Source organism: Nocardiopsis oceani (assembly GCF_054777395.1).
Genome location: NZ_BAAHAR010000045.1, coordinates 1 through 57,671, shown reverse-complemented (window position 1 = coordinate 57,671; position 57,671 = coordinate 1). Strand labels below are relative to the sequence as shown.

Sequence of the window (57,671 nt, the reverse complement as noted above, 5' to 3'; positions counted from 1 at the left end):
GCGGGTCGAAGGCGGTGCGGACCGAGTCGTCGAACGACAGGCTCAGCGGCCCGGCGAGGTCGAGGAAGCGACGGGAGACCCGGTCGACGTATTCGGGGGTGCTGACCCCTTCGGCGCGTGCGCTGAGCACGTTCTTGAGGGCGTTGTCGTCGCTGCCGGTCTGGGCGCGGACCTCGTCCCCGCGCTGCCGCCGGTGCCGGGCGAGGGCGTCGGCCTGGACCAGTTCCAGGGCGTGGCCGATGTGCGGGGCGCCGTTGACGTACGGAATGGCGGTGGTGACGTAGTAGCGGCTGATGGGCGGGCCTCTCCGGCCCCGCCGGGCCACCTGCCTGGGAAGACCCTTTGGGGCCTTCCGCGGACAGGGGTTCAGCGCACGCAGTGAAGGCCGGATGACATCATCATCCGGCTCATCATGGCGACGGTGCGCGACTGCTGCATAGCCGCACTCTAACCCGTTCGGGTCATGGTGTGGGGATCTTTTTCCCCCTTGCCCTGGAGTCCATGACATCGATGAGGCGCTGCTCGGCGTCCGGTCCTGCGCAACCCTGCCCGGTCAGCGGGCTTGCTGGCCGCCCGGCATCAGCCGCTCGTCGGCGCCGGGCGGACGGTGAGGATCTGCTGGGCCGTGCCGACCGGCCCGGTCACATCGTGCAGAACGGAGTCGGTCAGCCCTTGCCCGTTGGCACCGAACGTGACAGTGGTGTCCAGGCCGGTCCAGCCGCCCTCGGGCTGGCGGTACAGGTGGACGGTCAGATCCAGGTTGGGGAACATCCACTCGGTGGGCGACTCGCGCACGGCGATGCCGTTGGCAGTGTCCACGTACCTGATGAAGGCGGCCGCCGGACCGGTGGTCTCCCCGGCGACCAGGTCGAGCGGACTGCGGATCCAGGCGCTGGCACGGCCCGGCCGGGGTTCCCCGAGCGGGCGCACTTCGAGGGAGTCGATGTAGCCGCCCGGCCACACCAGGCCCATCTCCCACGGGGAGAGCTCTTCGGGAGGGGTGAGGGGTGCCGGTGCGCCGCCCGCCACCGCGCCGGTGTCCCAGGTGGCGAGGTACCAGGCACGGGCACGTACCGCCGTGCGGCCCGCGATGAGCACGGTGGCCTCGACCAATTGGATGGTGCGGCCCGGCCGGACCGTCTCCACCCGGACCTCGCACTCCTCCATGCCCAGCCGCCCCAGGATGTCGAAGCTGATCCGGCCGAGCACCATGCCGGGGTTCTTCTCCGAGGCCGCATGGCGCTCGATGGCGTGCGTGATCAGACCGCCCAACGGGCTGAAGTGCTGCTCGTCGGGGGCCCACGCGCCGCCGGTGTGCACGGTGGGCTTGAAGCGGTGCTCGTCGATGCGCTCGTAGTAGCAGTCGCGGGCGCTGGTGTCGGTGTCCACGTCGGTGCTCCTCCCAGAGTGAGAGCCACAGGCTAACGAGTGCGGCGGGGCGGACGGCGCACGCCCCCGACGGTCCGCACCCGCAGCCCGCGGACACGGTGTGTCCGGGATGAAGCGGACGAACAGCCCGCGGGCCCCGGAGACAGGAGCTCCAGGGGCCCGCTTGACGACGGTCCTACTTCCACAAGGCGGCTATCGCTGCGGTTCGAACCAGACCGCACCGAGCGGGGGCAGGGTGATCTCCGCCGAGTACGGCTGGCCGTGCCACTCCGACTCCTCCGCCTTGACAACGGAGGGCGCCTCGTACCCTGAACCGCCGAAGCGCGGCTCATCCGAGTTGAGCACCGCCGTCCACCGGCCCTCGTACGGCAGGCCGATGCGCCAGCCCGGCCTCGGCACCGGGGAGAAGTTCACCGCGCAGGCGAGCACCGAACCGTCCTCCCCGTGCCGCAGGTAGCTCAGGGTGTTGCCCTGGTAGTCACCGCCGTCCAGCCAGCGGAAACCGGCGGGATCGGTGTCCAAGGACCACAGCGCCTGGCGCGGCCGGTAGCTGTCGTTGAGCGCCTTGACGAGCCGCTGCGTTCCGGCGTGGTGGTCGAACTGCAGCAGCCACCACGGCACCCCGGCCTCGTGCGACCACTCGTCGCCCTGCGCGATCTCCGCGCCCATGAACAGCAGCTGCTTCCCCGGATGCGACCACATGAACGACAGCAGCGCCCGCAGGGTCGCCGCGCGCTGCCACTCGTCACCCGGCGGCTTGTTGAACAGCGCCCCCTTGCCGTGCACCACCTCGTCGTGGGACAGCGGAAGCACGTAGTTCTCGCTGTACGCGTAGACCATCGAGAACGTGATGTCGTTGTGGTGGTACTCGCGGTGGACCGGCTCCTTCTTCACGTACTCCAGGGAGTCGTGCATCCACCCCATGTTCCACTTGAGCCCGAAACCGAGCCCGCCCAGGTCGACGGGTGTGGTCACACCCGTGTACGCCGTGGACTCCTCGGCGATCATCGCCACGTTCGGGTTGCGGCGGTACACCGTGGTGTTGAGCTCCTTGAGGAAGTCGATCGCCTCCAGGTTCTCCCGGCCGCCGAACATGTTCGGCTCCCACTGCCCCGAGTCCCTCGAGTAGTCGAGGTAGATCATCGAAGCGACGGCGTCCACCCGGAGACCGTCGATGTGGAACTCCTCGAACCAGTACAGGGCGTTGGCGACCAGGAAGTTCCGCACCTCGGTGCGCCCGTAGTTGAAGATGAGCGTCCCCCAGTCCGGGTGCTCACCTCGGCGGGGGTCCGGGTGCTCGTACAGCGCGGTGCCGTCGAACCGGGCCAGGGCCCACTCGTCCTTCGGGAAGTGCGCCGGGACCCAGTCGAGGAACACTCCGATCCCGGCCCGGTGCAGCGCGTCCACCAGGTACCGGAACTCGTCCGGGGTGCCGAACCGCGGCGTGGGCGCGTAGTAGGACGTGACCTGGTAACCCCAGGAACCGTCGAAGGGGTGGCCGGCCACCGGCAGGAGCTCCACGTGCGTGAAGCCCATGTCGCTGACGTACTCCACCAGCTGCTCGGACAGCTCCCGGTAACTCAGGCCGGGCCGCCAGGAACCCAGGTGCACCTCGTACACGCTCATCGGTGCGCGGTGCGGCTCCGTGCCCTTGCGCTCGGCCATCCACTCCTCGTCCGACCACACGTGCTCGGACACGGTGACCACCGACGCCGTGGCCGGGGGCACCTGGGTGCGCCGCGCCATCGGGTCGGCCTTGTCCCGCCAGCGCCCGTCGGCGCCGAGGATCTGGAACTTGTACAGGTCGCCGTCGCCCAGGCCGGGCACGAACAGCTCCCACACTCCGCTGGAACCGAGGCTGCGCATCGGGTGCGCGGTCCCGCTCCAGAAGTTGAAGTCGCCGACCACCCGTACCCCGCGCGCGTCCGGTGCCCAGACGGTGAAGCCCGTACCCGAAACCTCCCCCATGGGGCTGTCGGCCGCGGACACGTGGGCGCCGAGGACACGCCACAGCTCCTCATGGCGGCCCTCTCCGATGAGGTGCAGGTCCAGCTCGCCCAGGGTGGGTGCGGCCCGGTAGGCGTCGGCCCCGGCCAGCTCGGGGCCGTCCTCCTCGTAGCGGACCGCGATCCGGTAGTCGTCGGCCTTCTTCGCGAGCCGGGCGGCGAACACACCCCGGTGGCGGTGGGGGAGTGCGACCCGGCTGCCGTCCGGAAGTACAGCGTGTACCTCGATGGCACCGGGGCGGAGGACGCGCAGGTCGCGGCCGTGCAGGCCGAGGACGGAGTGCGGGTCGTGGTGCCAGCCGTCCACTACCCGGTCGAGCTCGGCGGTCAGTTCGGTGGAGAGCCGGGCCGTGGCCCTGGTGCGTTTCGCAGCGGGCTTCGCCGTTGACTTGGCGGCGGCCTGCCCCTTGGCCTTCTTCGCGGGCGCCTTCTTCGCGGGTGCCTTCTGCTTCGCCTGCTCCGCGGGCGCCTTCTTGGTGGCGGTCTTCTCCCGCACCGGCTTCTCCGCCGCTGGTTTCGCGGTCGCTTCGGCGCTCGCCGCTTCGGTTTGCGCGGATGTGTCGCTCTGACGCGGTGACAATGTGACTCCGTGATGGATTGTGGTGGTCGGGTGGCGGGGAGAGCGGTGCGGCGGCTGGAAGCGCGGGCGACAGGTACGGGCGGCCGCCGTGCGCGAACGGCGGCCGCCGGGTGACTCAGCCGGGTGCGGGCGGGACGGTGCCTGAAGAAACCGCTGCGCCCGATGAAACTGCCGGGCCCGCTGAGGTCCCTGTGGCGGCTGTGGCGATGGACTCCAGCGGCACGCGCAGCCAGTCCGGCCGGTTGCGGGCCTCGTACAGGACCTCGTAGACGGCCTTGTCGAACTCGAAGGCCCGCAGCACGGTCAGGTGCTTCTCCGGATCGGCGCCGCCGCCGTCGGCGTAACCGCGGCAGAACGCCTCCCGGTTGCGCCGAGCCCAGGCCCGCGCGGCCCACGACAGCTCCGGATCCTCCGGCTCCCCGACCAGCAGGTAGCCGGCGGCGTAGTCGAAGGAGCGCAGCATCCCGGCCACGTCCCGCAGCGGGCTGGACAGGCGCTGGCGATCGCGTACCGGGACCGTGGGCTCGCCCTCGAAGTCGAGCAGTACCCACCCGGACTCGGGCCTGATGACCTGTCCCAGGTGGTAGTCGCCGTGTATGCGCTGGATCGGCAGCGGTTCGTCCACCCGGGCGAAGTCGGCGTAGGCCTCCATCACCCGGGGCGCGTGTTCGGCCAGTTCGGGGACTTCCGCACTGGCCATGGCAAGGCGTTCCACCATGGCATCTGCCAGTTCCGCCGCAGAGGCCGGCGACAGGACGTCGGTGGGCAGCGCACGGGCCAGCGAGCTGTGCACCTCGGCGGTGGTCCGGCCGAGCCGGGCGGCCTCCTCACTGAAATCGGCCTCCGCCCCGTCCAGCAGGGTGCGCACGTTCGCCGTGGCGAGGACCCACCCGTCCGTGGCGTCCGGGACGAAGGTCTGGAGGAGCGCCAAGGTGGTCGGGGCCGAGTGGCCGGACAGGTCGGCCTCGATCCACCCGCACGGGCGCGCCACGTACGGGGAGCCCGAAAGCGCCATGTTCAGTTCCAGGTCCGGGTTGCGGCCGGGCCAGAGCCTACGGAAGGTCTTGAGGACGTAGTCGCGCCCGTAGACCAACGAGGTGTTGGACTGCTCGCCGGTGAGCATCTTCCCGGGACCGCAGGGGGTGACGGTGGTGTCCGGCAGCGTGCGGAACCGCACCCGGCCGCGCCGCCCCGTGTCCTGCTGGGCGGTGAACCGTTCCAGCAGTAGCGCCGTGAGCTGCGGGTCGTGGGCGGCGTCGTACACCACCCGGGGCCGCCCGCCCGCCACCTGGCACACCCCGATGGCGTCGCGGGCCAGGTTCGGCGGCAGCGACCGGGGCGGCCGTGATCCGAGCAGTACTTGGTAGCGGGAGCTGAGGCCGCGCTGTCCGGCCTGGATGACGAGAACGTTCAGGTCGGGTCCGCCGGGACCGGCCGAGACCAAGGTGTACCTGCTCTCGATCCGGACCTGGCGGATCGGGATCCCCTTGCCGGAGAACCACCGCTGCCGGGGAAGCCAGACGGCCAAGAGTTCTTCGAGCTGCGACATGTCAGAGAGGCCTGTATCCCTTCTCGCCACCACCCCGGGACGGGGTGCCGGACGTCGTGGGTTCCGGGTGCCGGTGGCCGGTGTCGAAGGCGTCACGGGTACGGACCCCGGCTTCGGGCAGTCCGTAGGTGGGCAGTCCCTCATGGGCGCCGTGGCCCGCACGGCCGTCGGAACCCTGGGAGCGCTGTCCGGGTTCCTGCTCCGGCGGCAGCTGGAACCAGTAGAAGCCGTGCCCCGGCAGCGTGAGCAGGTACGGGAGTTCACCGATCTCCGGGAAGCGCACCCCGCCCACGCACTCCACCGGACTCACACCGGCGTAGCGGGCCAGGTCCAGCTCCACGGGCTGCGGGAACCTGGACAGGTTGTTGACGCACAGCATGCGGTCGTCGCCGTGTTCCCGGATAAACGCCAGCACGCTCGGGTTGGTCGCGTTGAGTTCGGCGAACGCGCCGGTACCGAACACGGGGTGGCGCTTGCGGATCTGGATCATCCGGCGCGTCCAGTTCAGCAGCGACCCCGGGTTGTCGCGCTGGGCCTCCACGTTGAGTGCCTGGTAGCCGTAGACGGGGTCCAGAATCAGCGGGAGGTACAGGCGGGCGGGGTCGCCGCGGGAGAACCCGGCGTTGCGGTCCGAGTTCCACTGCATGGGGGTGCGCACAGCGTCCCGGTCGCCCAGCCAGATGTTGTCGCCCATGCCGATCTCGTCGCCGTAGTAGAGGACCGGCGAGCCCGGGAGCGACAGCAGGAGCGCGTTGAAGAGCTCGATCTGGTTTCGGTCATTGTCCAGAAGGGGTGCGAGCCGCCGCCGAATCCCCACGTTCGCGCGCATACGTGGTTCCTTGGCGTACTCCGCGTACATGTAGTCGCGCTCCTCGTCGGTGACCATCTCCAAGGTCAGCTCGTCGTGGTTGCGCAGGAAGATCGCCCACTGGCAGTTGCGCGGGATCTCCGGTGTCTGGGCGAGGACCTCCGAGATCGGGAAGCGCTGCTCCTGCCGGACCGCCATGAACATGCGCGGCATCAGCGGGAAGTGGAAGTTCATGTGGCACTCGTCGCCGCCGGACTCGAAGTCGCCGAAGTAGTCGACGACCTCCGACGGCCACTGGTTGGCCTCGCTCAACAGCACCCGGTCCGGGTACAGGCGGTCCACCTCGGCACGGACCCGCTTGAGGAACTCGTGGGTCTCCTTGAGGTTCTCGCAGTTGGTGCCCTCGCGCTCGTACAGGTACGGCACGGCGTCCAGCCGGAATCCGTCGATGCCCAGGTCGAGCCAGTAGCGCAGGACCCCCAGGATCGCCTCCTGGACCGCGGGGTTCTCGAAGTTGAGGTCCGGCTGGTGGGAGAAGAACCGGTGCCAGTAGTACTGGCCGCGCACCTCGTCGTAGGACCAGTTGGAGGTCTCCGTATCGACGAAGATGATCCGCGCCTCCTCGTACCGGTCGTCGGTGTCCGACCAGACGTAGAAGTCGCCGTACGGTCCGTCCGGGTCCTCGCGGGAGGCCTTGAACCACGGGTGCTGGTCGCTCGTGTGGTTCATGACCAGGTCGGTGATGACGCGGATGCCGCGGCGGTGCGCCTCGTCCAGGAGCTCCACGAAGTCGGCGGTGTTGCCGAACTCCGGCAGGATCTTGAAGTAGTCCGAGATGTCGTATCCGCCGTCGCGCAGCGGTGACTCGTACATCGGCAGCAGCCAGACGCAGTCGATACCGAGCCACTGGAGGTAGTCCAGTTTCTGTACCAGCCCGGCGAGGTCGCCGGTGCCGTCGCCGTTGGAGTCGAAGAAGCCCCGGGCGAGTACCTCGTAGAAGACGGCGTGCTTGAACCAGTGGGGGTCACTGGTACCACCTGAGGACATGAGCGGGCCGGTGGCGGCCCCGGTGGCTGGGGCGAGCGGACCGTGTTCCGTGTGCTCCTGGGCACCGGGGCCGGGCTCGTCGTTGCTCATCTACTGCTCCCCACCAAGAATGTTCGACGTCGGATCAACAGGGCCTGGGGAGGGGCGGTGGCACGACGGCCGTGCGGTGCCCGCCCTTCCCGGTGCGTCATCTGCCGTTGACGGTGAACACGTGCGCGGGTCCGGTCGCCGGGTCGAGGCGGACGTAGTTGTCCGCCCGCCAGGTGTAGGTGCGGCCGGTCAGCTCGTCGGTCACCCTGAGGTCCTCCTCCCACGTGCGGCCGATGGACGGCAGATCGAGGTGCACCGTGGCCTCGCGGGCGTGGTGCGGGTCGAGGTTGACGACGGCGATCACGGCGTCGTCGGGCTCACCGGCGGCGCCGGGGCGGTACTTGGAGAAACAGAGCAGATCGGGCCGGTCCACGTGGTGGAAGCGCAGGTTGCGCAGCTCGCGCAGGGCCGGGTGGGCCCGGCGCAGCTCGTTCAGCCTGGTGATCAGCGGGGCGATGGTGTCGCCCGAGGCGTCGGCCGCCGCCCAGTCGCGGGGCTTGTACTCGAACTTCTCCGAGTTCAGGTACTCCTCGCTTCCCGGGGCGGCGGGGGTGTTCTCGCACAGCTCGAAGCCCGCGTAGATCCCCCAGGTGGGCGAGAGCAACGACGCGAGTACGGCGCGCGCCTCGAAGGCGGGCCGACCGCCCTCCTGGAGGTAGGCGTTGAGGATGTCCGGGGTGTTGGCGAAGAAGTTCGGGCGCAGGTAGTGGGCGGTTTCCCGGCTCAGCTCGGTGAGGTAGTCGGTGAGCTCGTCCTTGCCGTTGCGCCAGGTGAAGTAGGTGTACGACTGGTGGAAGCCGACCTTGGCGAGGGTGCGCATCATCGCGGGGCGGGTGAAGGCCTCGGCGAGGAAGAGCACGTCCGGGTCGCGCTTGGCGACGTCGGCGAGCAGCCGCTCCCAGAAGGCGACCGGTTTGGTGTGCGGGTTGTCGACGCGGAAGATCCGGACGCCGTGGTCGATCCAGTGCCGCACCACGCGCAGGCACTCGGCGTAGAGGCCCTCGAAGTCGTGGTCGAAGCAGAGCGGATAGATGTCCTGGTACTTCTTGGGCGGGTTCTCGGCGTAGGCGATGGAGCCGTCGGCCCGCTTGCTGAACCACTCGGGGTGCTGGGCCACCCAGGGGTGGTCGGGTGAGCACTGGAGCGCCAGATCGAGGGCGATCTCGAGGCCGTGCTCTTGCGCCTCGGTGACGAACGCGTCGAAGTCGGCGAGGGTGCCCAGGTCCGGGTGGACGGCGTCGTGGCCGCCGTCGGCCGAACCGATCGCCCACACGGACCCCGGATCTCCGTCCTGCGCTTGGAGGGTGTTGTTCCGGCCCTTGCGGTGGGCCTTCCCGACGGGGTGGATCGGGGGCAGGTAGACCACGTCGAAGCCCATGTCGGCGATGGCCGGGAGGCGTTTGGCGGCGGTCGCGAAGGTGCCGGAGACCTCCTGGCCGGGCACGGTGTCGACCTGTGCGCCCTCGGAGCGGGGGAAGAACTCGTACCAGGAGCCGAAGAGCGCCCGTTCGCGGTGGACGACGACCTTGGTGCGCTTGGACTTGGTCACGAGCTCGCGTAGCGGCCTGCGCTCCATCTCGGCGAGCACGTCGGCGGTGACGGCGGTCCCGAAGCGCTCCATCGGCGGCAGGGAGGTGTCGCGCAGCGTCTTCGCGGCCCTGGTGAGGGCGGGGACCCGGGGGGTGCGGCGGCCTGCCCGCGCCAGCAGGCGCGCGCCCTCCTCCAGCACGAGTTCGGTGTCGGTGTCCAGAGGGAGCTTCACGCGGGCGGCGCGGAGCCAGGTGGTGAGCGGGTCGGTCCAGGACTCGACGGAGAACGACCAGTTCCCCTCGGCGGGGAGGCTGATCTCGGCCTCGTAGCGGTCGGTCCCGGGTGCTTTCTCACGCATGGGGACGAGCGCCTGGCGACGGCCGTCGGGGGAGTGGACCACAACGCCGGCGGCGAGGGAGTCGTGGCCCTCCCGGATCACCGTCGCGCCCACGGTGAAGCGTTCTCCGGGAACGGCTTTCACCGGGCCCAGGTTGTTGTCTGGAGAGATTTCGAGGATGGGCAGGCGTCCGATCACTGGCTACACCGTAATTGTCGTATTTCGGGCGATATGAGGTGATGTGTGGATGGTGTTTTGATGGCGTGCTGATGGCGCACGGGTATCGAAGAGTGGAGATAACCGGAAGTTCATCTAGCGCAAGACGGAGTTAACGAAGTGCTGGATCAGAAACTGTCCGGATTGCCGCTTCGGTGCCCTCCGCTGTCTATCGTCTGCCCTCTAGTGGGGTTTGGCGGTGTGTTGGGGCCGGATTATTTATATGATCCTCATCACACTGGTCGTCAGCGCCAGGACCTGGTATTTGCCCGGTTTCGCCCTGTCAAACCTCGCAAAGCGGGCACGAGAAACCACCTGATTCAGGCGCCCCTGTGGTTGTTTTCCGGTTCTCCGTCATGACAAGTCAGAAAATTAATCCCGGATGTTGCCCCGGGCTTCGGGGTGGGTAGGGATGACCGAATGCACCCGGTGGTCGCGGGATCGTATTCCGGACATCCCCTTGCGTCCGGTGAGTCTCCTAAGAACCATTCGCCCCATCTTCGGTCGGCCTGCTCTGTGCTGCTCCCGGATTTGTTGGTCGACTCGTCTTGATGTCGAGGAAAAGGGTGGTCGTTTTCGTCTGATGTGCGAGTGATCACGCCACATGGTTGATCTGAGGGCTTTGCCGGGGATTGAGGAAGCTTTTCGGTGACACGCCCGTTATGGCGGACTTCCCTTTGCGCGGCCCTTGGGAAGGTGGTCGACGCAGTGTCCGTCCTGCCTGGCAGGCGGGCAGCACACGGCCGTAGGGGGGCGACGTGACGGAGTCGAACCAGGGTGGTCTGTTCACTGGGAAGGCACAGGAACTCCTCAGGAGTGACCTGCTGAAGGGGCGGGGCGGTACGCTCCTGCGCCTGTCGGGGTTGAGCGTGCTCGCCGGGCTCCTGACAGCCGCCCTGATCATGCCGTGGGCGGGCGGGCTCGGGGTGGTCTCCAGGGACGCGGCCGCCGGGTTCATGGACCTTCCCGGCGACCTCGACGTCCCCCACCCCTCGTCCCGGATCCTCCTCACCGACGACGCCGGAGAGCCCTTCGGCGAGGTCGCCGAACGGGAACGCGAGGTGGTCGGGCTCGACGACATCAGCCCGTGGGTGACCTCGGCCCTGATGGCGATCGAGGACGACCGCTTCTACGAGCACAGCGGCCTGGACCTGCGCGGTGTGACCCGCGCCGCGCTGCGCACTGCCCAGGGCGACCTGCAGGGCGGCTCGACCATCACCCAGCAGTACGTGAAGAACCTCCTCATCGAGAGCGCTGAGAACGAAGAGGAGCTGGAGGAGGCCAGTTCGCGGACCCTGAGCCGCAAGCTCGTCGAGCTGCGCTACGCCATCGACATCGAGGAGCGCCTCACCAAGGACGAGATCCTGGAGGGCTACCTGAACCTCTCCTACTTCGGCTCGGGCGCGCACGGCATCGAGGTCGCCGCCAAACGGTACTTCTCCGTGTCCGCGGCCGACCTGGACCCCGGGCAGGCCGCCCTGCTGGCCGGCTTGGTGCGCGGCCCCTCCTTCTACGACCCGCTCAACAACCCGGAGGAGGCGCTGGAACGCCGTGACCTGGTGCTGGACCGGATGGTCGCGACCGAGATGCTCGACGCCGACGAGGCCGCCGAGTACCAGGACGAGGACCTGGGTATCGACGCCACCTCGCGCGGGGGTAGCTGCGCCGAGAGCGACTACCCGTTCTTCTGCGACTACGTCATGCACTGGCTGCGGAGCTCGGACCTGCTCGGCGACACCGCCTCCGAGCGCGACCAGCGCATCTCCCAGGGCGGCTTCACCGTCCAGACCACGCTCGACCCCGACGCGCAGGACTCCGCGCAGGACGCCATCGACAACCGTGTCCCCTACGAGGACTCCACCAAATTCGCCGCGCAGGCGCTGGTCGAACCGGGCACCGGCCGCGTACGCGGCTTGGCGCAGAACTTGCGCCACGGTTTCGACGACGAGCAGGTCGGAAGCACCTCGATCAACCTCGCCGTCGACCAGGACGACGGCGGCTCCACCGGCTTCCAAGCGGGCTCGACCTTCAAGACGTACACGCTGGCCGCCGCCCTCGACCAGGGCCTCGGGTACGGCACCAGCTTCGACTCGCCGAAGAGCCTGTCGGTCAGCGGCATGTCCAACTGCGAGGGCGGCACGATGTCCTCGTGGAGTGTGCGCAACGCCGGCGAGAGCGACGAGGGCAGCCACAACATGATCAGCGCCACCAAGGGTTCGGTGAACACCTACTTCGCCCAGCTCCAGCGGCGCGTGGGCCTGTGCGCCACCGCGGAGATGGCCGAGAAGGCCGGTGTGCACCGGGCCGACGGCGAGGAGCTCGGGGTGTGGAGTTCCTTCACCCTCGGCGACCAGGAGGTGTCGCCGCTCAACGTGGCCGCCTCCCACGCCACCTTCGCCGCCCGGGGCGTGTACTGCGTGCCCCGCCCGGTGCGCGCCGTGAGCGACGACGGAACGGATGAGCGAGTCAGCACCGAGTCCGAGTGCGAGCAGACAGTGGAGGAGAGCGCCGCAGACGGCGTCAACCACCTGCTGCAACAGACCTTCGACGGCGGTACGGCCAACGGCCTGGGCCTCAGCCGTCCGGTCGCCGGAAAGACCGGGACCACCGACAACGCCGCCTACGCCTGGTTCGTCGGGTACACGCCCAACCTCTCGTCCGCGGTGGCCGTCGGCGACGTGCGCGGCGGCGAACAGAACCCGCTCCAAGGCGTGACCATCGGCGGCAGTTACTACGGGATCGTGTACGGCGGCACACTGCCCGGCCAGATCTGGCAGGAGACCATGCGCGGCGCCACCGCTCCGCTGCCGTCGGACGGCTTCGCGGGTTCGCCGGGGGCCTTCGGCGACCCGGACGCCGAGCCGCCCAAGTCCGACGACGACGATGACGACGACGATTCGGACTCAGACGCCTAGGCGACCCTGCTCCCGGCGCAATCCGACCCCCCACCGTCGAAGCGAAAACCGGGAGCGGGACCGCCGCTAGGGGGAACCTCCACACTGGGAAGTGAGGACTGTGGGTGGGAAATATCCCACGGCCCGCTTATGTGACGCATAATAGAGAGATACCGACAGGGGAGCGCGTGAGCGCTGAGAGTGCGGCACCCCGCCGCAGACCCTTACACACCTGATCTGGGTCATGCCAGCGAAGGAAGTCATAGGAACCCGTCACCGTGCACGTGCCCTCACATGCGCCCGTTGACGCTCTTGGCTGCATGGGCCCTCGTCACCCCCGACGAAGGGACATCACCGACATGAGTACAGACAACAACCCCGGCGCCGGGCCCGGCACCGGCGCTACGAGCGGATCCGAGCCAACCGGGTTCATCCAGGAGGTGCGCGCCAAGTTCCGGAGCTGGCGCACCGTCGACATCGTCGTGGCCGCCGTGATCGGTGTCGCCATCGGCGTCGTCTTCTGGCTGTGGAACCTCGTCTGGTCGGTCACGTACCCGCTGTTCGTGGCCTTCCCGCCCGGCCATGCCGTCATCTACGGCATGTGGCTCATCTCCGGCGTGCTCGGAGGCCTGATCATCCGTAAGCCCGGTGCGGCTCTGCTCACCTCGATCGCTGCTGCCTCCGTGTCGGCGATCCTGGGCACGCAGTGGGGGATGCAGGTCATCCTGGCCGGCACCATGCAGGGCCTCCTGGCCGAGCTGGTCTTCCTCGCTTTCGCCTACAAGCGCTGGACCATGGGCGCGGCCGTGCTCGCGGCCGCGGTGTCCGCGCTCTCCCCAGCTGTGCGCAACAACATCGTTACCAACGTCACCTGGCCGCTCCACTACCAGCTGATCTTCGGAGTGATCGTGGTGATCAGCGCCGGTCTCATCGCCGGTGTGGGCGCGCGATTGCTCACCACAGCGCTCGCCAAGTCCGGCGCGCTCGCTCCCTTCCCGTCGGCCAAGGGCTGACCGATGGCCGAATCAAGCGCACGAGGAGCACGCGTCGAGCTCTCCGGCTGGGGGTGGAAGCACTCGGGCCGGGACACCTACGCGCTGCGCGGGGTGGACCTGACCGTCGAACCCGGCCAGCGCGTGCTGCTGCTCGGCGCCTCCGGCGCGGGCAAATCCACCCTTCTGCACTCCCTGGCCGGGCTCACCGGTGAGGACGGCGCCATCAGCGGCGACCACGAAGGTTCGCTGCTTGTGGACGGTCGCCCCGCACATCGGGGGCGGGGCGGGGTCGGGCTGGTCAGTCAGGACCCCGAGACCCAATTGGTGATGGCCCGCGCCGGAGACGACGTGGCGTTCGGGCTGGAGAACCTGGGCGTCGCCCCGGATCAGATCTGGCCCCGCGTGGAGCGGTCCCTGTCCGAGGTGGGCTTCCCCTACGGCCTCCGCCACTCCACCGGGGCGTTGTCCGGCGGAGAGAAACAGCGGTTGGTCATCGCGGGGGCGTTGGCCATGCGTCCGCGTCTCCTGTTGCTGGACGAGCCCACCGCCAACCTCGACCCCGTCGGCGCCGAGCTCGTTCGAGTGCTGCTGTCCCGGCTACTGGCCGAGACCGAGGCGACCCTCGTGCTGGTCGAGCACCGGGTCGCCGACGTCGTGGACCTGGTGGACCGGGTCGTGGTGGTGGAACCGGGCGGCGGGGTGATCGCTGACGGGGCACCGCGCACCGTGTTCGCCGAGCACGGTCGCTCCCTGGCCGACCAAGGTGTGTGGATCCCCGGGAACGAGCCCGCACCCGAAATCCCACCCGCACCTGGCGGGGCGCCCGTGGCCGAGACCGTGGACGTCGTGGCCCGCACACCCTTCCAAGTGGGTGTGCGGGCCACGCCCCGACGCACCGTGCTCGAGGAGGTGAACGTCGCCCTGGGGGCGGGTACCGCCACCGCCCTGACCGGACCCAACGGCGCGGGCAAGTCCACGCTCCTGACGATGCTGGCCGGTTTGGTCAAACCCCATCAGGGTCAGGTGTTGCCGCGCGGGCGGTTGGCGGACGCGGATCGGCGCCCGCTCGTTCGCTGGCCGGCGAGGAGGCTCGCCCGGCACGTGGGTACGGTCTTCCAGCACGCCGAGGACCAGTTCGTCACCACCACCGTCCACGAGGAACTCCGCTTCGCACCCCTGCGCGCCGGGATGGGCGAGGCCGAGACGGAACGCTGGGTGGGCGAGCTGATGGAACGCCTGCGACTGACCAAGCTCGCCGGAGTGCACCCGTACACGCTCTCCGGTGGCGAGAAACGGCGCCTGTCCGTGGCGACGGCGCTCAGCTCCGGCCCCGCGCACGCACCCGACATGCTGGTTCTGGACGAACCGACCTTCGGCCAGGACACCCGGACCTGGACGGAACTGGTGGAGTTGCTGGGGGTCTTGCGGACCGAAGGCCGGGCCGTGGTCATGGCCACGCACGACGGGCTGCTCCAACGCCATCTGACCGACGTGCGCGTGCGCGTGGCCGACGGTCGAGCCCGGCAGGAGCCAGCCCCTCCGGCGACCGTCACCGCCGCCCCCTCACTCGACGGACCGGACCGGGAGGCGGGCACATGACCGCTCAGAACACCGAACTGAAGACCGCGGGGACTGCGGGCGGGGACACCCTGACCCTGGACGTGCCCGAGGGCGGTGGCGCCCGCTACTGGCTCATGGGCCGGAACCCGGCCGCCAAACTGCTGGCCGCGATGTTGATCGGACTCGGACTGGTCCCGGCCGTGGACGCGGTCACGGGCGGCGTGGTTCTGTTCGCCGTCCTGCTGATCGTGCCGTTCAGCGGCGTCGACCGGCGCACCCTACTCGTCCTGTGCGGTCCCTTCCTCCTGATGGGGCTCACCACCGGGTCGGTCAACTACCTGTACGGGGAACACGGTCTGGAGGGAGCCGCGGGTGCGACAGTGCGCCTGCTCGCCATAGCCCTGCCCGGGCTGCTCGCGGCCATCAGCAGCGACCCCACGGAGATGTCCGACGGCCTGGTGCAGAAGCTCAGGGTGCCCGAGCGCCCCGCCATGGGGGTGCTCGCGGCGCTGCGGCTCATCCCGCTGCTCGCCGACCAGTGGCGGACCATCACGCTGGCCCGACGGGCCCGGGGCCTGGAGGCCGGGCGGAACCCGGTACGGATCCTCACGCTGTTCTTCGGAAGGCTGTTCGCTCTGCTGGTGCGCTCCATCCGGACCGGAACACTGCTGGCCACGGCGATGGACGCGCGCGCCTTCGGCACCGGAAGGCGCAGCCACGCCCGGCACAGCCGCTGGCGCACGGCCGACACGCTCCTGCTCGCGGGCGCCGCCGCTCTGCTGGTGACCGCCTACGCCGTCTCCGCGCAGCTGGGGACCCTGGTGCTGCTGTTCGGCTGACCCGGGTGATAGGTAACGGGGGACACTGATGTCGAAGCGAAGAAGGTGTACAACGTGGGCGAGTTCGTGCGTGTCGAGGCCGACCCGGAGAACCCGGCGGTGGCCGTCATCCGGCTGGACCGTCCCAAGGCGCTGAACGCGCTGAACGGCCAGGTCACCAAGGAGATCGCGGAGGCGGCGGCCACCGTGTCGGCGGACTCCGCCGTGCGCGCCGTCGTTCTCTACGGCGGTGAACGGGCGTTCGTGGCCGGGGCCGACATCAAGGAGATGGCCGACCTCACCCACGCCCAGATGCTGGAGTACTCGCGGGCGCTCCAGAACGCGCTGACCGCGGTCGCCCGTATCCCCAAGCCCGTCGTGGCGGCGATCAGCGGCTTCGCGCTGGGCGGCGGCTGCGAGCTGGCGCTGTGCGCGGACTTCCGGGTCGTGGGCACCAAGGCCAAGCTCGGCCAGCCCGAGATCCAGTTGGGCGTCATCCCCGGCGCGGGCGGCACCCAGCGCCTGCCGCGCCTGGTGGGCCCGGCCAAGGCCAAGGACCTGGTCTTCAGCGGCCGCCACGTGCGCTCCGACGAGGCCAAGGAGATCGGTCTCGCCGACGAGGTCGTGGCCGACGAAGAGGTCTACTCGGCCGCCGTCGCCCTGGTCGCCAAGTACGTGGACGGCCCGGCCGTCGCGCTGGGCGCCGCGAAGGAGGCGATCGACAGGGGTCTGGAGACCGACCTGGACACCGGTCTGGAGATCGAGCGCCTCCAGTTCTCCGGCCTCTTCGCCACCGAGGACCAGAAGACCGGCATGCGCAGCTTCATCGAGCAGGGACCCGGCAAAGCCGCCTTCAACGGCCGCTGAGGGGCTGTGCGAACAGTTCGGGGCGGGTAGTGTCGAGGCGTTCGCCTCGGCACGCCGCCCCGCTCTTCCCCTTCACTTTGTGTTTCCGCGCCGTCACCTGGATTTTTTGTCGAGTCAAGCGGTGATGCGGGACGCAGGGAAGACGTCCGGAATCGGCCAATGAGGGGGGCTGGCGGGGAACCGCTCACGCGGATTTTCCGTCATACTCGTCAATGGTCGTCCCAGCACGGACGGTCCGCCCGGAGCCCCCGGTGGTGCGCGCCGCCCCCACACTCTCCGGCGGAATCCAAGAGACCACACGGGCCCCTCAAGGGGCCGTACAAGCCAATGTTGACCCATCCCCCCGGCCGATAAACTGGACGCGGCGGTATGCGGTCTTGTGAGGGGATGAGTTCTCGATGGCAATGTCGGCAGGTTTCCCCACGGGTGAGGAGCTGCCGGAGCGCATCGGCCACTACGTGATCCGTCGTCGCATCGGTGCGGGCGGGATGGGCGTGGTGTACCAGGCCGAGGACCCCCGGACTGAGCGGTTCGTCGCGGTGAAGGTTCTCAAGCCCGAGGTCGCCGGCGACCATATCGCGCGCGCCCGGCTCGCCCGCGAGGTCGAGACGATGCGCCGTGTGCAGAGCCCCAACGTGGCCGAGGTCATCGACGCGGACACCCAGGCCGAGCTGCCCTGGGTGGTCACCGAGTACATTCCCGGGCCCACTCTGGACGCGACCGTCACCGACCACGGCCCCCTGCGCGGCCGCGCTCTGACCCGTTTCGTCGCCGGCATGGCCCGGGCGATCAAGGACATCCACGCGGTGGAGGTGATCCACCGCGACCTCAAGCCCGGCAACGTGATCATCTCCAACGGCGAGCCGATCGTCATCGACTTCGGTATCGCCCACGCCGTGGACGGCGCCAAGCTGACCCAGACCGGCACGTTCGTCGGTACGCCCAGCTACCTGTCCCCGGAGGTCATCGAGGGCACGGACCTGGGTTCGGCCACGGACGTGCACGCCTGGGGCGGCACCGTGGCCTTCGCGTCGACCGGACGGCCGCCGTACGGAGCGGGCTCGTTCGAGGTCATCTTCTTCCGGATCCTCAACGGCGAGATCGACATGGACGGGATGCACGAGGCGCTGCGCCCGCTCGTGAACCGCGCGGTCGCCCGGGACATGGCGCAGCGGCCCAGCGCCGCCGAACTGGTCGCCGAGACCAGCCGGCTCAACCTCGACCTGCCCTGGAGCGAGCCCGCCGCGACCAACCAGTCCACGGGGCTGACCGGAAACCACACGATGCAGGGCCCCGCTCCGGGGCACGGGCACGGGCACGGCGGCGCGGCGCCCGGTGGCCGCTCCTCGGGCCCGGGCGGTGCGGCCGCGGCCGGTGCGGCGGGTGCCGCCGCCGGAGGTGCCGCGGGCTACCTCGCAGGCCGGGCCAGTGAGGGCTGGGGGCCCGCGCACACCCGGGGCGGTCCCACCCCGTCCAGCACCGCGAGCGCGTGGGCCAGTCCCTCGTCCCCGCAGACCAGCCACGCCCGATCGGGCGGCTGGGGTACCGACGACGAGGCCACCGACGACCTCAGCGGCGGCCGCCCGGGCACCGGCTCGGCGTGGGGCACTGACGACGAGGCGACCGACGACCTCAGCGGCGGCCGGTCCACCGGATGGGGCACTGACGACGAGGCCACGGACGACCTCAGCGGCGGCCGGTCCACCGGATGGGGCAGTACCTCGTCCCCGCAGACCAGCCACGCCCGATCGGGCGGCTGGGGTTCCGACGACGAGGCCACCGACGACCTGAGCGGTGCTTACTCGGCCCCCGGCGGCTGGGGCGGCGATGACGAGGCAACCGATGACCTCGCCAACATGGCCGGTACCGAGCGCATCACCCCTGACTCCTCGGACGACCTGTACGACCCGCAGGGCACGCAGCGGATCCAGCCCGGCACGGACGACGTGCAGGGCACCCAGCGGATCAACCCGGCCGAGACCGGCCGCCACCAGCTCGAGGGCGAGCAGGAGGCCGCGCCGCAGACCCAGTTCTTCAACTCCCCGCTGGACCCGAAGGCCTTCCAGGACGTGCTGACCCCCGTCGGTCAGCAGGGCCACCGGCCGGAGAACACGCAGGAGTTCGACGAGGACGAATACGAGGAGCGCGGCGGCCTGCTCGGACGTTTCCGGCGCGGTGGCGGGGACCGGTTCGGCGACTACTTCCGCGGCGGCAGCGAGGCCAACGAGTACTACGACGAATACGACGACGAGTACTACGAAGAGTCCTGGCGGATGCATCCGCTGGTCCTCATCCCCATCATGATCTCGCTGGCCGGTGTGGCCCTGTGGTTCCCGTGGATCGGTATCGTCCTGGGCATCGTGGTCATCGCGGGCCTGGGCGCGCTGGACGTGGTCAAGGCCGAGCACGCACGGCGCCTCCAGACCCGGGGGCCCCGCCCCTCGGACAGCATGGTGGTGGCGCTCAGCTTCCCGTGGGCTTTCGGCCGCATGGCCGCGCGCACGATCGGTTTCGGCCTGATCTACCTGCTCGGCGGCATCCTGGTCGGGATGGTCTACGCGACGATCGTGGACGCGCCGGGCGAGGGCGCCAACTACACGGGTGCCTTCGCGGTGTTCGTGATGATCCTGCTGAGCTACATCATGCCGAGCGGACGTGAGGCACGTCACCAAGCGGTCTGGCTGGTGGAGCGGATCCGCTTCACCAACCTGTACATCTACGCGGGTGTGGTCATCGCCATCATCCTGCTGACCATGCTGATCCTGTCGACCGGGCTGACCTCGGCCCCGATCTGGACCACGGGCCCGTTCAGCGGGCCGTCGGACTGGATCGGCTGACCGGAGACGACCAAGGGCGCTCTCCCTCCCGCAGAGGGGGAGAGCGTCGCCGTTGGGCGGTGGTGCGCCAGCCAAGGGGCGCGGACCAGGTCACTAAGGTGGGAGAAAGGTCTCCGCGCTCCGACTCGTTACCGCTGGTCGGCGCCGTTTCGGCGGCCCGGCGGCGGTGCGGGGAAGCCCATTGATTAGGTTTTCCTAAGTTGAACGTGGGGCCGCGGGTTGGCCTACAAACTACTAGCCAGTAACATCTGGACTATGAGCACACGGGCGGGACGGCCGTAGACGTATACGCCGCCCCCGCCGTCGGATGACCGAACGGCATTCGGCATTGTTGGCAGTAACGGGGCGCGCCAGCGCCCACCCGCCTGACGGCGGCTATGGGAGTGCAGGGAGGTCGGCCACCGGCCATGAATATTGTCGTTTTGGTCAAGCAGGTCCCGGACACGGCGACCGAACGGAAGCTCAACGCCGATGACAAGACGCTGGACCGCGCAGCGTCCGACGGCGTCATCAACGAGCTCGACGAGTACGCGATCGAAGAGGCGCTCCTCCTCAAGGAGAAGCACGGCGGCGAGGTCACCATCCTGACGATGGGTCCGGACCAGGCCACGGACTCGATCCGCAAGGCCCTGTCCATGGGCGCCGACAAGGCCGTCTTCGTCAACGACGACGCGCTGCACGGTTCCGACGCGATCCAGTCCGCCTACGCGCTCGCGCAGGCCCTGGGCACCATCGAGTTCGACGTCGTCGTCCTCGGCTCGGAGTCCACCGACGCCCGCACCGGTGTCATCGGTGCCGCGCTCGCCGAGTACCTCGGCCTTCCCCAGCTCACGCTGGCCGGCAAGGTCGACGTCGACGGCGGCGCTATCAAGATCCAGCGTCAGACCGACTACGGCTACGACGTGGTCGAGGCTCAGCTTCCGGCGGTCGTCTCCGTCGTGGAGAAGATCAACGAGCCCCGCTACCCGTCCTTCAAGCTGATCATGCAGGCGAAGAAGAAGCCGGTCGACAAGAAGTCCGCGGCTGACGCGGGCATCGACACCGGCAAGGTCGGCCTGGCCAACGCCACCACCGAGACCGTCGACTTCGCCGCCGCGCCGCCGCGCGCCGCGGGCACGATCGTCAAGGACGAGGGCGACGGCGGCACCAAGGCCGCCGAGTTCCTCGCCGAGAAGAAGTTCGTGTAGGTCAGACGAGAGACGCAGGAAGGTTCAAGGATTATGGCTGAGGTCCTCGTCCTCGTCGACCATGTCGACGGGCAGGTCAAGAAGGTCACCACCGAGCTGCTGACCGCTGCACGCCGCATCGGCGAGCCCGCCGCGGTTTGGGTCGGCGACGGTGCGGAGTCGGGCAAGGCCGCGCTGGCCGAGTTCGGCGCCGAAAAGGTCTACGTGGCTCCGGCCGAGGTGAACGACTACGTCGTCGCCCCGAAGGCCGAGCTGCTCACCAAGCTCGCGCAGGAGAAGGGCGCCGCCGCCATCCTCGTCTCGGCCACCGCCGAGAACAAGGAGGTCGCCGGCCGCACCGCCGTGAAGCTGGGTTCCGGCGTGCTCACCGACGTCGTCGACGTCACCGCTGAGGTCGTCACCGAGCACAGCATCTTCGGTGGCGCCACCGTCACCCACGGCCGCGTCACGGCCGGCGTCCCGGTCGTCGCGATCCGTCCGAACTCCGTCGCCCCGGAGGCCGCCGCCGGCGCCGCCGCCGAGGAGGCCGTTTCGGTCGACATCTCCGACGCCGCCAAGGGCGCCAAGGTCGTCGAGCGCGTCGTCCAGGAGAAGGGCGAGCGCCCCGAGCTCACCGAGGCCGCCATCGTGGTCTCCGGTGGCCGCGGCGTCGGCTCCGACGACTTCAGTGTCATCGAGGGCCTGGCCGACTCCCTCGGTGCCGCCGTCGGCGCTTCCCGCGCCGTCGTCGACTCCGGCTGGTACCCGAACCAGTTCCAGGTCGGTCAGACCGGTAAGACGGTCAGCCCCAACCTGTACGTTGCCCTGGGCATCTCCGGCGCGATCCAGCACCGCGCCGGCATGCAGACCGCGAAGAACATCGTCGCGGTCAACAAGGACCCCGAGGCTCCGATCTTCGAGCTCGCCGACTTCGGCGTCGTGGGTGACCTGCACAAGGTCGCCCCGCAGCTCACCGAGGAGATCAACAAGCGCAAGTAGGAGCGCATGGGCGCGGCAACGCGTCTGGTCCAAGCCGACGCCCGGCCGGGGGAGACCCTCGGCCGGGCGTCGGCTCTTGGTACGGGGGAGTGATCACGTGTCAGGGGAGGGCGTGGAAGGTGGCGGGACCGCGTCCGGTCTCCCGGACGGAGACGCCGTTGGCGGTGTGGACGACCAGCCTCACCTTGTTCTCGTTCTCAGGTTCGGTGACGATGCCCTCGGCATCCAGGACAGCGCCGGAGTCGAGGTGGAGGCGGTCGTCCGCGCTGTGCCAGATCCGGTCACAGCTGGCGATGAACAGGTCGTCCTCAGTGATCCAAGTGACAGTTCCGTCTGAGGCACGGACAGCAGCGGTTCGGTGGACCGCACGATCCGAGGCCGGGATCTCCATCGAGATGAAGTGCCCGTCAAAGCCCCGGTGGGTCACGGCTCCGAAGCTGTTCTTGGGAAGGTCGTAACAAGCGCCGAATCCGGTGCCGACCAAGGGTTCGCCCTCGACGAGGGGGCCGGTGCCCTCGGAGTTCCAGAGTTCGTCGCCTTCCGCGTCGTGGGCCGCTACCGCGTACCTCTCGTGTGCGACTTCGCTGTCTCCTTCCGCGGCGAAGGACAGCACGGTGATGTCGTCCACGTGCACGAGTCCGACGACGTCGCGGTCCTCGAACCCGGGGTGGAGCGCGGGGGCCAGAGCCAGCAGGTCGCCGGAGTCGCTGTCGTAGCTGGTGAAGCCGCGCGGGGTCCATACCGTAGCGCGGCCTTCGGCGAGAACGGCTCTCGGGTCACCGGCGTATCCGTGGTCGGGGTCGTCGTTCAGCGGCAGTCGCGCTACGCGGGAGGCGTCGGCGGGGTCATACAGACCCCACTCGGGGGCGGAAGACGTGTCGCGGGCAAGGAAGCGGGACGGCTCCTGGGGGTCGGTCATCACGTCCCGGAGGCCGGGCACGCACCAGCTCATGCGCCCGGTGGCGGCGTCGTAGCCCACTAGGTGGGCACGCAGGTAATCATCCGCTGTGGTGCGGTAGCCGACGACCACGGTGTCTCCCACCTGGTGGACGCGGTTGGCATCGAAGGAGTCGGATTCCGGGGATTCGTTCAACTCCTCCAGGCGTCTGGTGTCCACGTGCCACAGGACCTCGCCGTCTTCTGCTGAGCGAACGGCTAAGCCAGGGCCTAGGGCGGAGGTAACCGTGTCCCCGTGGCCCGCGATGATGTTCTCCCGCTCCGACACGGTCCACAGTGCGGGCCCGACGAAGTGGTCGGGATCGGTCTCGCCTGTGGGCTCGCTCGCGTCGGGCCAGAGCTCTCCGCTTCCGGGTGTGGCCGAGGCCAGGGCGCAGACGCGCGCCTGTTCGGCCGTGTCGTGGTACCGAGGGCTGAGGAGTCCGGCGATCAGCACGGCCGCTGTGCCCAAGGCCAGCAGGCGCTGTGAGGTGCTCTGTGGGCCGTTGGTGGCTTCGCGCCAGCCCGCGATTCGGCAGGCGCCCAGGAGGACCGGGAGGAACATCAGGTAGACGACCGCGTGCGGCGACCCCAGGAGGTACAGGGCGGCGGCCACCAGCGTCACAAGGAGGAGGTCCCACAGGACCACCGTGATGCCCGGGACACGGAGCGGCCGCCACGGGGTGTCTTGGGGGCCCAGGAACAAGGCGCTCAGGACCGCTAGCGCGATCGTGACTATCACGGTCACATGCGCGGGCAGCAGTGTCCACAGCGCCCAGGGCACGGTGACCAGGGCGGCCAGGCGCAGGGTCCAGGCGGTGACGATTTTCCAGGCGTTCTGCACGGAGATCGCTTCGGTGGGCAAGGGGCTCCGATCCGTCGAGGCTTCCAGCCTCTAGGACTGCGCAGCACGCGGACGAGTTCACCTCAGCGGCTTCGGACCGTGGGAAGGATCGCATGGGCAGCTTGCGGCGCTGCCGGGGCACCGGCAGCGGTGCCCCGGCAGCCGCTCTGCGGCCCTACTGCAGTGGCTTCGGGCCCTCCGACTCCGCGTCCACGTCATCCAACCTCGGCGGAGGCGTGTCGCTCAGGCTCTCGTCACGCCCCTCCGAGATGGCCCGGTCCCCGGAACACCGCCAGATGCCGAACGCCACCATCGCCAGCACCCCCACCGTCGTCACCGGGACCAGCACCCCGGGCAGGAACACGGCCCCCGCCTGGAACCCGTCCACGGGCAGGAACAGCACCACGCTCCCCAGCCCGATCAGTGCCAGCCGCAGTACCGTGTCCCGCAACCGGTCCCGGTAGTACCGGCCCAGGACCGCGAAAGTGAAGGCCAGGCACCCCACCGTCAGCAAAGCGGTGTCCACCACCTGCGGCCACCCCGTCGTCACCACCGTGTCGCTTCTGATGAAGATCCCGAAGGTCATGATGATGAGCGGCATGCACATCTTCAGCGCCTCCCACATCGTCATGATGAACGACGCTTCCGCGATCCGTGCGGCCACCGCCGCGGTCAGGGACGTCGGCGGTGACAGCTCGCCCCAGATCGCCATCAGGAACGCGAAGAAGTGCGCCACCCAGGGGTCGATGCCCAGCTGGATCATCGGCGGCACGATGATCACCGCCACGATCACGTACGTAGCGGTCGGCGGCAGTCCCATACCCACCAACCACCCGAAGGCGAAGGCCATCACGATGGTCAGCACGATGCTGACCGAACCGACCTCCAGCATGAGCGAGCCCATGCGCAGGATGAAGCCGGTCAGCGTGAACAGGCCGATCATGATGCCCAAGGTGGCCATCAGCACGACCAGGTACCAGGTGAGCTCGGCGAAGGTCTCCACCATCGTGCGCAGGTTGCGCAGGAGGCTCTGCTGCCGGTGCTCCTCGTCGCGCAGAATGTAGCGGGCGAAGAAGAAGAACGCCACCATCGCGATGAAGAGCATCGTGCCCGCGTACAGGGCGGAGCGCATGGGCCCGAAGCCGATCACGCCGAGCAGGATGATCAGGGCGACGATCGCGCCGAAGAACAGGCCGGTCTTGAAGTACTGGGCCAGTCGCACCACCGGCGGCGGGACCCGGCCGGCCGCGAGCTGGCGCACGCTGACCAGGTAGACGGCCAAGGCCAGGGTGATGAAGTAGACCGCCGAGATCGCGAAGCCGCGCTGGACCACTTCCCAGTAGGGGACCTGCAGGATGTCGGCCATGATGAAGCCCGCGACAGCCATGAGGGGCGGCAGGATCAGGCCGCCCATGGAGGCGGACGTCTCCACCGCCCCGGCCTGTTTGCCCTTGAGGCCGTGGTGTTTCATCAGCGGAACGGTGAAGCTGCCGGTGACGGCCGCGTTCGCCGCGGCGCTGCCGGTCACCATGCCCACCGACACCGAGGCGAGTACGGTGGTCAGAGGGACCGTACGCCGCCGCTGTCCGACCAGGCGCTGCATCGTGCGCATGATCGACTCTTGGCCGCCGAACCCCTTCGCCACCGCCGCCAACAGCAGGAAGGCGGCGATCAGGGTGAGCGCCATCTGGGTGTAGCTGCCGTACACGCCGGTGGCGAACTCCACCGTGGACGAGGTGACGATGCGCTCCAGAGACGAGCCCGGGTGCCAGAAGAAGGATCCGATGGCCAGGTAGGAGCCCCACAGCGCGTAGGCGACCAGTGCGACGTTGACGGCGAAGAGCACGAAGTGGGTCTTGCGTGAGATCTCGAAGATCAGGGCGAGGACGACGATGCCCATCGCCACGTCCATGGTGTTGTAGGCACCGGAACGGACGAAGACGAGGTTCTCGTACTCGATCCAGAAATAGGCGAGGAGCGTCAGCGCCGTGAGGATGTAGAACGCGGTGAAGCCCCGGTTGACGATACGGCCCACGACCTTGCCGAACTGTGTGCCGAACCAGGGGTAGGGGCCGCCGTCGATATAGGAGCGCAGCGCCCACAGGATGATCGCGAGCGGCAGCAGCCGGGTCGCGAGCTGGCGGGCGCCGCCGGCCCCGGTGTAGAAGTACGCGAGCAGGCTCAGGAACAGGATCACCGCGACCACGAGGTACAGGTTGGCTGCGGTGAACAGGCTCCGGTTCGGCGCCGCTCTGGACGTGGTGTCGGTCTCTGCGGTCAAGGTCCGGTCCTCACGGTGGCTGGGGGACCGGGCCCGGCGTTGCGCCGGGCCCGTCGAGAGCGGAAGCGGGGCGGGGCGCCCTGACCCGCGGCGGAAGCTGGGTCGTTTCCTGTGGCGGCGGGACGCCCCTCTGCGGACACTGGGTGCCCTACTCCTCTGCGATGTCCCAGGAGTCGTCCCAGGCGTCACGTTCCTGGAGGAAGGTGGCCAGGCCCGGATGGACCGGGACCTCGGGGACGGCGGCGATCGCCGCGGTCTGGGTACCCACGAAGTCCTCGGCGAGCGGCTCGAAACCGGGGTCCGTCTGCACGAGTTCGTCCACGCGGTCCTCCATGCTCTCGAGGATCGCCAGGGCCATCTCCTCGTCCATGTCCGCGCGCACGTTGAAGCCGAACTGGATGGCGACGCCCATGATCTCGTCGGCCTCGAACTCCTGGCTGAAGGCCTCCTCGGGGTCGACGGCGACGGTCTCCAGGCCGGCCTCCTCCAGGGTGTCGATCTCCTCGTCGCTGAGCGGGATGGCCTCCAGGTCCACCAGGAGTTCACCCTCCTGCCAGAAGGTGGGCAGGGAGGACCCGGCGGTGGTGTAGGCGCCCGCGGACGTGATCGAGTCGCCGTCCAGCGAGTCGGCGACGGCGCCGGAATCGATCTCGACGTGGTTGAACTCGTAGCCGAGGATGTCGAAGACGTTGGCGTAGTTCATCCAGTTCATGTATCCGGCGGGCGTGTAGAAGGCGGGTTCGCCGTCCAGGTCGGCCCAGGACTCGAAGTCACCGGCCCGCTCCGAGTTGGTGACCATGAACGATTCCATGGGGTAGGCGTAGAACGTGTGGGTGAGCTCGCCGACCTCCGGTTCGTAGCCCTCCCACGCCTCGCCCTCGTTGACGAAGTCGAGCATGCCGATGTCGGCTGTGTAGGCGATGTCGGCCTCGCCGTCCATGACGGCCTTCATGTCCGCGGTGGTGTCCGGGTAGGGGTGGACGGTCACGACGGTGCCGTCGGGGAGATCTCGGTTGAGGAAGTCCGCGATGTAACTCGCCACGCGGTATCCGTATGAGCCAACGTCGGAGGTCACCAACTGGAGCGATGTACCTTCGTCCGTGCCTTCTCCGCAGGCGGTCAGGAGCATCACTCCCGACGCGAGTATGGCTGTGGTCCTCAGGGGTTTCACGGCAAAGTCCTCCTCGTCAGCCCGGGGCGCACGAGGTGGAGACCGCGGTCGGGTCCACCTCATGGATGATCGTGCGCGGTCGGTGCGGCCCCTCCGGAGGGCAGGGTGGTCCAGTCAGCCGGAGGTTCTGTCGGCATCCGGCATGTGTCCTACGCCACATGTTGGAAGTTGACATAACGCAAAGATCGCCTTTTCCGGGCTGTTTTTCTAGGCATGGCAAATCACGACCGGGGGAAGTGGCTGAATCGTTGCCACGCCGCTATGTATCTGCATTCACAGGGTTACCTCTGGCCTCTTGTGTAAGGAGAATGCTGTCGGATAACACATGCCTGGTGACACGGGGCGGTGCCGACGGTGACACGGGGCGGTGCCGACCCTTCGTCCCACCCCGGCCGCCTTCCCGGTTGACGACGCCCGAGGTCGTTTGCCCTTTGTGAAAGGTTCCGTGTGGTTTTCAGGGGGTGCGCCCGGGTAGATCCGGCGGACGGAGAACCCGACCGGAGGAGGCTCGGCCGATGCGGACGACGGTGCGGGCGGGACGGCGCAAGGTGGAGGTCAGGCGCGCCGACAAGCCGCTCTTCGGGCCCGGCGGGGCGACCAAGGCCGACCTCGCCGACTACTACGCGAGGATCGCGCCGCTGATGCTGCCGCTGGTCCGTGGCCGACCGGTCGCGTTGGAGCGCTACCCCGACGGCATCGACCGGCCCGGCTTCCTGGTCCAGCACCCGTCGCACCCCAAGTGGATCCGCACGGTGTGGACCTCTTCCGGCCGGATGATGGAGTGCCAGGAGCCCGCCGCCCTGGTGTGGTGCGCCGACCAGGCGGCGATCAGCCTGCACACCTGGTCCTCACGTACCCCGCGGCTGGGCCTGCCCGACCGGATGATCCTCGACCTCGACCCGGTGGGGGAAGGGGAGCAGGCCTTCGAGTCCTGCCGGGACGCCGCTTGGCGCGTGCGGGAGGAGCTGGCCGAACTCGGTCTGACCGCGTACGTGATGACCATCGGGTCCAGGGGCCTGCACGTCCACTCCCCGCTCAGACCCGAGGTGGACGACCAGGAGGTGAGGCGCCTCGCCAAGGCGGTCGCCGACCGGGTGGCCGCCAGTGCCCCAGCCGAGTGGACCACCAGGGTGCGCAAGGCGGCCAGACACGGCCGCATGTTCGTCGACTACCTGCGCAACGGGACGGGGCAGCTGGCGGTCGCGCCGTACTCGGTCCGCGCCAGGCCCGGTGCACCGGTCGCCACCCCAGTGACCTGGGAGGAGATGGACCAGCTCACCTCGTCGCGGGACTTCGCCATCGACCTGGATCGGCAGGAGTGCCCGTTCGCGGGGATGCGCAGGCACGCGCGCTCGCCGCGCCGCGCGCTCGCCCTGCTGGACCGGCGGGAGGGCGGCGTGGTGCCGCGCCCCCGCGCAGGCCAGGGAGGGTAGGCCGACGGGCACGAGTGGACGGGGACGTCCGCGCTCCGCGTGGACCTTTCCGAACGGGTTGGCTTCCTCCCTCTCGATCACCTGTGGTCTGCGGGCTCTCGTGGAGGGTCAGCGGATGGGCGGGGGAGGACACCGCGATCCCGGCGGGGACGGGGACCAGGTCTGCGCCCGCGGGCAGGGAGGAGGGTTCGACCCCGGCGCTCCGGCGGCCTCGCCCCCGGGAAGGTAGAGGAGATCTCCGACGGCGGTTCCCATACCGCAGCGGTACGGGGTCAGGTTCTCCTCTTCCCAGGTCACCCCGCCGTGTATCCGCGCAGACCCCACCACAGCATGGCGGTGACGGAGATGAGCGGGGCGGGGGTCCGCTTCGGGCGGATGGGCCGGGGAGGCAGTCAGCACACACCTCACCTGATTGGTCCCGGTGAGGTCCGCAGCGGGGGTGACATTTCTGCGCGGGGTGGCTTTCCCCGCACTGAAGGGACGGGGCCTGCACCGCCAGCAAACCGGATCACCGCTTGCGCAGGACGATCAGCAGGTTCCAGGTGATGACCTCACGGAAAAGGGGCACATGGACGATCGGCTTCAGCCACGTGGGCAGATACCGGGGGCGCAGGTCCACCACGTCCACGTCGGAGCGGCCGCGGACCCACCGCACCATTTCCTTGGCGTATGCGGCGTACATGGTGCTGCCGAAGTCGTTCTTGGGCCGGCGCCCGTTCCTCCGGGTGAAGCGCTCGGCCGCGTAGGAGCCGCCCAGGTAGTGCCAGGGCGAGGTCTCGTGGCCGCCCCAGGGGGACAGCCACAGCGTGTACGAGAGGTACACCAGGCCGCCGGGGCGGGTCACCCGCACCATCTCGTCGGCCATGCGCGTCCGGTCCGGTACGTGCTCCAGCACGTTGGAGGAGAAGCACACGTCCGCGCTCCCGGTGCGCAGCGGCAGTTCGAGCGCGCTGCCCTGGACGGCGCCCGAGTCGGCCTCGCGGCCGTGCAGCGTCATCTCGTGGGCGTCGGAGTCCACACACAGGCACCGGGCGCCCGAGGCGCGGAGCTCGTCGGCGAAGTAGCCGGGGCCGCCGCCCACGTCCACCACGAGCTTGCCGTCCAGCGGGGTGTAGGAGCGCAGCTGGTCGACGGTGTCGCGGGCGAGCTTGCCGTAGAAGAAGGCCGGGTCGGTCTGCTCCTTGCGGAAGGCCGAGAACAGCCCCACCGAACGGGCGAGGGTGGCGCGGAAGGGCACGGTCCCGTCGGAGCGGGTCTCGGTGGCCGTCATGCGCCCACCTCGACGTAGTGGCGCAGGTGGCGCCAGTGGTCACCGCCCCAGTACTCGTCGGAGGCCGCGATCCGCGAGGAGGGGAGGAGCTCGGCGATGCGCTCGGTGCGCAGCGTGTGCATCCGCATCGGAGCCGGATAGCGCAGCAACACCCGCTGGGCCAGGGCGACCAGCGGCCACGGCGCGTAACGGAACACCAGGCCCTTGAAGGTGCGCCGCTCGGACTCCGGGACGCCGACCACCAGCGCCCCGCCGGGGCGCACCACGCGGGCGAACTCGCGGAGGTAGCCCTCGGCCAGGCCGGTGGGCAGGTGCTGGAGGACGAGGTCGGTGTAGACGAGGTCGAAGGAGCCGTCCCCGAACGCCGACAGGTCCGGGCGCTCGTTCAGCTCGAACGAGATCCGCCCCTCGGAACGGTCCAGTCTGCGCGCCTCCTCGAGCATGGGGGCGGAGATGTCCACGCCCACCACGCGGTCGAAGTGCGCCGCGAGGGCGTTGGAGAGCCGTCCGGCCCCGCATCCGAAGTCCAGGACGCGGCCGCGCCGGGGCGCGAGCCCGAGCTCGTCCAGGCGGGCTATGGCCGGGTCGATCTCGGCACGGCCCGAGGCGAGGAACTCGTCGTCGTCCCACCCGCCGCCACGCTTGTCCGGGTCCACGCAGACCGCCCACAGCGGCTCAGTGGAACCCAGTCGGGTCCAGTCGCGGCGGACCTGTTCGAGCCCCACCGGCATCACCCCCACGGTGCTGGTGACCTCCCGCAGGAACGCTCTGGCTGGAGCGTGTTCCTGTTCCGGGCGTGCGGCCCATGAGGACCTGCGACAACGGTCAAAGGAAGAAGTGGAACGTGTTGTATTCTGGCACCCATTTCCGGGTTGGCCAACCATACGGCGGGGAGTGTACCGATGCCGCCTGAATCCCCCTCAGCGCGTGAACCGGAGGACAGTGGCGCACCCAGGGTACGCCGACCGGTCGAGGAGCCCGCTGAGCAGGGTCCTTTCTATGGCGAAGTCCTTCGTTCGAGCCTCGTCTCGCTGCGGCGGCTCGAACACGACCGCATCCTCCAGACGGGGGTGCTGGTGGTGCTCGCCGCTCTGCTCCTCAAGATCTACGTCCTGAGCGAGTCCTATTTCGTGGAGGACGACTACCTGTTCTTCGCGGCGGCGCACGCCACCGACCTCACCCCCGAATACCTGCTGGACCTGCACAAGGGCCACTTCATGCCGGGCGCCATGTTCCTGGTGTACCTGCAGACCGCCTTCCTGCCCTACGACTGGGTGGCCTCCGCCGGCACGATGCTGGCCCTCCAGGGCATCGCGATCCTGGCGTTCTTTCGGCTCCTCTGGGAACTATTCGGCCGCCGCTGGGCGATCCTCGTCCCCCTGACGGTGTACGCGCTGGCGCCGCTGACCATCCCCGTGCTGGGCTGGTGGGCGGCCGCGCTCAACGCCGTCCCCTTCCAGCTGGCGATCGTCCTGGCGCTGCTGTGGACCGTCCGCTACCTGCGCACCGACCTCCCCGTGTTCGCTTGGTGGGCGGGCGGCGCCGTGGCCTTCGGGATGCTGTTCTCGGTCAAGGCGCTGTTCCTGCCTTCACTGATGTTCGTGTTCGCGGTGGCCTTCCTGTACCCGGGGAGCCTGATCGGCGCGGCCAGGTACGCCTTCTGGCGGCACCGGACGTTCTGGTCGGTGCTGGTCGCGGCCACGATCGGCTACCTGGCCCTCTACCTGGTACGGCAGAGCTCCGCCGACGACGCCGAGGGCGCCGGCATCCCCGTGTGGGAACCGTCCGTGGAGATGGTGCGGCGGATGCTCGGTGAAGTGTTCCCCGCCGGCGCAGTGGGAGGACCCTTCGAATGGGGGCCCGTCACCCCGGCCGGCGGCCTGGTCGAACCGGCCGGCGTGGTGGTGCTCGGCGCGTGGGCGGCGCTCGTCGTGGCCGTCCTCGCCAGTCTCCGCCTGCGCCGCAACGCTTGGCGGGCGTGGGCGCTGCTGCTCGGCTACCTGGTGTTCGTCGACGCAGTCCCGACCATCATCGCCCGCGGTCAGGCGCACGGCGGGATCGGTGCCGACCCGCGCTACGTCGCCGACGCGGCGCTGATCTTCGCCCTCGTACTGGCGCTGGCCTTCCTGGCCACCCGTGAGGAACGGGCCCGCGAGTACGTGGGCAACGCGGGGGAGGAGCGGCGGCCCGGCCGACGGCTCCAGCTCCTGCAGCCGGCCCGGACCACCTGGGTCGTCGTGATCGCCGCGACGGTCGCGTACGCGGGTGCCGCGGGCTACTCCACCTACACCTACGCCCAGACCCTCAGCGGCGAGCGGCTCCACCTGTACCTGGCCAACGTGCGCGCCTCACTGGAGGACGTGCCCGAGGACGCCGGCCTGTACAGCCGGCCGGTGCCCACCGACGTCGTCATCGAGTGGAACGGGCCGCGGCGGCTCAGCTCCCACGTGCTGCCGCCCTTGGCGGACCCGGACGTGGCCGAGCGGATGTCCCAGCCGCAACCGGCCCCGAGCGCCTACGTGTTCGACGAAGAGGGCAACCTCGTGGAGGCGGCGCCGCCAGGCCAGGTGAACGCCTTCGTCCCGGGCGACGACCAGGAGTGTATGGACAACTGGGACGGACTGATGTCCTGGGACGTCCTGGAGGTCGGCGGGATGGAGCAGGTCGCCACGATCGGATACATCTCGGAGGAAGACACCGGCATGGTCGTCGTGGTGGGCGGCGAGGAGGTCCACACTGAGCTCCCGGCCGCACCGGACGGCGGGTTCTGGTACGTGCCGGTGACGGAGCAGCACGAGTCGTTCTCGCTGTTCACCGAGCCGGAGGAGACCTGCGTGACTTGGGCTTCCCTGGGGCCGCTGTCCCCCGCGAGCGACATCGAGGCGGGCGAGGAGAGTGCCGAAGAGGAGGCCGAGGCCGAGCACGCGGAAGAGGCAGCCGAGGACCAGTAGCCGGTACCGTGTGGCGCCCCGGACGCCGCACGGTTCAGCCCCGGACGTCGGACCAGGTGGTCAGCCCCCGGCGATTTCCTTGCCCTGTTCCCTGTCCTGTTCCCCTTCCTGAGCGGCGCCCTTCCCGCGGGGCCGACGCCGACCCTTGCCACCGGACCGCGCACCGTTCCCGGAGACGAAGAACTTCCGGGACCACTTGCGGGAGGGTTCCTCGACCCAGTGGAACGTAGCCCAGGCCAACAGCACGGTCCCGATCGTGACCGGGACGATGTCCAAAAGGAACGATCCGGTGAAGATCTCCTGGCCGGTGAAGTCGCGCCACAGGTACAGCACCACGAACTGCCACAGGAAGATCCCATAGGTGATCTTGGCCAGGAACAGCATCACCCTGTGCCGCATCAGCGCGTCGAGCCAGGCGCCGTCGCGCCAGGCCGCCGCGGTGCGCAGAGAGGGGGGAGGGCTGTCGGGGGCCGGCGGCGACAGTGCCGCCGGTGCGATCACGAAGAAGGCGAAGCCGATGCTGGTGGCTGACTCGATCATCGACACCCACAGGTTGCCCGGCTCGAAGAAGCGGCCGCCCGCCGCGGGGGTGGCCTCCAGGACGTAGAAGGCACCCGCCACCAACCAGCACAGGCCCGGGGAGGCGGCGATGGTCCGGCAGAACCGGCGCACCGGGCCGTCGGGGCCGCTCTCCCGCCAGGCCCACTCCGAGAGGGCTGCCAGGCCCATCCCGACCGCGAACATGCCCATGCAGCGCGGCAGCCAGGAGTGCATGTACTCGCGGGGCTCCGGGAAGTACTGCGGCACCAGCGCCAGGAACGACAGCACGGTGATCACGACGAGTCCGCCGATGATCCTGCGCCCCCGCGCGTCCACCGTCTTGCCGCCCCGCGCCCACAGGGTCAGGACCAGGGCGAAGAGCGGCAGTGAGAGGTAGAAGAAGATCTCGACGGACAGGCTCCACATCTGTCCGAGGCCCTGCGGTCCCGGCCCGTCCCAGTGGGGGTCGGTGTTGAAGGGAAAGGTCAGCGTCATGACCTCGAACCAGTGCCAGGCCGAGCGGACGTGCTCGCCGCCCCACAGGAGCAGCGCGGCCGCGGCCACCACCCAGTAGGACGGGAAGACCCGCATGACGCGGCGCCAGAGGTAGGCGCGCACGTTCGGCCCCCGGACACCGTCCAGAGTGCTGCGGGCCCAGGGGCGGTAGAGCAGGACGCCGGAGAGCGCGAAGAACAGGGGGACGGCGAGCGCGCCCGCGCTCAGCAGGCCTCCGATGGGCCCGGGGGACAGCGCGTCGCCGGTTTCCGTGGACACGTGCACCACGAGGATCAGGAGACAGGCGCCTGCCCGGATCCCGTCGAGGCTGTGGTGGCGCCCGTTCACCTGCGGAAGCAGGCGCGTGTCGTCGACGGAGTGTGTTCGAGGGCTGCCGGAGGTGGGGTCCTCGGGCGCGGAGGGAGTGGGCGCCATGGGGCCTTCCAGGACGGGAGGGAGTCGAAACGCGTTCTACTAGAACGTGTTATAAAAATTCAGACACGCCCAGGTGACGTCGTTCACTACTGGGCAGTACTCTACCCGGAACTGAACCTAGTTCCAGCTCTGGACTCTCATCCGCCCAGGAGGGCACATGCGCCGTACCGTTGCGGTCGTACTCATCGCGCTGGGGGTCTTCAGTCTCGCCTTGGCACCCATGATGCGCACGTGGATGTCCAGTTCCCTGATGAAGACTCCATTGGACTACTACAACGCCACCGTCAACACGGGAGAGGTCACCTACTTCAACATCGAGGACGTGGAACTCGTCGAGGACGCCGAGGTTGAGGCACATTCGACGATCCGTGCCGACGTTGCCTCCAGTACCGACGAGGTGGTGGTGTGGGACCAGTTCACCTGGATCAAGGACGCTGACACCGACTTCGGCATCAGCTCCACCAACCGCCGTGCCGGACACGACCGCGTCTCCGGAGAGCTCGTCGACTGCTGCGACGCCATGGTCGACGACTCCGCCGTCACCCAGTCCGGGCAGGGCTGGAAGATGCCGTTCATGACGGAACAGCGTGACTACGACTTCTTCGAAACGACCGCGGAGGAAGTCGTCCCCATGGAGTTCCAGGGCGTCGAGGAGGTCGACGGGGTCGAGGCCTACAAGTTCGTCCAGGACGTTGAACCGACCGTGATCGACGAGCGGGAGATCCCACGCGACGTCGCCGGTCTGGACGGCGACGGCGACGTCGTCGGCGACGAGACCTTCTCCATCGTCAGGACGTACTGGATCGAGCCGGTCAGCGGATCCCCCATCGACATCAGCGAGGACCACCACCGCACCGTCGTGGTCGACGGTGAGGAGGTCCTGACCCTGTTCAGCGGTGAACTCCGGTTCGACGACGCCACCCGCGCCGCCGCCATCGAGAGCACCGACCAGGCCCGGACCGTCCTGCCGCTGCTGCACACCACGCTGCCCATCGGCTCGCTGGTCGTCGGCATCGGGTTCATCGGTGTCGCCGTCGTCCTGATCGTCACCGGCCGCCGAGCCGAGAACTAGCTCCCCGGGAACACCGAGGACTAGCTCGCCCCGGCACTCCGCCGCAGGAACCCCGCTCCAGAAGCTCCACACCCCCAGGAGCTCCACCCCAGAGAACGGCCCCCTGACCCAGGGACCGAGGGGCCGGGCCGCCCGCACCCCCACGGGCGGCCCGGCCCTCACCAGCTGCTTCCCGCCCGGCCCGCAGGGGCTGGCCCACTACACACCCGGCCCACCGCACACCCGGAAGGGGCGCGCATGACCCCGACCACGGCCCCCGACGCCGAAGCCGAGCCGCAGAACCGAACCGGGCGGAACGGCGTCCTGGGGCTGCCCGGCGCCCTCTTCCGTGCCTGCCGCCCCCGCCAGTGGCTGAAGAACCTGCTGGTGTTCGCCGCCCCCATCGCCGCGGGGGCGCTCGACGAGCCCCGCTCCCTGCTGTTGTGCGCGGCCGTCTTCGCCCTGTTCTGCGTGGCGGCCAGCGGTACCTACCTCCTCAACGACGTGCGGGACGTGCACCAGGACCGTGCGCACCCCCGCAAGCGCCACCGCCCCGTCGCCGCGGGCCAGCTCCCGGTCCCGTTCGCGGTGGTCGCGGGAGCCGTGTTCGTCGCCGCTGCTCCGCTGGCCTCACTGGTCCTCGGCAACTGGCAACTGACCCTCGTGCTCGTCGGCTACGTCCTGCTCACCCTGGCCTACACGCGCTTCCTCAAGGACATCGTCATCTGCGACCTGGTCGCGGTCGCGGGCTGCCACGTGCTGCGGGCGACGGCGGGCGGGGTCGCCGTCGGGGTCGAGCTGACCTCGTGGTTCATCATCGTGGTCTCGCTGGCCGCCCTGCTCGTGGTGGTGGGCAAACGCGAGGCCGAACTCCGCTTCTCCAGGGCCGTACCGAAGCCGCCTCCCGGCGCGGGCGGGGCCCCGGACGAGGGGCCGCGCGAGGAGGAAACCGCCGGGCACCCCACCCGCTCGGCCCTGCTCGGCTACACCACGAGCTACCTCGCCCAGATGCGCACCATCGCCTCCGGTGCCATGATCGTCACCTACTGCCTCTGGGCACTGGAACAGAGCAGCGGACCGCTGGCGGTCTTCCACGCGGCCAGTATCGTTCCTTTCATCATGTTCGTGCTCCGCTACAACCTGCTCGTCGACCGGGGCGCGGGCGAGGAACCCGAGGAGATAGCGCTCCGGGACCGGCCCCTCCAGCTCGTCCTCGTCGCGCTGGTCCTCCTGGTCGGACTGGGAATCTATCTGTGAGTCGCCCAACCTCCCTCACCGGATGGGGCCGCACCGCGCCCACCACTGCCCGCGTGGTGCGTCCGCGCACCCCCGCCCAGGCGGCCGAAGCGCTGTCACAGGCGGGCCCGAGAGGCGCCCTGGCACGGGGCCTGGGCCGCTCCTACGGCGACGCGGCCCAGGCCGCGGGCGGACTCGTGCTGGACTGCACCGAACTCACCGGTCCGCCCCGCCTCGACACCGAACGCGGTGAGGTCACCGCGCCCGGCGGGACCGGCCTCGGCCGGATCATCGAGCACCTGCTGCGCCGCGGCTACTTCGTCCCCGTCACCCCCGGGACCAGGCACGTCACCCTGGGCGGGGCGATCGCCGCCGACGTCCACGGCAAGAACCACCACGCCGACTCCTCCATCGGCGCCCACGTGCGTTCCCTCACCCTGCTCACCCCCGACGGCCTGGTACGCGAACTCGGGCCGGACCACGGCGACCCCGAACTGTTCTGGGCCACCGTGGGCGGGATGGGCCTGACCGGCATCATCACCGAGGCCACTATCGGCGTGCACCCGGTGGAGACCGCCTACGCCCGCGTGGACACCGACCGCACCCGCGACCTCGACTCCACACTGGAGCTGATGTCGCGCACCGACCACGCCTACCGGTACACGGTCTGCTGGGTCGACCTGCTCGCCAAGGGCGCCTCGCTGGGCCGGAGCGTGCTCACCCGGGCCCACCACGCCGACCTCGCCGACCTGCCGGCCCCCCAGCGCCGCGACCCGATGCGGTACCGGGCCGGGACTCCTCTGGCGGCCCCGCCCTGGGCTCCGCCCCGACTGCTCAACCGGTGGACGGTGGGCGCGTTCAACACCGCCTACTACAACGCCGCGCCCCCGCGCCGACGCGGTCAGGCCCAGCCCCTGAGCGGGTTCTTCCACCCCTTGGACGCGGTGGAGGGCTGGAACCGCGTCTACGGTCCGCACGGGTTCGTGCAGTACCAGTTCGTGGTGCCCTTCGGTGCGGAGGACACCCTGCGCGCCGTGGTGGAAGGCCTGTCGAGGGCCGGTGCGCCGTCGTTCCTCGCGGTGCTCAAACGGATGGGCGAACCGACCCCGGGCCCGCTGTCGTTCCCCCGCCCGGGGTGGACGCTCGCCTTGGACCTGCCCGCGGAACTGCCCGGACTGGCCCGGCTGCTGAGCGGGTTCGACGAACGGGTCCTGGCCGCGGGCGGGCGGCTGTACCTGGCCAAGGACAGCCGGGCCACCGCTGAGACCGTGCACGCCATGTACCCCGGGCTGCCCGCCTGGCAGAAGGTACGGGAACGGGCGGACCCCGACGGGGTACTGGTCTCCGACCTGGCCCGCCGCCTCAAGCTCGTCTGAGGGGCCGTCCCGCTCTACGGAGGGACCGTCCCGACCCCCAACCGGAAGGACCGACCCATGCGTGACTCGCTGGGAAGCGTGCGAACCGTTCTGCTGCTCGGCGGACGCAGTGAGATCGGCCTGGCCGTCGCCGAACGGCTGGTGCGCGAGGGCGCCCGCGAGGTGGTGCTCGCCGCCCGCGGCGGCGTGGGTGACCCGCCCAGCGTGTTCAAGGCGCTGGGCGCGACCACGCACTCTCTGGACTTCGACGCCGAAGCCGCCGACACCCACGCCGGCACGGTGGCCGCCGCCGTGGAGCTGGTGGGCGACCTGGACGTGGTGGTGGACGCCTTCGGCGTGCTGGGGGAGCAGTCCGACTACGAAGCCGACCCCCTGGCAGCGGCCCGTTCGGCAGCCGTGAACTACACCGGGCACGTGTCCGCCGGGCTGGCTGTCGCCGCCCGCCTGCGCGAACAGGGCCACGGCGCCCTGGTGGTGCTGTCGTCGGTGGCCGGGGTACGGGTCCGCCGGGCCAACTTCGTGTACGGCTCCGCCAAGGCCGGGCTCGACGGGTTCGCGCAGGGTCTGGCCGACTCGCTGCACGGCAGCGGGGCGAGGGTCCTGGTGGTCCGCCCCGGCTACGTCGCCACCCAGATGTCCCGGCACGTGGACCCCGCCCCGTTCCCCGCCACACCGGGCCAGGTGGCCGAAGTCGTGTCCAAGGGCCTGCGGGGCGGTGCCACCACGGTCTGGGCGCCGCGCGTGCTGCAACCGGTGTTCGCGGGGATGCGGATGATGCCCCGGGCCCTGTGGCGCCGCCTGGGCCGTTAGCCGTCAAACTGCCCGTGATCTTGCTACCAGAAGCGAAAACAGCGCCGAAATGGCTACTGGTAGCAAGATCACGCTGGTGGTGGGGCGTTCGGGCGGGTGTTCGGGAGGAACATCGCGGGCACCATCGCCGCGGCGGTCAGCCCCGTCATCCACCAGAACGTCGCCTGGAAGGCCGTCTCCGGTCGGGCGGCGTCGGCCAGCAGGGAGGCCAGGAGCAGAGCCAGTATGGCGGTTCCGATGGCTGCGCCCAGCCGCTGCGTGACGTTCAGGGCGCTGCTGGCCCGCGGCACCCGGTCAGAGGGCAGCCCCCGGTAGGCGGTGGCCAGCATCGGCACCATTGCGGCACCCAGCCCCAGGCCGCGGACGAACATCGCCAAGGCCAACAGGGTGGGGGAGGTGTCCGGTCCCGCGAAGCCGAACGGGGCCGTGGCGGCCGCACCCACGAGGAGACCGACCACCACCAGGTAACGCGGGGCGGCGCGGTCCGCGATCGGGCCGATGATCAGGTTCACCACGGCCACGCCGGCCGCCATCGGGGCCATCAGCAGCCCGGCGGTCATGGCGGACGTGCCCTGGATCTGCTGGAAGAAGAGCGGGAGCAGGAACATGCCCGCCCAGATGCAGATCCCGAACACGAACATCAGCAGTGCGCCCAACCGGAAGAGCAGGTTCCGGAACAGGCGAAGGTCGATCACCGGTGCCGGCCCCTTGGGCCGCTTGCGCAGGGCGTGCGCCACGAAACCGGCGATCAGCAGCAGGCCGATACCCGTGAACACCAGGGCGTAGGGCGAGTCACCCAGGACGGACAGCCCGTAGAGCAGCGTCGCGATACCGGGGGAGAGCAGGAGCAGCCCGAGCACGTCGAGCCGTTCGGTGGCCCGGGGGTTCCCCTTGGGGACACCGCGCACCGCGAGCGCCATGGCGAGCAGGATGCAGGGAAGCGAGACCGCGAAGATCCACCGCCAGCCCAGTGTGTCCAGGACGATCCCGCCCAGCACGGGTCCGAGCGCGGGAGCGAGCTGGATGGGCACGCTGAGCAGACCGATCGCCCGCCCCAGCCGCTGCGGCCCGGCGGCCTGCACGAGGATCGTCATGACCAGCGGTAGGACCATGCCGCTGCCCAGCCCGGTGAGCACCCGGAAGGCGATCAGGCTCTCGATCGACCAGGCGGTCATGCACAGCAGCGAACCCGCCCCGAACAGGGCCAGCGCGGTCATCCAGGTGGCCCGCTGGCCGAACCGGTCCACGGCCCAACCGGTCACGGGGATGACCGAGGCGGTGGAGAGCAGGTAGGCGCTGGCCACCCACTGTGCGGTGGACACGGGGGCGTCCAGGGACCGGGACAGGTGGTCGACCGCCACGTTCACGATCGTGGTGTCCAGCAGGGCGGCCATCGCGCCCACCAACAGGACGCCGGCCAGTTTGAGCAGAGCGGGATCGAGCCGGTGCGGCGGGGGCGGGGCGGGCGCCGGAGGTGTCGCGGGTTCTGACCTGGGCGCGGGGTCCGTGGCTGCCGAGGGTCTGTCGGGGTCGGGGCGCGCGGACAGGGACGGGTCTTGCTTCGCCATACTGAGTAAACTACACGGTGCAGTTTCCCGGGGGAACGGTGCTGTCTCCGGCACGGAGTCGGGAGGCCGGCACGGAGCCGGGAGAATGGAAGGCGGAAGGCGAAAAGGCCGTGTGGACCAAGGGTGCGGAAAGGGAGGGAAGATGACCGACACGTGCGGTGACGGGCGCGACCGCAGGTCCGCGGCCAAGCATGCGGCCATCACGGAGGCGGCGCTGCGGGTGTTCCTGCGGGAGGGCTACGCGCGGGCCAGCGTCGACGCGATCGCGGCCGACGCCGGTGTCTCCAAGCGCACCATCTACAACCACTTCGAGGGCAAGAGGGAACTGTTCCTCAGGATCGTGTCCGAGAGCAGCGCCACCCTCGCCGCCGAGCACGCCGGAATCGCCGCCCGACACCTCGGGGGCACCGAGGACGCCCGGGCGGCACTGATCGCCTTCGGTGACGAGTGGCTGTCCCCTCGAGGACGCCGAGCTGACCACGCGGCCCTGGTCAGACTGCTGATCGGAGAGGCCGCACACTTCCCGGAGGCCGCCCGGGCCTGGGCGGACAGCGGCACCGAACACGTCCGGAGGGACCTGGCCGACCACCTGCGTGCCCTGGTCGACCAAGGACTGCTGGAGATCGAGGCGGGCGAAGAAGAGGCCGCGGCCGGCCACTACGTGTCCCTGGTCCGGAGCCCGGCCAACAACCATTCCTTCTTCGGAGCGCTGCCCCTGTCGGAGGCGGAACTGAGAACTATCGTCCGCTCCGGAGTGGACGCTTTCCTGAGAATCCACGGCCGCTGAGGCACGGCTGCCCGCCCTGCCCCAAGGGCGCGTACCTCGGTCCCGGCCGCCCGTACCTCAGCGTTCGGACGCCGGTGCCTTCAAGCGGTAGAACATCAGGGGGACCAGGCAGCACAGCATGACCGCGGCGGGGACCAGGGAGCTGCCGATGAGCATGCCCCTCAGGGCGGTCTCACTCTGCTGGACGACTTCCCCCGCCCCCGACTCGACGTAGCCGCTGACGGCCAGGGAGAGGGAGAGCAGGCCGGTGCCCACGGACTGGGCCATGGCTTCGCCGGAGGTCCACACGCCGGACAGCACTCCGCCTTGGCGACGGCCGGAGCCGTCTTCCGTGGCGAGGCAGTCGGCCAGCATGGAAGCGGGCAGCATCATGGTCCCGGACAGGCCGATGCCGACGAGTATCGAGGCGACCACGGCGCCCGGGACGCCCAGCGCGGGGATGAGGAACAGGCCGACGCCGCCGATGGCGAACACCACCGCTGAGCAGGCCGCCGCGCCGCGTTTGTCCACCTTGACGGACAGCCGCTTCCACAGTGGTGCCGCCGCCATGAGCGGTACCAGTACGCACACCATGAGGATGCTGGTGTACGCGGGCTGGCCCATCACGTTCGCTGTCACGTACGGGACACCGGCGACCATGGTGCCGGCGGCCACCGCCATGAACAGGTTGGCCGGGAACAGCACGCGGAAGTCGCGGTGCCCGAAGGCCACCCGCAGTTGGGCGGCCAGCCCTTCGGTGCGGGGCCGGTGGGCCGGGCGGGGTGCCCTGCGGGTACCCGCGACCGCACCGAGCATGGACAGCACCAGTACGGTGCCCATCACCAGGCCCATGAGGCGGTAGCCGGTCACCGGGTCGTCCGGGGCCGACTGGATGACCGGAGCCATGGCGCCGCCCAACAGCAGGGCCAGGCCCGCGAACGCGGTCCGCCACGTGTTGAGGGTGGAGCGCTCGTGGTAGTCGCCGGTGATCTCGCCCGGCATCGCGGTGTACGGCACGATGAACATGGACGAGGCCAGCGCGGCCAGGATGAACAGCAGCGCCACGTAGAGGGCGGCCTGCGCCCCTTGCAGCGGCGGCCCGGCGAACATGGCGGCGAACAGCAGCGGCAGGGTGAGCGCCCCCGTGAGCATCCACGGTCTCCTGGGGCCCCAGGAGGAACGCGTCCGGTCGGACCTGGCCCCGATGTACGGGCTGGCCATGAGGTCGATCAGCTTCGGCAGGAAGATCACCGCCCCGGCCAGCGCGGGGCTCACCGCGAGGGTGTCGGTCAGGTAGATCAGCAGCAGGAGGCCGGGGACCGTGTTGAAGATCCCCATGGCCACCGCGCCGGTGCCGTACCAGGCGTGGACTGATCTGGGGAGCGCGCCGCCGGTCGGCGTACCGGTGCGCATGACGGAGGCCCCGTCCTCGGACGGGGCCTGGTCGGTGGTGGTCACGCGCGCCCGTCCGCGGTGGCGTCGGTCGGGACCCGCTCACCCCCGGGCGCGGACCCTTCCGGGGCGCTGGCGTTGGCGGGCTGGTCGCCGCCTTCCCCGTAGAGGTCCTTGTGGGCGACCGGGTCGACGTTGTGCTGGACCGGGCAGGTCGCCGGGAAGGTGCCGATCTTGTCGACGTCGTAGCCGTCGGGGTAGCTGCGGATGTTGGGGTTCATGTCGGCCCACAGCGGTTCCTCGCGCGGCTTCATGCGCCGGACGACCTTCGCGCGCAGCTTGAGCGCGATGTCCGCGGACTTGCGCCAGGCCTTGCTGGGCGGGTCGTAGCGGAAGGCCTTGATCAGCGAATCGTCGAGGATCGCCATCGAGAACTTGCGGGCCAGCCCGGACACGCGCGGCGGGTAGAACGTCACCATCAGGTCGAGGGTCGAGTCGGAGACCTTGCGGCCGCCCTCTGTGTAGGCGAAGTGCTCGTCCTCGTAGCTGTTCAGCAGGTCGCGGAACTCGGCGTAGGTCTCGGGGATGTCCTTGATCCCCATGTACTTGCCGAGCTTGCGGTAGTAGTGCGTGATCGCGCTGATCTCGTGCTCGGACAGCTTGCGCCAGCCGTAGCCGTAGTCGTTGAGCCAGCGCACCGGCATGACGACGAAGGTGCTCAGCACGTAGCGGTAGTCGTCGTTGCTGATGTCGTAGGAGCGGTGCATCTGGTTCATCCGGCGCAGTGAGTCGCGCCCCTTACCGGGCTCGAAACCGTGCCGGATCATGTTGCCCAGGATGAGCGCGGTGTCGTCGTAGCGCTTCTGCGTGCTGCCGGTGAACTGGTCGGTGTTGCCCAGCAGTTCACCGATGGTGGGCACGGCGTAGGTGCGGTACAGGGCGATGCCCAGGGCTCGGCCCATGTCCCACGGGAACTCGTGGGAGTTGAGGATCTGCATGATCCGCACACAGTCGGCTTCGGCGTCCAGGCGGTGGATCTCGTCGCGCCAGTCGAAACGCTTCATTCTCAGGGTCCTTCTTCAGGGGAGCGGGGACGGTGGCAACGGGGGGATGGGCAACACACGGCTGGGCCGGGTGCTGTGCTGGGGGTGGCGGGGTGGCCGGCTTGGGGAACGTTCGGCCTGGGCTGGCGGGGCGGGTTCGGGACGGGGTGTCTACTGCTCGGTGGACTCCGAGGCGGCGGGGGAGACGGCCTGGCCGGGGGCTGGCACCTGGGCGCCGGTGGCGGGGACCTCCTGGGTGCGCAGGTCGTGGGGGACCGGGCAGCCCTTGGGGAAGGTGCCGATGCGCGAGGGGTCGTAACCGTCCGGGTAGCTGCGGATGTTGGTGCTCATCCGCGCCAAGCGGGGCTCCTTACGCGGTTTCATGCGCCGGACGACCTTCGCGCGCAGCTTGAGCGCGACGTCGCCGGACTTGCGCCAGAAGGCCGAGGGCTCGGGGTAGTCGAAGGCCTTGATCAGCGGGTCGTCCAGCAGCCCCTTGGTGAAGGGCCGGACGAGGGGGCGCTGCCAGGCCGGGTAGAAGCCGACCATCAGTTCGAGGGTGGCGTCGGAGACCTTGCGGCCGCCCTCTGTGTAGGCGAAGTGCTCGTCCTCGTAGGAGTCCATGAGGTCGCGGAACTCGGCGTAGGTCTCGGGGATGTCCTTGATCCCCATGTACTTGCCGAGTTTGCGGTAGTAGTTGGTGCTGGCCGCGATCTCGTGCTCGGACAGCTTGCGCCAGCCGTAGCCGTAGTCGTTGAGCCAGCGCACCGGCATGACGACGAAGGTGCTCAGCACGTAGCGGTAGTCGTCGTTGCTGATGTCGTAGGAGCGGTGCATCTGGTTCATCCGGCGCAGCGCGTCCCGGCCGCGGCCGGGCTCGAAGCCGTGCTCCATGATGTCGTTCAGGATGAGCGCGGTGTCGTCGTAGCGGTGCTGGGTGCGCTCGGTGAACTCGCGGGTGTCTCCGAGGAGCTGGCCGACGGACGGAACGGCGTAGGTGCGGTACAGGGCCAGCCCAAGGGCCTGCTCCATGTCCCACGGGAACTCGTGCGTGTTCAGGATGCGTGTGATGCGCTCGCAGTCGGCCTCGGCGTCCAGGGTATGGATCGTGTCGCGCCAGTCGAAACGCTTCATGGGAACTCCACCTTCGTCCGGGCCCGCCCGAGACGGGTCCATGGTCATCGGTGCGCCAACGCCCGCCAACGTGACGTTTCGCCGCCCCGCACTTTACCTGGGTGGTTCGCGTGTACAGAAAGTCCGGGTGCTCGGTGCCGCTTTCACTCCCGAACCGTGTCCGGAACGTGCCCGAACGGCGAGGGGGAGGGACGTCCGAGCCCCTCCCCCTCGCCCAGCCGGGTCGCCCAGTCGTGCCTCTAAGCCGTCACGCGTTCGGCCACCCGGTTGACCAGCGTCAGCAGCACCTGCTTGGCCGATTCGCGCTGACGCGCGTCGCACAGGGCCACCGGGATCTCCGGGCTGAGGCTGAGCGCCTCCCGGACCTCCTCGGCTTCGTACTCGTGGGCGCCCTCGAAGCAGTTCACCGCGACCACGAACGGCACTCCCCGCCGCTCGAAGAAGTCCACCGCGGCGAAACAGGTCTCCAAGCGGCGGGTGTCGGCTATGACGATCGCGCCCAGGGCCCCCTCCGACAGCTCCTCCCACATGAACCAGAAACGCTCCTGGCCGGGCGTACCGAACATGTACAGCACGAGGCTGTCGCTGATGGTGATGCGGCCGAAGTCCAGGGCCACGGTGGTGGTCGACTTGGACTCCACACCGGACAGGTCGTCGACGCCGTAGCTGGCCTCGGTCATCACCTCCTCGGTGCTGAGCGGGGAGATCTCGCTGACCGCGCCGACCAGCGTGGTCTTTCCGGCGCCGAAACCACCGGCCACCAGGATCTTCAGTGCCGAGGGAACGGGGGCCTCGGCGCCCCGGTCAGAGTCTCTGGATGCCATCGAGAACCGCCTGGAGTACGTCCCGGCTCACCGGGCTCTGTGCTTTGTAGGGGGCGCGGGCCAAGGCGAGGCCGCGGTTGAGCAGGTCGCTGAGCAGGACCTTGACGACGGCGACGGGGATGTCCAGGTGCGCGGACACCTCGGCCACCGACTGGGGGCGGCGGCACAGCTCGAGGATCCGGAGTTGTTCCGGTTCGAGGGCCATTTCATCGACCTCGGCGCGCTTGGCCGCGATCACCACGCTGATCATGTCCAGCTGGACGGTGTCCGCGTGGTCCCGGCCCTGCGCGATCACGTACGGGCGGACGAGCGGGCCCGCCTCCTCCGGACCGCCGCCTGCGGGGGCGTCGTCGCCGAACCCGCCGACCGCGTCGCGGTGCGGCGGGCCCTGCGGTATCCCGCCCGGATCGAACTCGTTGTGTGCTTGCATACCGCCCCCTATCGCGTGGCTTCCCCGGTGGCACCCTCACGGCGGGGCGCGGCGTCGAGGTAGCGGCCTACCTGTTCGACCAGGACGTTCGTCTCGTAGGCGATGAGACCGACGTCGGAGCTCTCCTCGGCAAGGACGGCCAAGCAGGCGCCGCGGCCCGCTCCCGTCACGAACAGGTAGGCGTTCTCCATCTCGACGACGGTCTGCAGGACCTCGCCGCCGCCGAAGTGGCGGCCGGTGCCCCGCGCCAGGCTCTGGAACGCGGACGCCACCGCCGACAGGTGCTCGGCGTCCTCCTTGACCAGGTCCTCGGAGCGGCCGATGAGCAGGCCGTCGGCGGAGAGGACGATCGCGTGGCGAGAGCCCACAGCGCGGTCGAGCAGCTCGTCGAGCAGCCAGTTGATGTCCCTCTTGCCCGCGGTGCTGCCGTTTCCGGGCTCGACGCTTTCGGTACTCGTCACGGTTACGCGTCCTTGTCGGTGTCGTTGGTGTTGTGCTTGCCTTCGCGACGTCCGCGGTCCGTGCCCTTCTGAAACGCGGACATGTTCCGGCGCAGGCGCGCCAGCCGTTCCGTGCTGTCCAGCGCCGATTCGGAGGAGGCACCACCGGCCGCGGGCCCGGTGCGGCCCTCGTCAGCCGAGTCGGTCGCCAGCTGGGGCGCCAAGTTCTCCTGAGGGCGCCGCTTGGGCAGTGGTGGGCGTCCCCCGGCCGCATCCACCGTCTCGGGAACGTTCGGCTCCTGGGCGGGGGACGGCGCGGAGGAGTCGGGCACCGCACTGATCTTGGAGCTGCGGGTGGGCAAGGTGGGGCGGCCCTCGTCCTTGGCCGGCGAATTGAGGAGGTCGTCCCCAGGGTCCGCAGTCGGGGTGGAGGCCGGGGCCTCCGGCCGTGACCCTTCGCTCGCACCGGAACCGTTGGATTCCGGGGCGGGGCGGTCGTTACCCGAGTCCTTCGGCGGAGTGGAAACGGAGGTCAGGAGGGGCTTTCCGGGCCTCGCGGCCTTGCCTGCCTCGAGAGCGGCGCCGGGAGTGCGGTCGACGATCTCGCGCACCTCCCAGATGTCCTCACCGGTGTTCTCTCCGGAGGGCAGCGGGGTTCGGTCGCCGGAGATCAGTTCCTGCGGTAGCAGGACGATGGCCTGGACACCGCCGTACGGCGACGGGCGCAGGTGCACGCGGATGCCGTGTCGGTGGGCCAGGTGCGAGACCACGAAGAGGCCGAGGCGCATCTTCTCGTTGAGGCGCATGACGTCGAACTCCGGCGGGTCCGCCAGCAGCGCGTTGGCCGAAGCGAACTCGCCGTCGGTCATGCCCAGACCGCGGTCCTCGATCTCGATCGTCACGCCGTTGTGAACGTCCTCGCTGCTCAGACGCACGTTCGTGTGCGGGGGCGAGAACATGGAGGCGTTGTCGACCAGTTCGGCGACCAGGTGGATGACGTCGGCGACGGCGGGGCCGTTGAGGTTGACGCGGGCGATGCGCTCGCGCTTGACGCGGGTGTAGTCACCGGACTCCGAGATCGCACCGCGCAGGACGTCGATCAGCGGCATCGGACGGTGCCAGGTGCGGCCCGGGGCCTCGCCGCCGAGGATGAGCAGGTTCTCGGCGTTGCGCCGGGAACGGGTCGCGAGGTGGTCCAGCTTGAACAGCTGGGCGAGCTGTTCCGGGTCCTCCTGCTCGCGCTCCATCCGGTCCAGCAGGCGCAGCTGGCGGTGCACCAGGGTCTGGCTGCGGTGCGCGATGTTCAGGAAGACGCGGTTGACGCCCTGACGCAGCTCGGTCTGCTGCACTGCTTCGTCGATCGCGGAGCGCTGGGCGGTGTTGAACGCCTTGGCGACGTCGCCGATCTCGTCCTCTTCGGCCCTGAGCTCGGGCAGTGCGGTGGTGGTGTCCACCCGCTCGCCGCGGTGCAGGCGGCCCATGATCTCGGGCAACCGGTTCTCCGCCAGGTCCTGGGACTCCTCCCGAAGCGTCAGGAGGCGGTCGGTGAGTTTCCGGGAGGAGCGGCGGGCGAGGGAGAACGCGATCACGATCGCGGCCGCCACGCCGAGGCTGCCGGCGACGGCGACGATCACGGCCTGGTTGGCGTCCTCGCGGGTCATCTGAGCGGCGTAGAGGGCTTCCTCCGCTCCGAGGTCGGTGAGCTCGGTGAGTACCGGCTCGTAGGCGGCGTCCCACTCGGCCTTCTCGATCGGCATGGAGAGGTCGTCGTCGGTCGTGGGGGTGAGGGTGACCGGGTCGGTGACGGTCTCCGCGTCGATCTGCCGGTCGGTGATCTCCTCGGCCATGGACGTGAGGGAGGCGAACTCGGGGCTCTCCAACACCGCCTCGTACCGGTCGACGAGGCCGTCGCCGGCCAGGTAGGGGGCGTTGGCCTCCATGAGGGTCTCGAAGGCGCCCACCAGCCGGGTGAACTCGCGCTGGTCCTCGACGGTGAGTTCGTCGGTGGCGAAGGCCCGGGCGATCTGGGCGTCGGCCTGGGCGAACACGTCCACCGTGCGGAAGAGGTAGACCGCGGTGAAGCCGGGACTGACGGCGTCGCCCTCGTTGCCTTCGCGGCCCTGGCTGTCGAAGCTGTCGGCGCCGTGCAGGACGAGCTCGTTGTAGTAGTCCAGGACATCGGCGCGCGAGGCGTTGCCGGCGTCGACGGCGTCGCGGATCTCGCCGATCTCCTGGTACATGTCGTAGAGCATCTCGATGTGCATGCCGCCGTCACCCGGCGCGAGGTCGGCGAACCCCATGAGGTCGTCGACGACGACGCCGAGGGAGCCGTCGGTGTCCTCGCGCGCCTCGATCAGCTCTTGGGCCAGGTCCGCGTCGTCTGGGTCCTCGATGTGGGCGATCGTCGCAGACCGTTCGGTCATCGAGTCGACCAAGCCGACGGCGGCCGGGGTGACGAGGTCGTCCGTGGCCGAGGAACGGATCAGCTGATAGGCCGCGTTGCCGCCGAGCACGAAGGTGAGGATCAGCCACAGCGCGACCAGCGCCGTGGTGGGGATCATGACCATGGCGCGGATACGGGCGGTGATCGTCCGCCCACGTTTTTTCGGTACTGCCTGCACGGTTCTCCTGTCGATCCGCGTCAAAGTCTTCTGGGATGGGTCGGGGCCCTGGTCGCCTGGCCGAGCTTCCGCGGCTGGCGCGCTCATGCGGCCCTCCACCCGGTGGGCCGCGCCCAACCCTTGTGGGGTGGTCGACGCGGGACTTACCGCAGAGTAACCACAAACGGGGGTTTCGGCGTGGGGGATCGTATCTCGCCCGAGAAACGGGGGATTATCCGGGTGGTGCAGGCAGTCTGCCATGAAGCGATGAAATGTACATACAAGTGCAGGTATGACGGTTACGCACGGTCGGCCGTAAGGCCACACGAAGTATTATGGGACAAACGTCACATGAAGACCAGGGGGGCTGTTTATTGGTCCATACCAGTGAGCCCCAGAGGGCCTCTCCACCCGTCACCCTCGGACCTCTGCCGCGTCAAATCGCCGTTCCCCCCACGCACGGCCGCGGACCGTACTAGCCTGGCGCACCGACGACTAGGGGGACGGACACATCATGGGGCAACCCTTCGGCGGCGGGCAGGCTGCCATCGAGGTGGCGGTGGTCGCCGTACCGCTGCTGATGGTGATCGGGGCCGCCCTCTACCTGCGCGGACAGCACCGGCGCTACGGGCGCCTGGTCGGCTGGCCCGGACAGCTCACCCTCGCGGCCCTGCTCAGCGGGATCGGGCTGGCCGTGTACGCCGTCTGGCCCCTGCCCCCGTCTGCCGACGGGCTCTGCCCGGTCACACCCGCCCCGGCGCCGCCCCTGGAGCTACGCGACGCGGCCCTGGCCGTGGGGGTGTTCCTCCCGGTGGGGCTCCTGGCCCGCTCCCGGTTCCGCCGCGGGCTCCTCACCACCCTCGCCCTGGGCGCCGTCCTAGCCCTCGCGGTCACCGCGATACGTGCCACCGGCATCCTCGGCCTCTACCCCTGCGCCTACAACGCCGTCGCCCCCGAGGCCGCCGGTGCCGGTGTCGCCGGAACCCTGTTGGGCTGGCTGCTGGCCCGCTGGGTGCCGCCGCTGTGGCCGTTCGGTCCGGCGCGCTCCTGGCCCTCAGCGGTGCCCGACCGCGCCGCCCCCGACCTCGCCCGCCGCATTCTCGGTTCACTGCTCGACCTCGGGCTGTGGTGGTGCGGAGCGGCGACGCTGGTCGCCGTGTTGCGCGCCTACGGAGTGGTCCGCGAAGGGGCGGAGCCGGAGGTCCTGACCGGAACCCTCCTGGGGCTGGCCGCCGTGTTCGCGCTCTTCCTGCCGCTGCTGCGCCGTGACCGCGCCACACTGGGCGGGGGCGCCGTGCACCTGGCGCTGACCGAGCGGGACGCACCCCGCCCGGCCGCCCGCCGCCGGGTCCTGGCCCGGGGCGTGCTGTTGTACGCGCCGGTGACCGCGCTGGTCGCGTTCGGACTCCCGTGGATAGCGCTCGTCGTCGTCGCGGTGCACGGCAGCACCGCCGTGGTCCGGCCGGACGGCACGGGCCTGGCCGACCTGGTGTGCGGGGTCCGGGTCCGCACCCGCTCCACCGTCGACGGCGGGCTGCCCCGCCGCCTCGTCCGCTACGTCCCACCCCCGGAAGGGGAAGGGCCCAGCGATTCCCCTGGTCCGACTAGTCAGACCAGTGCAGGTAGCCCAGGAACAGGCCGATGAGGAGCAGGAGCAGGCCGAGGCCGCCGAACATGCCCCTCACCCAGTGGCTGAGCCAGGGAGCGGACACGATGCGGGCGCGCTCGGGCACGTCGGGGTCGTAGGACACCGTGACGATCTCTCCGGCCCGGGAGGCCATCCACCCGGTGTTCTCGTGCTCGGCGTGCACCTCGTTGCCGTCCTCGGTCTGGAACTGGACGATCATCCGGGAGGCCACCGAGGTCTCGTGGTAGCCGATCACCCTCCCCTTGGCGCGCACGCCGCTGCGGAGCAGGCGCATTTCGAGCCGTGTATCACGGGTGACCATCCACAGCAGGATCACGCCCGCGACCATGGGAAGGAGGGGGTACAGGTCGGCCATGGCGGGGGAGTCCTCTCCGGGATTCTTCGTGTGGGATCTCAGCGCGGGGAGGCGGGGGAACCGATCAGGCCGTCGGCCATGTGCGCCAGGGTGGCGTGGATGTCCTCGACAGGACGTTCTGGCTGGAGGGTACGCCAGTCGAGAGCCACCGTCACCACCATGCCGAAAAGAGCGGATCCCGCAAGGGCAGTGTCCAGATCCGGACGGGTGAGCTCGAGTTCGACCATGGTGTCCAGCTGGCCGGTGATGACCCCGATCGCCTCGGTCCGGATCTGCCGGATGGTCGTGTACCAGTCCCGGTTGGTGCGCCAGGACTCGGCGATGAGCAGCCGGGCGAGCGCCTCGTGGGTGCCGATGAAGATCACCCCGGCCCGCAGGACCTCGGCCAGGGCTTCGCGCGGTCCGGCGCCCTCCTCCGGGGCGGGCACCGCGTCCCGCAGCGTTTCGGCGAGCCGGGTCACGCCCCACTCCATGAGAGCCGCGTACAGCTCGCTCTTGCCGCCGAAGTTGTAGTAGACGGTGCCCTTGGCGACCCCGGCCTGCTCGGCTATCTCGTCCACGGTGGTGTCGCCGTAGCCCTGTTCGGAGATCAGCGTGACGGCCGCCTCGAACAGTTTGCGGCGGGTCGCTTCGCGGCGGCTGCCGGCGGGCTTCGCGGTGTCGGGGGTACTCACGTTCATCCATCCCATTCTGCCCCTGGTGGGGCGGGGCGCGCACGGTCAAGCGGTCCGGGGCGCACCCCGCCCCAGCATGGCCTAGATCTTCAGCGCCGGGTAGAGCGAGGACATCGTCCACATGCGCTTGCTCTCCACGGTCCGCCAGGTGAGCAACAGGGGCACCAGCAGCCAGAGCGACATCACCCCGAAGGCCTGCCAGACCAGCATCATGTCGCCGCCGCCGATCAGGTTCCGCATGGCGGTCACCCCCCAGTGCAGGGGCAGGTACGGGCCGATGGCCTGGAAGAACGCCGGGCTCGTCTCGATCGGGTACGTGCCGCCCGCCGACGTCAGCTGGAGTACCAGCAGCGCCAGCGCGACCACGCGGCCCGCGGCGTTGAGCCGCACGGTCAGGAACTGCACGGTCGCCGTGAACGCGGCCGACGTCAGCAGCAGGAACGCGATGAGCAGCGGCCAGTTCTGGGATTCCAGGCCGAGCCCGACGTGCAGGACGGCCATCATGACCAGTACCTGCGCCCAACCGATCATCAGCGGGACCATGCGCCCGGCCAGGGCCACCCGCCAGGACGCGGCGGAGGAGGCCAGGGCGCGCGTGGAGAGCGCGGGCAGCACCATGAAGACGACCATGGCACCCACCCACAGCGACAGGGGCACGAAGAACGGGGCGAAGCCGCTCCCGTAGTTGGGCACCTCGTTGTCCACCTCGCTGTCCAGCCGGACCGGTTCGCTCATCATCTCCGTGGCGTTGGTGCGGCCCTGGTCGGAGTAGGTGGGAATCTCCTCGGCCCCGTCGGCCAGCCCCTCGGCGAGGTCGTCGGAGCCGGAGGACAGGTCGCCCAGGCCGTCGTGCAGGTCCCCGGCGCCGCCGCTGAGCGTGTCCAGGCCCGTATTGAGGTCGTCGGCGCCGTCGGAAGCGTCGGAGAGCCCGTCGCGCAGGTCACGCGACCCCTGCGCCAGGTCTTCGAGCCCGTCGGCGAGAGCGTCGACCTGGTCCCGGGCGTCCTCCGCGTCGTCGACGATGCCGGGCAGGTCCTCGGCCAGGTCCGAGGCCTTCGCGCTCAGCGCGGCGGCCTCGGCGGCGGCGTCGTCGATGTCGTCGCGGTTGTCGTTCACGAACCCGGCCGCCGAGAGCGCCGTGTCCATGGCGTCCTGGAGGTCGGTGAGGAGTTCGTGCAGGTCGGGGTCGTCCTGTTCCAGGTCCGGGTTGGCGTCCAGGTAGTCGCCGAGCCGGCCGTCGACCTCCTCGAGACTGGACACGTCGATCTCATCCGGCAGCTCTTCCAAGGCCGTGGACACGTCGCCGGAGACCTCAGCGACCTGGTCGGCGCGGTCCTGGATGCCGGGGATGTCCTCCTCCAGCTGGGGCAGCCACTCATCGGCCAGCTGGTCGAGGTCGTCCACCTTCTCGGAGACCTCGTCCGAGGCCTCGGTGGCGCCGTTGGCGAGCGTCCTCGACCCGGTGTAGAGCTCGTCGATCCCGCCGCTGAGCGATCCGGCGCCGTCGTGGGCGTCTCCTATGCCGTCCGAGAGCTCTTCCGAACCGGTCTCGGCGTCGCCCGCGCCCGTGGCGAGCTCGTCGGCGCCCTCGGCCGCTTCCTCGGTGCTGTCGTGGATCTCGTTGAAGCCCAGGAAGATCTGGTCGAGGTAGTCGCTGACGGCGGAGTTCGCGGCGGCCTCGCGGATCTCGTTGAAGGCGCTTCCGGCGAGCTGCCGCACGATATAGCTGTTGGAGTCGTTGTAGTTGGCGACCAGCAGCGCCGGGACCGGGTCCTCGCGGTCGCGGGAGGGCGAGGTGATGGCCTCGCTGAAGTGTGCGGGGATGGTGAGCGTGACGTAGTACGTGCCGTCGCTCAGCCCTTCGGCGGCGGTGTCGCCGTCGACGAGGTGCCAGTCCAGGTCGGCGCCGTCCAAGAGGGTGTCGGTGAGTTCCTCGCCAGCCTCGACCTCCTCACCGTCCGCCTCGGCTCCCTCGTCCTCGTTCACGATCGCGACCGGGAGGTTCTCCATCCGGTCGAAGGGGTCCCAGAACGACCACAGGTACATCCCCGAGTAGAGCAGGGGGATGAGCATGAGGGCGGCGAGCGCCGCGGTGGGCAGCGGCGACCGCAGGAAGGACCGCATGGTGAGCAGTCCGAGACGGGGCACCGCGAGGAACCGGTAGAGCGGTGCCTTCCTACGATTGGCCACGCTGCCCACCCCCGTGCTCGCCGTCGCGGCCGTGGTCGAGTAGTTCGCCGATACCGATCAGTTCCTCGGCTTCCTCTGTCGGTTCCGTTCCCTCGGCTTCCCCGGCGTCGGGACCCGAGGGTGCGCCCTGCCTGATGGGGATGGGCCCCTGAGTGTCGGGGCCGGAGGCCGCTCCGAGTTCGTGGGCGTCCGCGCAGGTGGCGATCACGGTCAGGCCTTCGCTTGCCAGGTCCTTCAGGGACCGCCACATGTCGGCTTGGTGTTCTGTGCTGAGCCCGGCCTCGACGTTGTCCACCGCGAGCAGGCGCGGTTCGGAGACCAGTCCGAGGGCAATACCGAGCCGTCGCCGCTCCAGTGCGGAGAGCTCTTTGATGAGGGCGTTGCGGTCGAGGTCGGCCAGCCCCAAGGCCTCCATGGCCTGGTCGGCCACGACCTTGGCGGCGGGCCGGACTCTCAGCAGGCGGGCCTCGGACAGGTGCTCCCGTACGCGGAGGCGGTCGTCGAGGACGTTGACCCCGCTCATCAGCCCGAGTGAGCTGATCCGCCGTACCTTCCGCGCCTCCTTGGGCAGCGTGTACCCGTCGACGTGCAGAGTTCCCTCGGTGGGCTTCATCCGTCCGGTGAGGGTGAGCAGCAGTGCACTGCGTCCGCCTCCGGAGTCGGCTTGGAAGACGGTGAGCGTCCCAGGGCGGGCGGTGAAGTCGATCCCCGTGTAGACGGGGCCCTCGCCGGTGGTGAGCGTGACGCCCTCGGCGTGCACACGAGCTCCGGTGGCCCGACGCATTCTTGTGGCCTCCCCCTTTTTTTGAACTGACCAGTCAGTACAAATTCTCGCCCCACGGTACTGGCCCGGTTCGGTGGCCCCGGGCGTTCGGGCCTGTGTCCTCGGGCACAACGCGCCGCACCGGCGGCTGGCCGGATCTCGCCATCGTCTTGCTGGAAATTCGTAATTACGTATTATTGGTTTCAGGTCAGCGAGCGAGTCACCTGGGAGAGAGCATGAGAAAGCCTGCCCGTGTACTGCAGCGGGTCTATGTGGTGAGCATCCCGGTGCTGTTCTGCTTCTGCGCACTGGTGGCGTTCGGACCCTTCGGGATCTCCCCGGTGTGGGCCCTGGTCGCGGTGGCGGCCTTCTTGGGCCTGCTGGCCGTCACCGTCCTGGTCCTGCGCCGGGAGAGGAAGCACATGGAAGCTCAGGGGGACCGCTCGGCGGTCGAGGTCGCGCCGCCGGTCACGGGGGAGTGGGTCGCGGTGAACAGCCCGGCCGACAAGGTCCCCAGCCACGGCACCCGCCAACTGGGCCAGAAGTACGCGATCGACGTCTTCCAGGACTCCGGGCGCCCCCTGATCGACGGCTGGTGGCCCGCCATGCGGCGCCCCGACGACGGCTTCCGAGCGTTCGGGGAGCCCATCCTGGCCGTGGCCGACTCCACGGTCGTTCGCGCCTCGGACGGGCAGCGCGACCACCTGAGCCGCAACAGCTGGCCCGCCTACGTCTACCTGATGCTGGTGGAGGCCATCGGCCGTTCGATCGGCGGCCCGCACCGCATCTTCGGCAACCACGTCGTCCTGGACCTGGGCGACGGCGTCTACGCCGCGTACGCGCACCTCCGGCGGGGGTCGGTGGCGGTCGGGGTCGGAGACCGGGTCACCGCCGGGCAGCTCATCGGTCGGTGCGGGAACTCGGGCAACACCAGCGAGCCCCATCTGCACTTCCAGCTGATGGACAGCCCTGAGCTCGCGGAGGCACGGGGCATCCCCTTCACCTGGTCCGGTGTGGGCGTCCCGCCGGCCGGTGAGGCCTTCACCGCCGGCCCCCTCACCCGCTGAACCATGGTGCCCCGCCGCACGTCCTAGACTGCGCCCGGAAGGCTTGGTGCTGAGGGGACGGGAGAGACGCGTGACCGACATGGCTCAGCGGGCGGCCAAAGCTCTGGACGACCCGGAGAACTGGCCGGAGGACCCCAAGGAGGCGGTGAGCCGCCAGCGCCTACTGGCCGACCGGGTGCGCACCGAACCGTTCGACCCCGACTCTGTTCGCTACGTGGCCGGGTTGGACGTCAGCTACGGCGTGGGGGACAAGGAGCTCGCCGCCGCGGCGGTCGTGCTGGACACGCGCACGCTGGAAGTGGTCGACACGTCCCTGGTCGCTGATGCCCCGTCCTTCCCCTATATCTCCGGGCTGTTCGCCTTCCGGGAGCTGCCCCCGGTCCTCAAGGCCATCGAAGGGCTCTCCGTCACCCCCGACGTGTTCGTCAGCGACGGGTTCGGCCTCGCCCACCCGCGCCGCTTCGGGATCGCGAGCCACTTGGGCGTCCTCATCGACGCCCCGGTGATCGGCTCCGCGAAGTCCGTGCTCTACGGGAAGAACGCGCTCCCCGCAGCGGAGCGCGGTTCCTGGACCCCCATGGTCGCGGGGCGCTCGGAGCTGGTCGAGGACACCGCAACCCTCGCCGCCGAAGGGGCCGAAGTCATCGGCCGCACGCTGCGCACCCGTGCCCGGACCAAACCCGTCTACGTGTCCGTGGGCCACCGCGTGGACCTGGCAGGCGCCGCCGACCTCATCCTGCGGATGTCGCCCAAGTACCGGATCCCCGAACCCATCAGGCACGCGGACCGGCTCTGCGGCCAGTACCGCAAGGAACACGGTGCCACGGCCTGACGGAACGCGCGGCCTGACGGAATGTCTGGCGTGATGCGCCTCCCGGCCTGACGGATTGTCTGGCGTGATGCGCCTCCCGGCCTGACGGAATGCCTACCGTGATGCGCCTCCCGCTCAGTGGAACGACGGGCTATCGATGGATATTATTTCTCTGTTGGTTGGGCTTTTTCTGTCGGTTGGCGGTTCCCTCCTTTCCCGCCGCTCGATTGTGGCCGTCTCCGCTGCGCGCGTCAAGGTCGTCGCCATCGAGCGCTTCGCGCGTCATTGGCGCTCCACCTTGACCCGCTTCGCTGCGACGGCGGGTTGGCGGCTACAGGGAAAGGGGGACGGGTGGTTGAGGTCCGAGCCATTTCGGGCTTCGCCCGAAAACTGATTCTTTCGGCCTGGCGGCCGATGCCTGCCACGCCGCCGGAGCGTTGACGCCTGGCGGTGTCGCGGCCGGTCAATGCGGGAGGCGAAAACCCCGATGATCTTGCCCCTGTCTCCACCCTCGACCGTCGAGAGTGGAGACAGAGGCAAGATCATCACCATTCGGGCGCGCATATGTCCGCTTTGCCCGGGAATGCGCACGGGGGGTAGGGGCCCTTTTTTCGAAGGCTTCTCTTTGGGGAGCGGAAAGGCGGGCCAGGGTGGGCGGGTAAGTGTTTTATCACCCCCAGGATAGGTCCTTTCTGCGCCCTTCTTGATATCCTTAGGGCATGACTTCTTCTTTCGGGCAGTGCGGGAACACGGCGGGCAATACCCCCGCCGCGACCGCCATGAGTGCTGCCCGGAAGAACATCGCCTCGGAAATGGGCGAGGTGCCCCCGACCGGTGCGGCCGGTGAGGTGCTGGATGTGATCTCGCAGGTGTGCGAGGACATGGAGCAGGCCCAGCTTGCGATGCTGCTGCGTCTGGCCCAGCTGGAAGCGGCCGGCACCCTGTTGGAGGCGGGTGGGCAGCGGTCGGTGCAGAACTGGCTGATCCACTCGGTGGGGATGGTCCCCGGTGAGGCCAACGGGCGCGCCGAGCTGGCCCGGCGCCTGTTCGCCCGGGAGCTTCCCGCCACCCGCCAAGGCTTGGACTCTGGGTTGTTGTCGATCGGGGAGGCGGTGGCGGTGTGCCGGGCCGCTGAGCGGGCGGTCAAGGCGCGCAACACCGGCCGCCACCCCGATGCCGGGGAGTTTCGGCGGATGATGGAGGCCGGGATCGTGGCCGCTAAGGCCAAGGAGCCGGCGATGTCGACCTCCCACATCGCCCGGCTGGGCCGGGAGCTGCTGGCCCAGTACAACCCGGCTGTGGTGGAAGAGCAGTACCAGGCTGCCTTCGACGCCCGGGGTGCACGCCTGGTGCGCACCTTTGATGCGACCTTCATGGTCGAGCTGTGGGGTCCGAGTGAGCACGCCGAGGAGATCCAGCGTGAGCTCAAGGCCCACGAGGTGGACTATG

Annotated in this window: 42 protein-coding genes, 1 pseudogene and 1 riboswitch (1 of these 44 running past the window's edge); of the genes and pseudogenes, 19 read left to right on the top strand and 24 right to left on the bottom strand. The window is 69.5% G+C overall.

The genetic code is table 11. The annotated features are described in order from the left end of the window. The 6 genes from ACYVDG_RS25020 to ACYVDG_RS24995 all read right to left on the bottom strand — a co-directional run. Window positions 1-508, bottom strand: partial view of a class I tRNA ligase family protein gene (locus ACYVDG_RS25020; RefSeq protein WP_460758442.1) — the 5' portion only. The gene continues 476 nt to the left of window position 1, outside the view; 508 of the gene's 984 nt are visible here — the first part of the coding sequence; its start codon is at window positions 506-508; its stop codon lies off the left edge, out of view. 71 nt (window positions 509-579) lie between these two features. Then, window positions 580-1,389 (bottom strand): thioesterase family protein, encoded by an 810-nt coding sequence (locus ACYVDG_RS25015; protein WP_460758440.1) that lies wholly within the window; start codon window positions 1,387-1,389, stop codon window positions 580-582. A gap of 192 nt (window positions 1,390-1,581) precedes the next feature. Further along, window positions 1,582-3,702 (bottom strand): 1,4-alpha-glucan branching protein GlgB, encoded by a 2,121-nt coding sequence (gene glgB / locus ACYVDG_RS25010; protein WP_460758484.1) that lies wholly within the window; start codon window positions 3,700-3,702, stop codon window positions 1,582-1,584. 388 nt (window positions 3,703-4,090) lie between these two features. Further along, window positions 4,091-5,524, bottom strand: coding sequence for a maltokinase N-terminal cap-like domain-containing protein (locus tag ACYVDG_RS25005; protein ID WP_460758437.1), 1,434 nt, complete (start codon window positions 5,522-5,524; stop codon window positions 4,091-4,093). A gap of 1 nt (window position 5,525) precedes the next feature. After that, the gene (treS, locus tag ACYVDG_RS25000; RefSeq protein WP_460758434.1) at window positions 5,526-7,469 is read right to left on the bottom strand and encodes a maltose alpha-D-glucosyltransferase; all 1,944 of its coding nucleotides are present in this window, start codon (window positions 7,467-7,469) and stop codon (window positions 5,526-5,528) included. Window positions 7,470-7,566: 97 nt separating this feature from the next. Then, a complete protein-coding gene (locus tag ACYVDG_RS24995; RefSeq protein WP_460758432.1) occupies window positions 7,567-9,534 on the bottom strand; it encodes an alpha-1,4-glucan--maltose-1-phosphate maltosyltransferase in 1,968 nt (655 codons plus the stop codon). A 776-nt stretch (window positions 9,535-10,310) separates the two neighbouring features. On the opposite strand from ACYVDG_RS24995, the gene ACYVDG_RS24990 reads away from it, so the two are divergent. From ACYVDG_RS24990 to ACYVDG_RS24955, 8 genes are all read left to right on the top strand, one after another. Next, the gene (locus ACYVDG_RS24990; RefSeq protein WP_460758429.1) at window positions 10,311-12,467 is read left to right on the top strand and encodes a transglycosylase domain-containing protein; all 2,157 of its coding nucleotides are present in this window, start codon (window positions 10,311-10,313) and stop codon (window positions 12,465-12,467) included. Window positions 12,468-12,614: 147 nt separating this feature from the next. Beyond that, window positions 12,615-12,722: riboswitch (TPP riboswitch) on the top strand. An 83-nt stretch (window positions 12,723-12,805) separates the two neighbouring features. Continuing rightward, window positions 12,806-13,459: an ECF transporter S component gene (locus ACYVDG_RS24985; RefSeq protein ID WP_460758426.1), complete on the top strand. Its 654-nt coding sequence runs from the start codon at window positions 12,806-12,808 to the stop codon at window positions 13,457-13,459. 3 nt (window positions 13,460-13,462) lie between these two features. Next, a complete protein-coding gene (locus tag ACYVDG_RS24980; protein WP_460758423.1) occupies window positions 13,463-15,040 on the top strand; it encodes an ABC transporter ATP-binding protein in 1,578 nt (525 codons plus the stop codon). Beyond that, window positions 15,037-15,840, top strand: a complete 804-nt coding sequence (locus ACYVDG_RS24975; RefSeq protein WP_460758420.1) for an energy-coupling factor transporter transmembrane component T family protein — start codon at window positions 15,037-15,039, stop codon at window positions 15,838-15,840. Before ACYVDG_RS24980 ends, ACYVDG_RS24975 begins: the two co-directional genes overlap by 4 nt. A 45-nt stretch (window positions 15,841-15,885) precedes the next feature. After that, complete coding sequence (locus ACYVDG_RS24970; RefSeq protein WP_460758417.1) at window positions 15,886-16,686, top strand: enoyl-CoA hydratase/isomerase family protein; 801 nt, start codon at window positions 15,886-15,888, stop codon at window positions 16,684-16,686. A 398-nt stretch (window positions 16,687-17,084) separates the two neighbouring features. Further along, window positions 17,085-19,523, top strand: a complete 2,439-nt coding sequence (locus ACYVDG_RS24965) for a protein kinase domain-containing protein (RefSeq protein ID WP_460758413.1) — start codon at window positions 17,085-17,087, stop codon at window positions 19,521-19,523. Window positions 19,524-19,930: 407 nt separating this feature from the next. Continuing rightward, entirely contained in the window at window positions 19,931-20,710 is a 780-nt protein-coding gene (locus ACYVDG_RS24960) for an electron transfer flavoprotein subunit beta/FixA family protein (protein ID WP_460758409.1), read from the top strand. A 33-nt stretch (window positions 20,711-20,743) separates the two neighbouring features. Continuing rightward, window positions 20,744-21,688, top strand: coding sequence for an electron transfer flavoprotein subunit alpha/FixB family protein (locus ACYVDG_RS24955; protein ID WP_460758404.1), 945 nt, complete (start codon window positions 20,744-20,746; stop codon window positions 21,686-21,688). Window positions 21,689-21,788: 100 nt separating this feature from the next. Here the strand turns inward: ACYVDG_RS24955 and ACYVDG_RS24950 are convergent, their stop codons facing one another. From ACYVDG_RS24950 to ACYVDG_RS24940, 3 genes are all read right to left on the bottom strand, one after another. Then, on the bottom strand, window positions 21,789-23,489 hold the full coding sequence (locus ACYVDG_RS24950; RefSeq protein ID WP_460758401.1) for a hypothetical protein: 1,701 nt from the start codon (window positions 23,487-23,489) through the stop codon (window positions 21,789-21,791). 154 nt (window positions 23,490-23,643) lie between these two features. Then, complete coding sequence (locus ACYVDG_RS24945; RefSeq protein WP_460758398.1) at window positions 23,644-25,749, bottom strand: TRAP transporter fused permease subunit; 2,106 nt, start codon at window positions 25,747-25,749, stop codon at window positions 23,644-23,646. Window positions 25,750-25,897: 148 nt separating this feature from the next. Beyond that, on the bottom strand, window positions 25,898-26,878 hold the full coding sequence (locus ACYVDG_RS24940) for a TAXI family TRAP transporter solute-binding subunit (RefSeq protein WP_460758481.1): 981 nt from the start codon (window positions 26,876-26,878) through the stop codon (window positions 25,898-25,900). Between the two features lie 557 nt (window positions 26,879-27,435). Here ACYVDG_RS24940 and ligD point away from each other — a divergent pair. After that, complete coding sequence (gene ligD / locus ACYVDG_RS24935) at window positions 27,436-28,353, top strand: non-homologous end-joining DNA ligase (RefSeq protein WP_460758394.1); 918 nt, start codon at window positions 27,436-27,438, stop codon at window positions 28,351-28,353. 508 nt (window positions 28,354-28,861) lie between these two features. On the opposite strand, the gene ACYVDG_RS24930 is transcribed toward ligD, so the two are convergent. Continuing rightward, on the bottom strand, window positions 28,862-29,623 hold the full coding sequence (locus tag ACYVDG_RS24930) for a class I SAM-dependent methyltransferase (RefSeq protein ID WP_460758390.1): 762 nt from the start codon (window positions 29,621-29,623) through the stop codon (window positions 28,862-28,864). Then, window positions 29,620-30,354 carry a class I SAM-dependent methyltransferase gene (locus ACYVDG_RS24925; protein ID WP_460758386.1) on the bottom strand — a complete coding sequence of 245 codons (735 nt, stop codon included), beginning with the start codon at window positions 30,352-30,354 and terminating at the stop codon, window positions 29,620-29,622. Before ACYVDG_RS24925 ends, ACYVDG_RS24930 begins: the two co-directional genes overlap by 4 nt. A 171-nt stretch (window positions 30,355-30,525) precedes the next feature. Between ACYVDG_RS24925 and ACYVDG_RS24920 the strand changes: the two genes are divergently transcribed. After that, window positions 30,526-32,574, top strand: coding sequence for a hypothetical protein (locus ACYVDG_RS24920; RefSeq protein WP_460758383.1), 2,049 nt, complete (start codon window positions 30,526-30,528; stop codon window positions 32,572-32,574). A gap of 60 nt (window positions 32,575-32,634) precedes the next feature. Here ACYVDG_RS24920 and ACYVDG_RS24915 read toward each other — a convergent pair whose 3' ends face one another. Beyond that, window positions 32,635-34,044, bottom strand: a complete 1,410-nt coding sequence (locus tag ACYVDG_RS24915; protein WP_460758379.1) for an acyltransferase family protein — start codon at window positions 34,042-34,044, stop codon at window positions 32,635-32,637. A 157-nt stretch (window positions 34,045-34,201) separates the two neighbouring features. Here ACYVDG_RS24915 and ACYVDG_RS24910 point away from each other — a divergent pair, with 157 nt between their 5' ends. From ACYVDG_RS24910 to ACYVDG_RS24895, 4 genes are all read left to right on the top strand, one after another. Beyond that, window positions 34,202-35,116 carry a PorA family protein gene (locus ACYVDG_RS24910; RefSeq protein ID WP_460758376.1) on the top strand — a complete coding sequence of 305 codons (915 nt, stop codon included), beginning with the start codon at window positions 34,202-34,204 and terminating at the stop codon, window positions 35,114-35,116. A gap of 237 nt (window positions 35,117-35,353) precedes the next feature. Continuing rightward, on the top strand, window positions 35,354-36,352 hold the full coding sequence (locus ACYVDG_RS24905) for a decaprenyl-phosphate phosphoribosyltransferase (protein ID WP_460758373.1): 999 nt from the start codon (window positions 35,354-35,356) through the stop codon (window positions 36,350-36,352). After that, a complete protein-coding gene (locus tag ACYVDG_RS24900) occupies window positions 36,349-37,707 on the top strand; it encodes an FAD-binding oxidoreductase (RefSeq protein ID WP_460758371.1) in 1,359 nt (452 codons plus the stop codon). The genes ACYVDG_RS24905 and ACYVDG_RS24900 overlap by 4 nt, the downstream gene beginning before the upstream one ends. A 57-nt stretch (window positions 37,708-37,764) precedes the next feature. After that, on the top strand, window positions 37,765-38,517 hold the full coding sequence (locus tag ACYVDG_RS24895; protein WP_460758367.1) for an SDR family NAD(P)-dependent oxidoreductase: 753 nt from the start codon (window positions 37,765-37,767) through the stop codon (window positions 38,515-38,517). Between the two features lie 68 nt (window positions 38,518-38,585). Here ACYVDG_RS24895 and ACYVDG_RS24890 read toward each other — a convergent pair whose 3' ends face one another. Beyond that, window positions 38,586-40,085 carry an MDR family MFS transporter gene (locus ACYVDG_RS24890; protein WP_460758365.1) on the bottom strand — a complete coding sequence of 500 codons (1,500 nt, stop codon included), beginning with the start codon at window positions 40,083-40,085 and terminating at the stop codon, window positions 38,586-38,588. 142 nt (window positions 40,086-40,227) lie between these two features. Here ACYVDG_RS24890 and ACYVDG_RS24885 point away from each other — a divergent pair, with 142 nt between their 5' ends. Beyond that, entirely contained in the window at window positions 40,228-40,872 is a 645-nt protein-coding gene (locus tag ACYVDG_RS24885) for a TetR/AcrR family transcriptional regulator (RefSeq protein ID WP_460758360.1), read from the top strand. A gap of 57 nt (window positions 40,873-40,929) precedes the next feature. Here ACYVDG_RS24885 and ACYVDG_RS24880 read toward each other — a convergent pair whose 3' ends face one another. The 7 genes from ACYVDG_RS24880 to ACYVDG_RS24850 all read right to left on the bottom strand — a co-directional run bounded on the left by ACYVDG_RS24880 (window position 40,930) and on the right by ACYVDG_RS24850 (window position 48,735). Next, complete coding sequence (locus ACYVDG_RS24880; protein WP_460758479.1) at window positions 40,930-42,264, bottom strand: MFS transporter; 1,335 nt, start codon at window positions 42,262-42,264, stop codon at window positions 40,930-40,932. Window positions 42,265-42,305: 41 nt separating this feature from the next. Beyond that, entirely contained in the window at window positions 42,306-43,307 is a 1,002-nt protein-coding gene (locus ACYVDG_RS24875) for an oxygenase MpaB family protein (RefSeq protein WP_460758358.1), read from the bottom strand. A gap of 150 nt (window positions 43,308-43,457) precedes the next feature. Further along, window positions 43,458-44,420 carry an oxygenase MpaB family protein gene (locus ACYVDG_RS24870; RefSeq protein ID WP_460758355.1) on the bottom strand — a complete coding sequence of 321 codons (963 nt, stop codon included), beginning with the start codon at window positions 44,418-44,420 and terminating at the stop codon, window positions 43,458-43,460. A 239-nt stretch (window positions 44,421-44,659) separates the two neighbouring features. After that, window positions 44,660-45,244, bottom strand: coding sequence for a GTP-binding protein (locus ACYVDG_RS24865; protein WP_460758353.1), 585 nt, complete (start codon window positions 45,242-45,244; stop codon window positions 44,660-44,662). Beyond that, on the bottom strand, window positions 45,225-45,674 hold the full coding sequence (locus ACYVDG_RS24860; protein ID WP_460758351.1) for a DUF742 domain-containing protein: 450 nt from the start codon (window positions 45,672-45,674) through the stop codon (window positions 45,225-45,227). Before ACYVDG_RS24860 ends, ACYVDG_RS24865 begins: the two co-directional genes overlap by 20 nt. Window positions 45,675-45,682: 8 nt before the next feature. Next, complete coding sequence (locus ACYVDG_RS24855; RefSeq protein ID WP_460758347.1) at window positions 45,683-46,135, bottom strand: roadblock/LC7 domain-containing protein; 453 nt, start codon at window positions 46,133-46,135, stop codon at window positions 45,683-45,685. Between the two features lie 2 nt (window positions 46,136-46,137). Beyond that, window positions 46,138-48,735: a nitrate- and nitrite sensing domain-containing protein gene (locus tag ACYVDG_RS24850; RefSeq protein ID WP_460758344.1), complete on the bottom strand. Its 2,598-nt coding sequence runs from the start codon at window positions 48,733-48,735 to the stop codon at window positions 46,138-46,140. 493 nt (window positions 48,736-49,228) lie between these two features. Here ACYVDG_RS24850 and ACYVDG_RS24845 point away from each other — a divergent pair, with 493 nt between their 5' ends. Continuing rightward, entirely contained in the window at window positions 49,229-50,359 is a 1,131-nt protein-coding gene (locus ACYVDG_RS24845; RefSeq protein WP_460758339.1) for an antibiotic resistance protein VanZ, read from the top strand. Here ACYVDG_RS24845 and ACYVDG_RS24840 read toward each other — a convergent pair. From ACYVDG_RS24840 to ACYVDG_RS24825, 4 genes are all read right to left on the bottom strand, one after another. Beyond that, a complete protein-coding gene (locus ACYVDG_RS24840) occupies window positions 50,319-50,717 on the bottom strand; it encodes a DUF3592 domain-containing protein (protein ID WP_460758335.1) in 399 nt (132 codons plus the stop codon). The genes ACYVDG_RS24845 and ACYVDG_RS24840 overlap by 41 nt on opposite strands. Window positions 50,718-50,755: 38 nt before the next feature. Continuing rightward, a complete protein-coding gene (locus tag ACYVDG_RS24835; RefSeq protein WP_460758333.1) occupies window positions 50,756-51,397 on the bottom strand; it encodes a TetR/AcrR family transcriptional regulator in 642 nt (213 codons plus the stop codon). A gap of 75 nt (window positions 51,398-51,472) precedes the next feature. Next, entirely contained in the window at window positions 51,473-53,515 is a 2,043-nt protein-coding gene (locus ACYVDG_RS24830) for a YhgE/Pip family protein (RefSeq protein WP_460758474.1), read from the bottom strand. Window positions 53,516-53,567: 52 nt separating this feature from the next. Continuing rightward, window positions 53,568-54,365, bottom strand: coding sequence for an ATP-binding cassette domain-containing protein (locus tag ACYVDG_RS24825; RefSeq protein ID WP_460758330.1), 798 nt, complete (start codon window positions 54,363-54,365; stop codon window positions 53,568-53,570). 215 nt (window positions 54,366-54,580) lie between these two features. Here ACYVDG_RS24825 and ACYVDG_RS24820 point away from each other — a divergent pair, with 215 nt between their 5' ends. From ACYVDG_RS24820 to ACYVDG_RS24810, 3 genes and pseudogenes are all read left to right on the top strand, one after another. Further along, a complete protein-coding gene (locus tag ACYVDG_RS24820) occupies window positions 54,581-55,411 on the top strand; it encodes a M23 family metallopeptidase (RefSeq protein WP_460758326.1) in 831 nt (276 codons plus the stop codon). A gap of 70 nt (window positions 55,412-55,481) precedes the next feature. Next, the gene (locus tag ACYVDG_RS24815; RefSeq protein WP_460758324.1) at window positions 55,482-56,243 is read left to right on the top strand and encodes an endonuclease V; all 762 of its coding nucleotides are present in this window, start codon (window positions 55,482-55,484) and stop codon (window positions 56,241-56,243) included. Between the two features lie 698 nt (window positions 56,244-56,941). Further along, window positions 56,942-57,671: pseudogene (locus ACYVDG_RS24810) on the top strand (HNH endonuclease signature motif containing protein); the annotation flags it as partial.

Coding starts and splice junctions, on each gene's coding strand:
- ACYVDG_RS25005 (WP_460758437.1), bottom strand. CDS start 5,524: ATGTCGCAGCTCGAAGAACTCTTGGCCGTCTGGCTTCCCCGGCAGCGG.
- treS (WP_460758434.1), bottom strand. CDS start 7,469: ATGAGCAACGACGAGCCCGGCCCCGGTGCCCAGGAGCACACGGAACAC.
- ACYVDG_RS24985 (WP_460758426.1), top strand. CDS start 12,806: ATGAGTACAGACAACAACCCCGGCGCCGGGCCCGGCACCGGCGCTACG.
- ACYVDG_RS24980 (WP_460758423.1), top strand. CDS start 13,463: ATGGCCGAATCAAGCGCACGAGGAGCACGCGTCGAGCTCTCCGGCTGG.
- ACYVDG_RS24975 (WP_460758420.1), top strand. CDS start 15,037: ATGACCGCTCAGAACACCGAACTGAAGACCGCGGGGACTGCGGGCGGG.
- ACYVDG_RS24965 (WP_460758413.1), top strand. CDS start 17,085: ATGGCAATGTCGGCAGGTTTCCCCACGGGTGAGGAGCTGCCGGAGCGC.
- ACYVDG_RS24960 (WP_460758409.1), top strand. CDS start 19,931: ATGAATATTGTCGTTTTGGTCAAGCAGGTCCCGGACACGGCGACCGAA.
- ACYVDG_RS24955 (WP_460758404.1), top strand. CDS start 20,744: ATGGCTGAGGTCCTCGTCCTCGTCGACCATGTCGACGGGCAGGTCAAG.
- ACYVDG_RS24940 (WP_460758481.1), bottom strand. CDS start 26,878: ATGCTCCTGACCGCCTGCGGAGAAGGCACGGACGAAGGTACATCGCTC.
- ligD (WP_460758394.1), top strand. CDS start 27,436: ATGCGGACGACGGTGCGGGCGGGACGGCGCAAGGTGGAGGTCAGGCGC.
- ACYVDG_RS24930 (WP_460758390.1), bottom strand. CDS start 29,623: ATGACGGCCACCGAGACCCGCTCCGACGGGACCGTGCCCTTCCGCGCC.
- ACYVDG_RS24925 (WP_460758386.1), bottom strand. CDS start 30,354: ATGCCGGTGGGGCTCGAACAGGTCCGCCGCGACTGGACCCGACTGGGT.
- ACYVDG_RS24920 (WP_460758383.1), top strand. CDS start 30,526: ATGCCGCCTGAATCCCCCTCAGCGCGTGAACCGGAGGACAGTGGCGCA.
- ACYVDG_RS24915 (WP_460758379.1), bottom strand. CDS start 34,044: ATGGCGCCCACTCCCTCCGCGCCCGAGGACCCCACCTCCGGCAGCCCT.
- ACYVDG_RS24910 (WP_460758376.1), top strand. CDS start 34,202: ATGCGCCGTACCGTTGCGGTCGTACTCATCGCGCTGGGGGTCTTCAGT.
- ACYVDG_RS24905 (WP_460758373.1), top strand. CDS start 35,354: ATGACCCCGACCACGGCCCCCGACGCCGAAGCCGAGCCGCAGAACCGA.
- ACYVDG_RS24895 (WP_460758367.1), top strand. CDS start 37,765: ATGCGTGACTCGCTGGGAAGCGTGCGAACCGTTCTGCTGCTCGGCGGA.
- ACYVDG_RS24890 (WP_460758365.1), bottom strand. CDS start 40,085: ATGGCGAAGCAAGACCCGTCCCTGTCCGCGCGCCCCGACCCCGACAGA.
- ACYVDG_RS24885 (WP_460758360.1), top strand. CDS start 40,228: ATGACCGACACGTGCGGTGACGGGCGCGACCGCAGGTCCGCGGCCAAG.
- ACYVDG_RS24880 (WP_460758479.1), bottom strand. CDS start 42,264: ATGCGCACCGGTACGCCGACCGGCGGCGCGCTCCCCAGATCAGTCCAC.
- ACYVDG_RS24875 (WP_460758358.1), bottom strand. CDS start 43,307: ATGAAGCGTTTCGACTGGCGCGACGAGATCCACCGCCTGGACGCCGAA.
- ACYVDG_RS24870 (WP_460758355.1), bottom strand. CDS start 44,420: ATGAAGCGTTTCGACTGGCGCGACACGATCCATACCCTGGACGCCGAG.
- ACYVDG_RS24865 (WP_460758353.1), bottom strand. CDS start 45,244: ATGGCATCCAGAGACTCTGACCGGGGCGCCGAGGCCCCCGTTCCCTCG.
- ACYVDG_RS24860 (WP_460758351.1), bottom strand. CDS start 45,674: ATGCAAGCACACAACGAGTTCGATCCGGGCGGGATACCGCAGGGCCCG.
- ACYVDG_RS24845 (WP_460758339.1), top strand. CDS start 49,229: ATGGGGCAACCCTTCGGCGGCGGGCAGGCTGCCATCGAGGTGGCGGTG.
- ACYVDG_RS24840 (WP_460758335.1), bottom strand. CDS start 50,717: ATGGCCGACCTGTACCCCCTCCTTCCCATGGTCGCGGGCGTGATCCTG.
- ACYVDG_RS24835 (WP_460758333.1), bottom strand. CDS start 51,397: ATGAACGTGAGTACCCCCGACACCGCGAAGCCCGCCGGCAGCCGCCGC.
- ACYVDG_RS24830 (WP_460758474.1), bottom strand. CDS start 53,515: ATGCGGTCCTTCCTGCGGTCGCCGCTGCCCACCGCGGCGCTCGCCGCC.
- ACYVDG_RS24825 (WP_460758330.1), bottom strand. CDS start 54,365: ATGCGTCGGGCCACCGGAGCTCGTGTGCACGCCGAGGGCGTCACGCTC.
- ACYVDG_RS24820 (WP_460758326.1), top strand. CDS start 54,581: ATGAGAAAGCCTGCCCGTGTACTGCAGCGGGTCTATGTGGTGAGCATC.